The 50,363-nt window shown below is 49.5% G+C and carries 41 protein-coding genes and 1 tRNA gene (1 of these 42 cut by a window edge); 3 read left to right on the top strand and 39 right to left on the bottom strand.

Annotated elements, in window-relative coordinates:
- Positions 1-91 precede the first annotated feature (91 nt).
- The 25 genes from HJV72_RS01265 to mgtE all read right to left on the bottom strand — a co-directional run bounded on the left by HJV72_RS01265 (position 92) and on the right by mgtE (position 28,480).
- Positions 92-784, bottom strand: a complete 693-nt coding sequence (locus HJV72_RS01265) for a flavodoxin family protein (RefSeq protein WP_208068029.1) — start codon at positions 782-784, stop codon at positions 92-94.
- Positions 785-945: 161 nt separating this feature from the next.
- A complete protein-coding gene (locus HJV72_RS01260) occupies positions 946-2,145 on the bottom strand; it encodes an NADP-dependent isocitrate dehydrogenase (RefSeq protein WP_208068027.1) in 1,200 nt (399 codons plus the stop codon).
- 24 nt (positions 2,146-2,169) lie between these two features.
- Entirely contained in the window at positions 2,170-2,823 is a 654-nt protein-coding gene (locus HJV72_RS01255) for a GntR family transcriptional regulator (protein WP_208068025.1), read from the bottom strand.
- Between the two features lie 23 nt (positions 2,824-2,846).
- Positions 2,847-4,238, bottom strand: a complete 1,392-nt coding sequence (locus HJV72_RS01250; protein ID WP_208068023.1) for a 2-isopropylmalate synthase — start codon at positions 4,236-4,238, stop codon at positions 2,847-2,849.
- Positions 4,239-4,405: 167 nt separating this feature from the next.
- On the bottom strand, positions 4,406-5,116 hold the full coding sequence (locus HJV72_RS01245; RefSeq protein ID WP_208068022.1) for a response regulator: 711 nt from the start codon (positions 5,114-5,116) through the stop codon (positions 4,406-4,408).
- Entirely contained in the window at positions 5,113-7,806 is a 2,694-nt protein-coding gene (locus HJV72_RS01240) for a sensor histidine kinase (protein ID WP_208068021.1), read from the bottom strand. Before HJV72_RS01240 ends, HJV72_RS01245 begins: the two co-directional genes overlap by 4 nt.
- A gap of 57 nt (positions 7,807-7,863) precedes the next feature.
- A complete protein-coding gene (locus HJV72_RS01235; protein ID WP_227184520.1) occupies positions 7,864-8,292 on the bottom strand; it encodes a tetratricopeptide repeat protein in 429 nt (142 codons plus the stop codon).
- A 171-nt stretch (positions 8,293-8,463) separates the two neighbouring features.
- On the bottom strand, positions 8,464-8,937 hold the full coding sequence (locus HJV72_RS01230; RefSeq protein ID WP_243765476.1) for a DUF1653 domain-containing protein: 474 nt from the start codon (positions 8,935-8,937) through the stop codon (positions 8,464-8,466).
- Positions 8,938-8,955: 18 nt separating this feature from the next.
- Positions 8,956-10,170 carry a threonine ammonia-lyase gene (gene ilvA / locus HJV72_RS01225; RefSeq protein ID WP_208068019.1) on the bottom strand — a complete coding sequence of 405 codons (1,215 nt, stop codon included), beginning with the start codon at positions 10,168-10,170 and terminating at the stop codon, positions 8,956-8,958.
- Positions 10,171-10,196: 26 nt separating this feature from the next.
- Positions 10,197-11,174: a signal recognition particle-docking protein FtsY gene (ftsY, locus tag HJV72_RS01220; protein ID WP_208068018.1), complete on the bottom strand. Its 978-nt coding sequence runs from the start codon at positions 11,172-11,174 to the stop codon at positions 10,197-10,199.
- 8 nt (positions 11,175-11,182) lie between these two features.
- Positions 11,183-14,743 (bottom strand): chromosome segregation protein SMC, encoded by a 3,561-nt coding sequence (smc, locus tag HJV72_RS01215; protein ID WP_208068011.1) that lies wholly within the window; start codon positions 14,741-14,743, stop codon positions 11,183-11,185.
- Positions 14,744-14,750: 7 nt separating this feature from the next.
- A complete protein-coding gene (rnc, locus tag HJV72_RS01210; RefSeq protein WP_066575971.1) occupies positions 14,751-15,446 on the bottom strand; it encodes a ribonuclease III in 696 nt (231 codons plus the stop codon).
- Positions 15,447-15,506: 60 nt separating this feature from the next.
- Complete coding sequence (gene acpP, locus HJV72_RS01205) at positions 15,507-15,740, bottom strand: acyl carrier protein (protein WP_006444189.1); 234 nt, start codon at positions 15,738-15,740, stop codon at positions 15,507-15,509.
- Between the two features lie 35 nt (positions 15,741-15,775).
- Positions 15,776-16,798, bottom strand: a complete 1,023-nt coding sequence (gene plsX / locus HJV72_RS01200; RefSeq protein WP_208068008.1) for a phosphate acyltransferase PlsX — start codon at positions 16,796-16,798, stop codon at positions 15,776-15,778.
- Between the two features lie 59 nt (positions 16,799-16,857).
- The gene (locus HJV72_RS01195; protein WP_208068007.1) at positions 16,858-18,897 is read right to left on the bottom strand and encodes a DUF4118 domain-containing protein; all 2,040 of its coding nucleotides are present in this window, start codon (positions 18,895-18,897) and stop codon (positions 16,858-16,860) included.
- Between the two features lie 65 nt (positions 18,898-18,962).
- A complete protein-coding gene (kdpC, locus tag HJV72_RS01190) occupies positions 18,963-19,610 on the bottom strand; it encodes a potassium-transporting ATPase subunit KdpC (RefSeq protein WP_208068006.1) in 648 nt (215 codons plus the stop codon).
- Between the two features lie 12 nt (positions 19,611-19,622).
- Entirely contained in the window at positions 19,623-21,689 is a 2,067-nt protein-coding gene (gene kdpB / locus HJV72_RS01185) for a potassium-transporting ATPase subunit KdpB (protein WP_208068005.1), read from the bottom strand.
- Between the two features lie 27 nt (positions 21,690-21,716).
- Positions 21,717-23,444 (bottom strand): potassium-transporting ATPase subunit KdpA, encoded by a 1,728-nt coding sequence (locus HJV72_RS01180; RefSeq protein WP_208068004.1) that lies wholly within the window; start codon positions 23,442-23,444, stop codon positions 21,717-21,719.
- Between the two features lie 43 nt (positions 23,445-23,487).
- Positions 23,488-23,565 (bottom strand): K(+)-transporting ATPase subunit F, encoded by a 78-nt coding sequence (gene kdpF / locus HJV72_RS20465; protein ID WP_147629793.1) that lies wholly within the window; start codon positions 23,563-23,565, stop codon positions 23,488-23,490.
- Between the two features lie 49 nt (positions 23,566-23,614).
- Complete coding sequence (locus tag HJV72_RS01170; RefSeq protein ID WP_208068046.1) at positions 23,615-23,755, bottom strand: hypothetical protein; 141 nt, start codon at positions 23,753-23,755, stop codon at positions 23,615-23,617.
- A 157-nt stretch (positions 23,756-23,912) separates the two neighbouring features.
- The gene (rpmF, locus tag HJV72_RS01165; protein ID WP_005332600.1) at positions 23,913-24,092 is read right to left on the bottom strand and encodes a 50S ribosomal protein L32; all 180 of its coding nucleotides are present in this window, start codon (positions 24,090-24,092) and stop codon (positions 23,913-23,915) included.
- A 3-nt stretch (positions 24,093-24,095) separates the two neighbouring features.
- The gene (locus HJV72_RS01160; RefSeq protein ID WP_208068000.1) at positions 24,096-24,629 is read right to left on the bottom strand and encodes a YceD family protein; all 534 of its coding nucleotides are present in this window, start codon (positions 24,627-24,629) and stop codon (positions 24,096-24,098) included.
- 103 nt (positions 24,630-24,732) lie between these two features.
- Positions 24,733-25,923, bottom strand: a complete 1,191-nt coding sequence (locus HJV72_RS01155; RefSeq protein WP_208067999.1) for an acetate kinase — start codon at positions 25,921-25,923, stop codon at positions 24,733-24,735.
- Between the two features lie 34 nt (positions 25,924-25,957).
- Positions 25,958-26,959 (bottom strand): phosphate acetyltransferase, encoded by a 1,002-nt coding sequence (gene pta, locus HJV72_RS01150; protein WP_208067997.1) that lies wholly within the window; start codon positions 26,957-26,959, stop codon positions 25,958-25,960.
- A gap of 165 nt (positions 26,960-27,124) precedes the next feature.
- Positions 27,125-28,480, bottom strand: a complete 1,356-nt coding sequence (gene mgtE / locus HJV72_RS01145; protein WP_208068044.1) for a magnesium transporter — start codon at positions 28,478-28,480, stop codon at positions 27,125-27,127.
- Between the two features lie 196 nt (positions 28,481-28,676).
- Here mgtE and HJV72_RS01140 point away from each other — a divergent pair, with 196 nt between their 5' ends.
- Entirely contained in the window at positions 28,677-29,960 is a 1,284-nt protein-coding gene (locus HJV72_RS01140; protein WP_208067995.1) for a nucleotidyltransferase, read from the top strand.
- Between the two features lie 38 nt (positions 29,961-29,998).
- On the opposite strand, the gene HJV72_RS01135 is transcribed toward HJV72_RS01140, so the two are convergent.
- From HJV72_RS01135 to polA, 6 genes are read right to left on the bottom strand one after another with little or no spacing between them, the layout of a single operon-like run.
- Positions 29,999-30,856, bottom strand: a complete 858-nt coding sequence (locus HJV72_RS01135) for a DegV family protein (protein WP_208067993.1) — start codon at positions 30,854-30,856, stop codon at positions 29,999-30,001.
- Between the two features lie 12 nt (positions 30,857-30,868).
- Positions 30,869-32,233 carry a PFL family protein gene (locus HJV72_RS01130; protein ID WP_208067991.1) on the bottom strand — a complete coding sequence of 455 codons (1,365 nt, stop codon included), beginning with the start codon at positions 32,231-32,233 and terminating at the stop codon, positions 30,869-30,871.
- 30 nt (positions 32,234-32,263) lie between these two features.
- Positions 32,264-32,536, bottom strand: a complete 273-nt coding sequence (locus HJV72_RS01125) for an ACT domain-containing protein (RefSeq protein ID WP_066575922.1) — start codon at positions 32,534-32,536, stop codon at positions 32,264-32,266.
- Between the two features lie 18 nt (positions 32,537-32,554).
- Entirely contained in the window at positions 32,555-33,352 is a 798-nt protein-coding gene (locus tag HJV72_RS01120) for an MBL fold metallo-hydrolase (protein WP_208067990.1), read from the bottom strand.
- A 50-nt stretch (positions 33,353-33,402) separates the two neighbouring features.
- Positions 33,403-33,996, bottom strand: a complete 594-nt coding sequence (gene coaE / locus HJV72_RS01115) for a dephospho-CoA kinase (protein ID WP_208067989.1) — start codon at positions 33,994-33,996, stop codon at positions 33,403-33,405.
- 14 nt (positions 33,997-34,010) lie between these two features.
- Positions 34,011-36,626 (bottom strand): DNA polymerase I, encoded by a 2,616-nt coding sequence (gene polA / locus HJV72_RS01110; protein WP_208067988.1) that lies wholly within the window; start codon positions 36,624-36,626, stop codon positions 34,011-34,013.
- 280 nt (positions 36,627-36,906) lie between these two features.
- Here polA and HJV72_RS01105 point away from each other — a divergent pair, with 280 nt between their 5' ends.
- Positions 36,907-39,171 carry a bifunctional diguanylate cyclase/phosphodiesterase gene (locus tag HJV72_RS01105; RefSeq protein ID WP_208067987.1) on the top strand — a complete coding sequence of 755 codons (2,265 nt, stop codon included), beginning with the start codon at positions 36,907-36,909 and terminating at the stop codon, positions 39,169-39,171.
- A 125-nt stretch (positions 39,172-39,296) separates the two neighbouring features.
- On the opposite strand, the gene HJV72_RS01100 is transcribed toward HJV72_RS01105, so the two are convergent.
- From HJV72_RS01100 to HJV72_RS01065, 8 genes are all read right to left on the bottom strand, one after another.
- A complete protein-coding gene (locus HJV72_RS01100; RefSeq protein WP_208067986.1) occupies positions 39,297-39,932 on the bottom strand; it encodes a CatB-related O-acetyltransferase in 636 nt (211 codons plus the stop codon).
- A gap of 140 nt (positions 39,933-40,072) precedes the next feature.
- Complete coding sequence (locus HJV72_RS20065; protein WP_243765475.1) at positions 40,073-40,882, bottom strand: collagen-like protein; 810 nt, start codon at positions 40,880-40,882, stop codon at positions 40,073-40,075.
- Between the two features lie 132 nt (positions 40,883-41,014).
- Positions 41,015-41,097: transfer RNA gene (locus tag HJV72_RS01090), tRNA-Leu, on the bottom strand.
- A 65-nt stretch (positions 41,098-41,162) separates the two neighbouring features.
- On the bottom strand, positions 41,163-41,801 hold the full coding sequence (locus tag HJV72_RS01085; protein WP_243765474.1) for a hypothetical protein: 639 nt from the start codon (positions 41,799-41,801) through the stop codon (positions 41,163-41,165).
- Between the two features lie 71 nt (positions 41,802-41,872).
- Positions 41,873-43,144: a diaminopimelate decarboxylase gene (locus tag HJV72_RS01080; RefSeq protein ID WP_208067983.1), complete on the bottom strand. Its 1,272-nt coding sequence runs from the start codon at positions 43,142-43,144 to the stop codon at positions 41,873-41,875.
- Positions 43,141-43,857, bottom strand: a complete 717-nt coding sequence (locus HJV72_RS01075; protein ID WP_208067981.1) for a TrmB family transcriptional regulator — start codon at positions 43,855-43,857, stop codon at positions 43,141-43,143. The genes HJV72_RS01080 and HJV72_RS01075 overlap by 4 nt, the downstream gene beginning before the upstream one ends.
- A gap of 122 nt (positions 43,858-43,979) precedes the next feature.
- Positions 43,980-45,416, bottom strand: coding sequence for a pyruvate kinase (pyk, locus tag HJV72_RS01070; protein ID WP_208067979.1), 1,437 nt, complete (start codon positions 45,414-45,416; stop codon positions 43,980-43,982).
- A gap of 38 nt (positions 45,417-45,454) precedes the next feature.
- Positions 45,455-46,324: a hypothetical protein gene (locus HJV72_RS01065; RefSeq protein ID WP_208067978.1), complete on the bottom strand. Its 870-nt coding sequence runs from the start codon at positions 46,322-46,324 to the stop codon at positions 45,455-45,457.
- A gap of 223 nt (positions 46,325-46,547) precedes the next feature.
- Here HJV72_RS01065 and HJV72_RS01060 point away from each other — a divergent pair, with 223 nt between their 5' ends.
- Positions 46,548-50,363 carry the 5' portion of a 2-hydroxyacyl-CoA dehydratase gene (locus tag HJV72_RS01060; RefSeq protein WP_208067976.1) on the top strand. 426 nt of this gene lie beyond the right edge of the window, so 3,816 of the gene's 4,242 nt are visible here — the first part of the coding sequence; its start codon is at positions 46,548-46,550; the stop codon falls past the right edge of the window.

Genomic DNA, 50,363 nt, shown 5'->3' with positions numbered 1-50,363 from the left:
AACAAAGTGTGCAATTAGATTAGTTTCTTAATTACACACTTTATCTTACACGACCCAGGGGTCTGACCCCTATCAATTCTGACAATTCTATTTATCTCCATGGGCGTTTTCTTCCAAGCCATCCCTTTTCTTCCCAGTACCTCTTATCCACTTCTGTCGTACCTGTCTTTTTCTGCAGGATTCTCATAATGTGGAACAAGACTTTAACCCGCAGTGACGGCATCACCTTCGACGTATCATGCTCTATCTTCAATGCAAGATTATTGACCGCTGTCTCTATCTTTTCTCTGTTGCTGTCGTCTATCCCTGCGCCTACGGCGATGCCGTAAGTGAATATTCTTGCCACACCCCAATATCTCAGGCTGTCTGTCAAGTCCCGCAGCGCTTTCCTCATACCGCCTCCGGCTGCCGTGGTGATGCACACTGCCTGTTTCCGGAACATGGACGCTTCCGGGCGGTGCACCATCCACCGGTATCCATAGTGGTCCAGAAACGCTTTCATCTGGCCGGATACGTGATATACAAGAACCGGAGTTGTGAACACGAGCAGATCCGCCTCGTCGATCATCTCCGTAAGCCGGCGCATGTATATGAGATAATCGGGACATTTCTTCTCGTCCTGGCGGATGCACACGGCACACCCCCGGCAGAATTCCGGCATATCCTTCGGCAGGAACAGTTCTTTCACCGTATCACCTTCAGACGCCGTCTTTTCAATAAACATCTTTCCTATCGTATATGTGGACCCCTTCCGATTGGTTCCGTTAATCATCAGTATCTTCATCCTGTTTCTCCCCTTTTCGTCCTTACATCTGGTGTCTTACTTTTTGCATACCCTTGTCTTTTGGTACAGGCCTGCCGCCACTTAGGTACACCACAAAACACGATTTGGTACGTAACCTTTTTGAAAAAGATCACGTACCAAAATAGGTTATTCTTGTCAATCTATGCGAGCTTTTCCGCAATTGCCTTGATAAATCCCTCGCTGTCCAGCACCGTCGGATTCTCCATTGTAGTGATGAGTGCCAGGTCTTTTGTCATCCGGCCCTCTTCTATCGTATCTATCGTCGCCTTCTCAAGCTTGTCTGCAAACTCCATAAGCTCTTTGCTGCCGTCCAGCTCTCCGCGCTTTCTGAGCGCGCCGGACCATGCAAAGATGGTGGCTACGGAGTTCGTGGACGTCTCTTCCCCTTTCAGGTGCTTATAGTAATGTCTCTGCACGGTGCCGTGGGCCGCCTCGTACTCATAGTATCCTTCCGGGGAAACGAGCACAGAGGTCATCATCGCAAGAGACCCAAAGGCAGAGGATATCATGTCGCTCATCACATCTCCGTCGTAGTTCTTGCACGCCCAGATATAGCCGCCCTCTGACTTCATGACACGGGCAACCGCATCGTCGATAAGCGTGTAGAAATAGGTGATGCCCGCCTCTTTGAACTTATCCTCATACTCTTCTTCAAAGATTTCCTGGAAAATATCCTTGAATGTGTGGTCATACTTCTTGGAAATCGTATCTTTCGTGGCAAACCAGAGGTCCTGCCCGATATCCAGTGCGTAATTGAAGCAGCTGCGCGCGAAGCTCTCTATCGATCCATTGATATTGTGCATCCCCTGAACGATGCCGGCCTCATCAAAATTATGTACCAGCTCCCGGCTCTCACTGCCGTCATCTGCCGTATAGACGAGCTCTACTTTCCCTCCGCCCGGAATCTTCATCTCAGCACCTTTGTATACGTCACCGTAGGCGTGCCTCGCAATCGTAATCGGCTTCTTCCAGTTCTTCACACATGGCTCAATCCCTTTGACTACGATAGGCGCCCTAAATACCGTCCCGTCAAGGATAGCGCGGATCGTCCCGTTGGGGCTCTTCCACATCTCCTTTAAGTCGTATTCCTCCATACGGGCGGCATTCGGTGTGATGGTCGCACACTTTACGGCCACTTTATACTTCTTCGTCGCGTTTGCAGAGTCTACCGTCACCTGGTCATCGGTTGCATTTCTGTGCTCAAGCCCGAGATCATAATATTCCGTGTTCAATTCGACAAAGGGCTCCAGCAGATTCTCTTTTATCATCTGCCAGAGGATTCTTGTCATCTCGTCACCGTCCATCTCCACGATTGGTGTTGCCATCTTGATTTTTGCCATTTTTCTGTAACTCTCCTTTTCTTTTTACTCCTCTATGTGAAGGTTCTCCATCACCTTCATAATATGTTCGTTGGCGAGCCGCTCCGCCCTGTCGGCATCTTTCTGCTTGATCGCTTCCAGTATGGCCCGGTGCTCCTCGATGGACTTTTCCGCCCGCTCCTTCGCACCTACGGACATCGTTCTCGCCATCTGTACATATTTATGAAAATCAGATAATACATGTTCCAGTATACGACTATCTGACGCTTCATACAAGACTTTATGAAACTTTCCATCCAGTTCGCTCACCTGTTCCGCCTGCTCGTTTCCCTTCTTCCTCAGATGGTATTCGGACAGCAGTATGATCTCCTCCAGCTCTTCAATCTGCTTCTCTGCAATATGCTCCGTCGCCCAATGAGCACAGAGCCCTTCCAGCATCGAGCGAATCTTATAGATGTCATGCACGTCCTTCTGCGTAATGCCGGTTACATAAGCACCTCTGTTCGGCACTATCGTGACAAGCCCCTCAAGCTCCAGCTGGCGCAGCGCCTCCCTGACCGGAGTTCTGCTGACACCCAGCGTCTCTCCTATCGTGATTTCCCTCAGCTCATCATGTTCTTTATATACCCCGGAGAGGATATCCTCCCTCAGCTTCTGGAAAACCTTTCCCCGCAGAGAACGGTCCTGATACTCTTCCATTGCTTCTCCTTACCCCCAATCAATTATTTAAGGCGGATGCCAAGCTGTTCACAGGTACTGTCAATGACACTTGTGAGCTCCTCGTCCGTCAGCACAGTGACACGTCCGTCTTCATACTCTTTGTCGACCCAGGCTTTTACCATCGCCACCAGCTCTGAACCCTTATCCACCTGTTCATCTTCCCGCAGACGGTAGTATGTATTGATCCAGTGGGCGATGCCCGCCAGGCCGGAAGTGTTGGATACCGCTACAAGCGCAGGCCGCTTTAAAAACTTCTCCGTATCAAATATATTATAAATCTCTTCATTTTTCAATAGCCCGTCTGCATGGATGCCGGCCCTTGTCACATTAAAGTTCTTTCCGACAAATGGAGTTCTGGACGGAACCCTGTAGCCGATTTCCTTCTCATAATAGTCCGCAAGCTCTGTAATCGCTGTCGTATCCATGCCGTCTAGCGTCCCCCTGATCTGGGCGTACTCAAATACCATCGCCTCAAGCGGAGTATTGCCGGTCCTCTCCCCGATTCCAAACAAGGAGCAGTTTACCCCGCTGGCCCCATACAGCCACGCAGTCGTCGAATTGCTTACGGCTTTATAGAAATCGTTGTGTCCATGGAATTCGATCAGGCTGCTCGGAACTCCGGCATGGACACGCAGCCCATAGATAATGCCCGGTATCGAACGGGGAATCACTGCACCGGGGTAATTCACGCCATACCCCATCGTATCACACACACGTATCTTTATCGGTATCTTATACTCCTCCATCAGATGCATCAGCTCAAGGCAGAACGGAATGACGAAACCATAGATATCCGACCTTGTTATATCTTCCAGATGGCATCTTGGGCGGATTCCCGTCTCCAGGCATTCACGTATTACAGAAAGATAATGCTCCATCGCCTCGCGTCTTGTCATCTTCAGCTTGTAAAATATATGATAGTCCGAACAGCTCACAAGGATCCCTGTCTCTTTTAGGCCAATCTCCTTGACAAGCTCAAAGTCCTTCCTGCTCGCCCGTATCCAGCTCGTCACTTCCGGGAACTCATATCCCCGCTCGAGGCATCTGTATACCGCGTCTCTGTCTTTGCCGCTGTATAAGAAGAATTCGCACTGCCTTATCTTCCCTTTTGGCCCTCCGATTCTGTGGAAATAATCGAACATGGTCACTATCTGTTCCGTACTGTAAGGAGCCCTGGACTGCTGTCCGTCCCGGAAGGTCGTATCTGTAATCCATATCTCATCCGGCATGCTGTGCGGCACGATACGGTCATTAAATGCAATCTTCGGTATCTCGTCATAGTGGAACAAGTTGCGGAACACGTTGGGCTTCTCCACATCCACAAGCGGATACATATGCTCCTCCAGCTGCAATAGATTCGTATGTTTATCAAGATACACTTTCCTGTCTTCCATCATCATCTCTCCTTTATATCAAATAGTACGGCACTTTAGCATGGTACCGTCTCAATATGTATAATTGTATACAATTATACATTCCGTGTCAAGACAAAAAAAGAAGCAGGCTCTTACGCCGCCTGATTCCGTCATCGATACACTCCTGCGGCTAAGGGCCTGCCCCTTCAGTTCAGTCTGACCATCCGGTATCCGATACCGATGTGTGTCTGGATACATTGTGGCTGGCCGCTGTCCTTTTCAATTTTTTTTCGGAGGGAAGCCATATATACACGAAGCGACGACATATCGCTTTCAATCGCATTGACCCACACCTTATCCAGAATAAACTGATACGTCAACACCTTGCCTACATTCTGGGCCAGCAGGCAGAGAAGGCTGTATTCCAGCGGCATCAGATGAATCTCCTGCTCACCTACATACACGGTTCCCGCCCCATAGTCGATGGTCAGGCTGCCATTGTGAAATACGCTCGCCTCACTGTCCCCCTTTTGGGTAAGATACTGTATCCGCCTAAGGGTAGAGCGCAGCCTGGCAAGGAGCTCCTCCACACTGAAAGGCTTGGTAAGATAGTCATCCGCCCCGGCGTCAAGTGCATCTACCTTGTCTTTATCATCGCTTCTTGCACTGATTACTATGATGGGGGCGACAGACCATGTGCGTATCTTCCTGATTACATCCACACCGTCCATGTCCGGCAGCCCCAGATCCATAAGGATGATATCAGGATTTCCGGAAGCTGCGGACATAACCGCCTGGCCGCCGTTGACGGATGTCATATATTTATAATTTTGAGACTCCAGCGTCGTGGTAATCAGATTTCTGACCGGCGCGTCGTCTTCTACCACAAGAACATAAGGTTTACCGTTTGCTGTCATAATATTACATCCTCCACTTCAAGTTCGAATCTGAAAATGGTGCCCTTCGGGACGTTGTCGAATACTTTTATCTCTCCGCCATGGGCATTGATAACCGCCTGGCAGAGCGTAAGTCCCAGCCCCATTCCACGTCTGCCGTCCGCTACCGTATTGCGGGTCGTATAAAACATCTGGAACAGCTTTGGCTTCTCACTGTCCACAATGCCCGGCCCGTTGTCGGAGACAGAGACGGCAGCCCTGTTTCCGATACGCTTCGCCTTTATCACTATCTCAGAATGCGGCGGCGTATATTTGACCGCATTGTCTATAAGATTGATAATCACCTGTATCATAAGCTTCACGTCCATCCGTGCCATCAAAATTTCATCACACTCCACCCGGATATTCTGGTCTCTCCCCCTGCGGTTCACATGCCTGAGCGCTTCTGTAATGACATCTTCCACAATCTCTCCCTGTATGTTCAGTTTCATGGAACCGTTCTCGATTCTTGTGACCGACAGAAGATTTTCAACGAGATTGATGAGCCAGATAGAGTCGTCATATATGTCCTTATAGATAGCCTTTCTCTGCAAAGAGCCAAGCTGGCCGTCATTTCCCATGAGCGTCTCTGCATTGCCTGAAATGCTCGTAAGAGGGGTCCGCAGATCATGTGATATGGAGCGAAGCAGATTAGCCCTCAGCTGTTCTTTCTGAAGCTTCATGTCTGCCTCTTTCCTCTCAATGATCAATTCTTCTTTTTCCAGGGCAAATGCACTTTCATTTAAGATTGCACCCATGATACCCTCCTCAAACGCCAAGATGTCCCTGTGGTCCATATCGATTGCGACGACAGCAAATACTTTATCCGTGCTGCGTACCGCCATGCACAGGCAACGGGCACCCGGGAACGTCTGTGTGGAGAAGCCGGCGTGTTTATTATTCCGGTACGTCCACTGAGCTACTGCCAGTTCCGAATCGTCCAGCGTGTCACCGGCTTCCTCATCTGCCTTGCAGACGACCGGACGGCTGCTTTTCCCAGGTTTTCCAAGATAGAAGTAGACGTTGCGCTCCAGCAGCATATTCAGCTGTTGTGCTGTCCGCTCAGCGATGTTTTCGAGGGAGCCTGCGTCCTGAAGCTTACGGCTTGTCTCCAGAAGTATCTCGGTACGGTATGCTTTCTTCGCATTCTGCCGTGCATAATCCTTTACCTTTTTCGTCAGCGCCGAACTGATGACAGCGGTTATGAACATGACACAGAAAGTGATGAGATAGCCGGGGTCATTTACCTGCAACGTCTTGTAGGGCTCCGTGAAGAAAAAGTTGAATATGAGAATGCTCATCACGCTTGCGATGATTCCCCATATCTGCCGGCTTGTGAATACGGCAGACATGAGGACGCTTATCATATACACCATCACGATATTGGCCGCGCTGAATCCAAAGAAACGGTTCAGCAAAAATGCAATCCCCGTTGAGCATAAGAGGCTCAGCGCACAAATCCCCGCGTCTGTCCATATCTTTTTCTGCTGGACATCCGGTTGTCTCCTTCTTCTCACCGATCTGTACTTCCTGTCATAAGCATCCGGAATCAGGAAGATCTCCAGAGACGGGGCGAGCCTGCTCAATTGTTCTGAAAAGCTGTCTTTTATAAACAGAAGCCTTCGTTTTGTGTAGGTCCTGCCAAGCACAATCTTCGTGACACGGGCAACTTTCGCATAAGCCGCAATCTCTTCCACGATATCGCTTCCATACGAGGTTACGACCTTTGCACCGAGCTGTTCTGCCAGCCGGGTATTCTCATTCAGCCGCCGGATATCCTCCCTCGGCATATCAGATGCTTCCGGCGTCTCTACATAGAGTGCCGTAAATCTGCCATGGAAAGCCGCGGCCATCCTGGACGCCTGACGAATCACCGTGCTATTGGAAGGTGACGGGGACAGGCAGATAAGGATGTGCTCTGCTGTCTCGCTCTTGGCATGAGCCATCTCCTCCTGGGCAAGGTTCACGCGGTCTGCCATTCTCCGCAGCGCAATTTCTCTCAGGGAGATGAGATTATCCTTGGTGAAAAAATTGTACATCGCCCTGTTTGCCTGACTCTCGCTGTATATCCTGCCCTCCTTCATCCGCTCCAGGAGCTCCTCCGGCTCTATATCAACCAGCTCTACCTGTTCCGCTTTGTCGAACACAGAATCCGGGATACGTTCTCTTACGGTAATACCGGTAATACCAGCGATGGAATCATTCAGACTCTCTAAATGCTGTACATTGACCGTCGTATAGACATTGATGCCTGCCTGAAGCAGCTCTTTGATATCCTGGTACCGCTTTTCATGGCGGCATCCTGCCGCGTTCGTATGCGCAAGCTCATCTACAAGAATCAGTTCAGGCTTTCGTTCCAGCGCCGCTTCCAGATTGAATTCTTCCAGCACCAGATTACGATACTTCACTTCTTTAATCGCCAGCATTTCCAGCCCTTGTGTCAGAGCCATCGTCTCCGGCCTCGTATGAGGTTCGATATAGCCTGCCACCACATCTATTCCTGATTCTTTCGCATTATGCGCAGACTGCAGCATGGCATAGGTCTTCCCTATGCCTGCTGCATATCCAAAAAATATCTTCAGCTTTCCACGTCTGCGCTGTTCCTTTTCGCTTTCCAGAATCTGCTTCAAAAACAAATCCGGGTCTCTTTTATATTCTTCTGATTCCATCATTTTCACCTGCGTATATCTTACTTCATAATTCCATAACGCGCAAGATTTTTTAGGTTTCTAAGCCATGCCTGCTTTTTTCGGATGCACCATCAGCAGGCTCCTCAGGAAAAAACCCGTCTTTTGGATGATTCCCGGTTCCGGCTTTGGCATACAGTCTTCCATCGTATAGGCGGGCTCTACCTCTCCTTTCCTGTCATACATCGAATAGGCATCCATATTACGGTTCGCCGGAACAAAGGTAGAATCCAGCGACCATGCGGCGCGAAAATGCTTCATGGCCTCAGGGTGCTTCCCCTGGCTTTCCAGCACAATTCCCATCAGGTTGTGCGGAACAGCACTGTCGGGATACAGCTCCATATATTTTGGAATCTGCTCCATACAGGCCGCCCAGTCATTCTTCTCAACATATTCCTTTATCATACTGCACAGACTGCCCAAATCCTGCTCTTCCCTGCTGATCTGGCCTTTTTCTCTGCTCTTCATCATTCCTTACCTCCTGGACTGTTACTTCTTAACTAAGTAAATCATAACAGCAGCCGGATAAAATAGGTGTTAAAGGAGAGGCCTGACGTATTAAAATAGTATTAAAGTAAAGATGCAAAAAAGATGCGAAGTCTGCATTCTTCGCATCTTTTTTACTTACAGCTTACTTGTTTCTTACCTTCCCCTCCTGTTTTCAAATCGTATCAAGGTCCTCAGATAATGCATCAGGTCTTCATAGCGCAGATCCACGTCTTCGCTGTTCTCCACATAGTCCAGGCTCATGGCCGCCGCGCTTAAGAAGTCTCCTGTCATGTTCATCCTCTCCCGCTGCAGGAATTCAACCTTTTCCTCTTTCGTATCCAGATCCAGAAACTCCATAATCAGGTTCCGCTCCTGTCCACTGGAATCTACATCCTCTTCTTCCAGCTGGAAACGATACTCCTGCGCTGTGTCTGGATATTTCTCCCTGTCTACCCTGCTTATAAACTGCTCGATCGGTCTGGCATATACCGGGTGTTCCCCGCAGAGCCCCTCATAGATGACAAGCTGCTCGGCAGTTTCGGAATGGGTGGCTACCGCCAGAACCTGATACCGGTTCCCTTTAAAATGGCGGTAGCACTCTCCTTTCTGTGGAATGTGATGTTCCATATGCATATCCCCTTTACATCAATATAATTTTGCACCGATTTCTCTTGGACGGAATCCCTCATCTTCCAGCGCCTGCATAATCTCATGCTTATGCTCTGTGCCGAATGCCTCCATGGTGATACGCAGTTCCACCGCCGCGTTGCGGTTCGTACTCACGAACTGGTTGTGTTCCAGCTTGATTACGTTTCCCTGGGCATCTGCTATCGTGGACGCGACGCGTACGAGTTCGCCCGGCTTATCCGGAAGGAGCACGGATACGGAGAAGATACGGTCTCTCTGTATCAGTCCATGCTGAACGATAGAGGACATCGTAATCACGTCCATGTTGCCCCCGCTTAAGATTGCTACCGCTTTCTTTCCTTTTAAGTCCAGCTGTTTCAGAGCGGCTACAGTGAGCAGCCCGGAATTTTCCACGACCATCTTGTGATTCTCTACGAGATCAAGGAATACGCCTATCAGTTCATCATCTTCCACCGTAACTATCTGGTCGACATTCTCCTGCACATATGGGAATATCTTTTCGCCGACCCGTTTCACAGCCGTGCCGTCTGCTATCGTATTGGCACTTGGCAGCGTGACTGGAGCGCCTTCGGCGAGCGCCGCCGTCATGCTGGCTGCCTGCGCCGGTTCCACGCCGATGACCTTGATCTTAGGATTCAGCATCTTCGCGAGGGTAGATACCCCCGAGATCAGTCCGCCGCCTCCGATAGGAGCCAGTATGTAATCTACCGTGGGCAGCTCCTGAACGATTTCCATCGCGATGCTCCCCTGCCCGGTTGCGACGTCGAGGTCGTCAAACGGATGAACGAACGTATAACCGTTCTCTTCCGCCAGCTTTAGGGCATGGTCACACGCGTCATCGTATACGTCCCCGTGAAGGATTACGTCGGCACCGTAGCTCTTTGTACGGTTTACCTTGATGAGCGGGGTCACCGTCGGCATGACGATGGTCGCCTTACACCCATATTTCTGAGCCGCATAGGCCACCCCCTGGGCATGGTTGCCTGCCGAGGCGGTGATAAGGCCCTTCCCGCGTTCCTCTTCTGACAGGGTACTGATCTTATAATAAGCACCTCTTACTTTATATGCACCTGTATACTGCATATTCTCCGGCTTCAGATATATCTTTCCGCCGCTTGGCTGGCTCAGATATTCACTGTAGACCAGTTTGGTGGGATTGGTTACTTTCTTTACGAGCTCGCTTGCCTGCTCGAATTTCTCTAGTGTCATCATACGAATGCCTCCCTTTTTTCTCGTATTTATTCTTCCGGCTTTTCAGTCGTGAATAACGCGTTAACAAATGTATCTGCTTCAAACTTCTGCAAATCTTCGATCGTCTCTCCTACACCGATATATTTGACCGGTATTCCAAGCTCTGCCTGGATGGCTACCGCGATACCTCCCTTAGCGGTCCCGTCCATCTTCGTCAGGATGATACCCGTGATATCGGCGACTTCATTAAACTCTCTGGCCTGCATAAGAGCGTTCTGTCCGGTCGTGGCATCGAGGACGACAAGCGTCTCCCTGTATGCATCCGGAAATTCTCTGTCAATAATCCGGTTCATCTTCTTCAGCTCTTCCATCAGGTTCTTCTTGTTGTGGAGCCTGCCCGCCGTATCGCACAGGAGCACGTCCGCATGGCGGGCCTTTGCCGCCGCCACCGCGTCATATACGACAGACGCAGGGTCTGATCCCTCCTGCCCGCCGATCAGCTCTGCCTGCGCCCGGTCTGCCCATTCCTTCAGCTGCTCCCCTGCAGCAGCGCGGAACGTATCCGCCGCCGCAAGTACCACTTTTTTATGCCGGCTTCTGAGCTTCCCTGCAAGCTTGCCGATCGTCGTCGTCTTTCCGACGCCGTTTACCCCGATGACCATCACGACAGACGTCCTATCTTCAAATTCATAAGCAGCCTCACCGATATCCATCTGCTCCTTGATACTGTCGATAAGGAGCTGGCGGCACTCGGACGGCTCTTTGATGTGCATGGCCTTCACCTTTTCTCTGAGGTCTTCCAGTATGCTGTCTGTCGCCTGGACACCAAGATCTCCCATGATGAGCACTTCTTCCAGCTCCTCATAAAACGCTTCATCAATCTTGGAGAATCCGCTGAATATGCTGTCCATGCCGGAGATGATGTTGTCTCTCGTCTTTGTCAGGCCTGATACGAGCCGGCTGAAAAATCCTCTCTTCTCTTCAGATTCCATTGTTTCTTCTTCCATAATCAATTCTTCGGACATAACCCCTCCTATTTATCCAGCTGTTCTTCCAGAAGACTTACGGATACCATGGTTGATATGCCTTTTTCCTGCATTGTTATTCCGTAAAGCCTGTCTGCAGCTGTCATGGTCCCTCTTCTATGCGTGATAACTATAAATTGTGTATTCTTCGTCAGTTTATGCAGATATTTCGCAAATCTTACGACATTGCTGTCATCGAGAGCCGCCTCAATCTCGTCCAGAAGGCAGAATGGCGACGGCTTCAGGTTCTGTATGGCGAAAAGCAGAGCGATTGCAGTGAGCGCTTTCTCGCCGCCTGACAGCTGCATCATATTCTGCAGCTTCTTGCCCGGCGGCTGAGCGATAATCCGGATTCCGGCTTCCAGGACATCCTCATCTTCCATCAGCTCAAGCGTGCCTTTGCCTCCGCCAAACAGTTCCTTGAACACATGGTCGAATTCTACCGATATCAGGTCGAACTGTTCCCTGAACTGCTTGCGCATAGCCTCATCAAGTTCCTCTATAATCTGCAAGAGCGTGGCTTCCGCCTCGACAAGGTCATCATGCTGGTTTTTCAGGAATTCATATCTCTCCGACAGATTCTTATAATCCTCGATGGCATTGACATTGACATCGCCAAGTCCCTTAATCTCACTTTTGAGTACCTGTGTCTGCTTTTTCATCATTGCAAGGTCCGTAAGCGTCTCATCCCTTATCTCAAGCGCATGGTTGTACGTGACCTCGTATTCTTCCCACATATAATTCATCTGCTTTTCAGATGCGTCCTCGTAACTTTCCTTCTGGCTCTCAAGACGGAATATCTCTTTGTCCAGCTCTGACATATGGCGGGACAGGTCTTCCCTTTTCTGGAGGAATACTTTATGCTTCTTGTTCAAGTCTTCCCGCTCCTGCTTGAACCTTTCAATTTCCTGCTGGATTTCGGTGAACAGCTCTTTTGAATTCAGAATCGTGTCTTTTAAATCTTCTATCTGTTCCTGCTTTTCTTCTATCTCTCTGGATGTGCCGCCTTTATTGACTTCAAGCTCACTTAACTCTTCCTGGAACTTGACGATCTCGTCTTTTATACGTTCCGTATTTTCAAGCAGGAACGCATATTTCTGCTCAAGGCCCGCATAAGCCAGATGGATTTCTTCCGCGGCTTTCTGCTTCCGGCTCTCCTCTTCCCGCACGCCTTCCAGAATCTTCTGCTCTTCCTCTATTCTGTCAGTGAGCTCCTTTTCGAGGCTTTCCGAAGTATCAAGCTCTACATTGATGGACTCCTGATTGTCGATGATATCCGTAATCTGCCCGTCCAGCTCCCCGGCTTCCTTTGTCAGGGCTGAGGCGGAATTTCTGGCAGAACGGATTCTCGCCTCCGCCTGGTCTACGTTCATCTTCGCCGTATTCTGGATGACATATGCTTTCTGCAGACTGCTTTTCAGCTCTTCAAGCCTGTCATAATACCCGGCACGCTCCTGCCGCAGCGCATCGGAGGCCGCCTCCAGCTCGTCCATCTCCTTCTTGAGATGTCGGACCGTCTTTTCAAATTCTTCTATCTCACGGCGCCTGCTCAGCAGATTGCTGGAATTCTTGAAAGCTCCCCCGGTCATGGATCCACCCGGATTGATCAGCTCTCCTTCCAACGTTACGATACGGATAGACTGCCTGTACTTGCGTGCGATGGCTATGCCATGGTCGATGTGGTCCACGACAAGCGTTCTCCCGAGGAGATATTCTGCCAGCCCTTGGAATCGTTCCTCCACCTTGACGAGCTTATCCGCGGTCCCGACCACGCCGGGCTCTTTCAGCGCTTCCTGCCTGTAGATTCCACCGTTGGCCTTGATGCTTGTAAGCGGAAGGAACGTCGCCCTCCCGAACCTGTTCTGTTTCAGGAACTGGATCATGCGTTTCGCCGTGTCCTCATCTGCCGTGACAATGTTCTGTATGCTTCCGCCAAGCGCAGTCTCTACGGCTATCTCATAATCCTTGCCGACTTTGATGATATCTGCCACGACTCCGAGAAGCCCTTGTTCCTTCTCTCTGTTGTCCATCACTTTCCGGATGCTGTTGCCGTAGCCGTCATACCGTTCCGTGATATTTTTTAGAGACTCGAGCCTGGACTGCTCCCTGTGGTATGCGGTCTGTCCGATGCGGAACTGCTCGGTCTGTCCCGCCAGCTTATCCTGAAGTTCCTTAATCTTGTCGTCGTATGTACTGCTCTCTTCGGTCAGTTCGATAATCTGGCCTGAAATCTCTTCCAGCTCATTACGGAACCTCTCCAGGTGTACTTCCTGCTCGGCGGCCTCTTTCACAGACTCCGCCGCCTGATCGTTCATCTGGCTTTTCCTCACCTGTATCTGTTCCAGCATCGTATCATAGCGCTGGATCTTGGCCTTGGTGGATGCTCTGTTGTTCAGCAGTTCGATGATGTCCTTCTTGTTGCTGTCTATAGAAGCCGTCAGCGTCGCTATCTTCGTCTCTACTTCAATGAGCTGTGCTCTGGCGTCACGTTCCAGCCTGCCCTTTTCATCCAGTTCCGCCTGGATGCTCTCCTGCTCTTTCACAAGTTCGGAAAGCTGCTTTTCCCTCTCCGCAATCTCGCTCTCGATCGTCTTGGCCCGCTGGTCGTAATGTTCATCGTTCATATGCGCGCTGTGGATCTGCTCCTTTAACAGCGCAATCTGGTTCTCCAGCTGCTGCTTCAGCATATTTGTCTCATTCAGCTGGCTTTTTGCCTTTTCTATCGATGCGTCGATGCTGTCTACCTGTTCTTCTACCGATTCATACTCTGACTTCATCTCATCATAGCGGCCGCCGGCGTCATCAAGCTCCGCATGTGCGGTTTCAAGCTTGTCGTCTATCCCCTTTATCTGGTCGCTTAACCGTCTCGTCTCCAGCAGAAACATATTGATGTCATACTTCTTCAGCACTTCCTTCTTCTTCAGGTATTCTCGTGCCTTTTCCGCCTGCCTCTCAAGAGGGCCTACCTGTTTTTCCAGCTCAGACAGTATATCGTTGACCCTGAGAAGGTTCTGCCGTTCCTCCTCCAGTTTCTTCACGGACATGTTCTTGCGCCGTTTGAACTTTACGATGCCGGCCGCCTCGTCGAACAATTCCCGGCGTTCTTCCGGCTTGCCGCTCAATATCTTATCAATCTGTCCCTGACCGATGATCGAATATCCTTCCTTTCCGATCCCGGTATCGTAGAACAGCTCGTTGACATCCTTAAGGCGGCAGGCGCCGCCGTTGATCAGATATTCACTCTCTCCCGAACGGTAGAGCTTTCTGGCCACCGTCACTTCCTCGTAGTCTATCGGAAGATGATGGTCTGAATTATCCAGAGTGATTGCTACAGATGCGTAGCTCAGAGGCTTCCGGTTCTCTGTTCCCGAAAAGATGACATCCTGCATGCTGCCTCCGCGCAGCTGCTTGACCCTCTGTTCGCCAAGCACCCACCGGACCGCATCCGCGACATTGCTTTTCCCGCTCCCGTTCGGCCCTACGATTGCTGTTATGCCGTTGTGGAAATCAAATTTTATCTTATGTGCAAATGACTTGAATCCCTGCACTTCTATGCTCTTTAAATACATACTCCACCTACTTTATGTTCTTCTCGTGCAGCTTCAGAATACTTTGATAGGCAGCTTCCTGCTCGGCCGCCTTCTTCGTCCGTCCGCGTCCCGTACCGTACTCTTCCTCTCCGATGTGTACGGATACAAGGAAAGATTTGTCGTGGTCAGGGCCCTCTTCTCCAATAAGATGATATGTTATCACATCCTTAAAGTTGGCCTGTACAATCTCCTGCAGGATAGTCTTGCTATCAAAAAAGAGTTTCTTGTTCTCCAGGTCCCTCAGAATAAACCGTTCGATAAACTCTTTCGCATTAGCAAAACCACCATCTATATATATCGCTCCGATCAGAGCTTCCATCGCGTCAGACGTGATAGACTCCCTCTTGCGCCCTCCTGTCGCATCCTCGCCCTTTCCAAGCAGAAGAAAATCTCCAATCTGTATCTCTCTGGCGCAGAACGCCAGTGCAGGCTCACATACCATTCCGGCTCTCGTCTTAGTCAGTTCCCCTTCCGGCATCTTCGTGTGCTCATAGAACAAGAATTCGCTGGATACGAGTTCCAGCACCGCGTCGCCGAGGAATTCGAGCCGTTCGTTACATTCATACTTGTGCAGATGCTGCTCATTGGCATATGAACTGTGCATCATCGCCTTTTTCAGCAGGCCGAAATCCTTGAATGTGTAGCCGATTCTATTTTCCAGTTGCTTCAGATCCTGATTCATATCGCTGCTCTCCTCATAATGCGAAAAAGCCCTACCGGGCTTTTTACGCATCTTATATGCCTAGTTATTTGTCGCATTTTTAATCTGTTCCACCGCATCGCCTACTGATACGATCTTCTCCGCATCATCATTATCGATTTCGATATCAAAGGTCTCTTCTATTCCCATAATTATCTGGAAAATATCTAAGGAATCAGCCCCCAAATCATCTACAAAAGTCGTCTCCATTGTAATGTCCCCTGCCTCAACATTCAATACATCTGCAATGATTTCCTGTAACTTTTCAAATTCCATACCATTTCTTCCTTTCTTATTCCATAGAGTAGTCTTTATTCAGCGGATGCAGCATCCGTTTGAATACAATTTTTAATCTTTTCATTAATCCTCTGCCGCTTGAACGTAACACACTGTATCAACGTATTCGTGACTTCCTTAGACTTTGAACTTCCGTGTGTCTTTACCACCAGCCCGTTCAGGCCAAGCAGAGGCGCCCCGCCGTGCTCGCTTGCATCAAACGCCTTCAGCGTCTCTTTCAAGGCCGGCTTGACAAGGAGTGCTCCGATTTTGCTCCTCAGGCTTGTCATCATTCCTGCTTTCACCTTTTTGATGAGGACATCTCCTACCCCTTCATAAAGCTTAAGTATGATATTTCCCGCAAAAGCCTCGCACACGATGACGTCTGCCACCCCGTGAGGGATATCCCTCGCTTCTACGCTTCCGATAAAATGAATGCCTTGCGTCTCCTTCAGGAGGGGGAACGTCTCTTTTACAAGCGCATTGCCCTTCTCTTCTTCTGCCCCGATATTGACTATCCCGACCCTGGGACGTTCCACGCCCATGATACTCTCCATGTAGATGGATCCCATCTTGGCAAACTGTACGAGATGTGACGGCCTTGCATCCACATTGGCCCCACAGTCTATCAGGAGGGAAACCCCTGTCTTTGTCGGGATGAGCGGCGCAAGCGGCGGCCTCTCTACTCCTTTGATTCTTCCGACGAGCGTCTGCCCTCCGACGAGGATGGCACCCGAGCTTCCCGCTGACACGAAAGCGTCTGCCTCGCCGGCTTTTACCATCTTCATGCCGACAACGATGGAAGAGTCCTTTTTTCTGCGTATGGCATTGACCGGGGGTTCTGCCGTCTCTATCACCTCTGTGGCATTCACGATTTCAATCTGGCTTCTGTCGTAGCTTAAGCCTTCCAGCTCCTTTTGGATGGCCTCTTCCTTACCGACGAGATAGACTTTGATACTTTTCTCTCTGGCAACGGCATCCACAGCACCCTTGACCATTTCGGCCGGGGCATTGTCACCGCCCATGGCATCCAGCGCTACTCTTGTAATTTCAGTCATTCTTTCTTCCTCCCAGCACTACTAGGATTAATTCTACTAGACATCCCTCTAAAAATCAATCATTTTGTGAAAGAATTACGTGCCATATCTTCCATCTTCTGAATCCTTTCAAACACAAGTGCAGCCTCCCCCAGCATTGCACATATCAAATCATATTCAAATGTTCCTATTTCTCTTCTTTCCTCCAATACCATCCCTACGACTGCCGACACATTGTCACTGTCCATGACAGGGAGATAGATGGCTTTGGCGTTTGGCAGCGTATGTGTCGTACATCCGGCACGGTGGCCGTTTTCAAATACCCAGGCCGCTACCGCCCGTTCCTCTTTGGACGTATAATCTCGTATCAGCCTGTCCCTGCATTGACTGTCAATACCGCTTCTCAGGTAGATAGAAGGCTCCTGTATCTGCATGCCTGACTTCATATATACGATAACGGTAAAGTTCATGAGCTTCTGGATTTGTGATGCCAGTTCATTGCCGATCTCTTTCCGGCTCTTTACACGCCTGAGCTTCTTGCTGTTCATAAGCAGTATCTCCGTGCGGTATGCCCGTTTGGCATTCTCCTCATTCTGCTTCTGAATCTTCGACATGTTCCACGACGTCAGGAGGCTCACCGCGAACATCATGGCAAAAGTCAGCGGATAGCTCGCGTCATATGCCTGGAGGCTATAGTGGGGCATGGTGAAAAAATAGTTGAAGAGCAGCACGCTTAAGACAGACGCCAGCACCGAACATACATAGCCCTGTGTATTGATTGCGGTCAGCATGACGCCCAGCAGATATGCCATTATAATATTGGCCTCTGTCATCTGCAGGCGGCTGAGAAGAAGCCCGGCTGCTGTGCTTGCCGCCATCATTATCCCCATGATTATAAAGTCGGAACCCTTCACGCTTTTAAGGCCTTTTCCCGCACCGGCGGCGACAGAGACTTTCTGTCCGATGCCGCTTTGAAGATCCGGTATGATATAGACATCCAGCGATGGCGCATATTGATTCAGACTCTCGACAAGCGTCTTTCTTGTCTGCCCAAACAGAATCCTGTGTGCCGTCCTGCCCATGACGATCTTCGTCACATTGCTGACCTTGGCATATTGCGCAATCTGCCTCGCCACATCCTCGCCGTTTACAGTTACGATCTTCGCTCCTAACGACCTTGCAAGACGTATGTTGTCGTCTCTTCGTCTTTTCACTTTTTCGTCTGCATTCTGAAGGCTTCTCGTCTCTACGTACAGAGCGGTAAACTCTGCATGGAACGCATAGGCAAGACGAGCCGCCGCACGGATTACCTTTGCATTGGACGGCGCAGGAGATATGCAGGTCAGCACATGTTCGCCGGTAGAAAACCCGCTGCTCCCCAGTCGTTTCTTCTCTTCCTCCGCAAGGTGGTTCACCCGGTCTGCCATCCGCCGCAGGGCTATCTCACGCAGCGCTACAAGCTTATCCCTCGTAAAGAAATTCTGGAGTGCCCTCTGGGCCTGCATGCCCTGATATATCTTGCCTTCCTTCATGCGCTGGATAAGGTCTTCCGGTTCGATGTCTACCAGTTTTACCTGCTCTGCCTTGTCAAAAATGCTGTCCGGTATCCTCTCTTTCATCTGAATCGTAGTTATGCTTGCAATGTTGTCATTGAGGCTTTCCAGATGCTGGATATTGACCGTCGTATATACATTTATCCCGTGCTCCAGCAGTTCTTCGATATCCTGGTATCTTTTCTGATGGCGGCAGCCCGGTGCATTCGTATGAGCCAGCTCATCGACCAGAAGGACTTTCGGCCTGCGCTTTAGAGCCGCATCCAAGTCAAACTCCCGTATCTTTACTCCTTTATAATCCACCATCAGAAAAGGAATCTGTTCTATACCGTTAAGCAGGGCAGCCGTCTCCGGACGGGCATGTGGCTCTACGTATCCTGCCACTACATCGACATGGCTGCGCTGAAGTTCCCTGGCGGCCTCCAGCATCTCATACGTCTTGCCGGTTCCGGCCGCATACCCGAGAAATATCTTAAGCTTTCCAAATGATTTTCGATGTACCTTTTCTTCTTCCGCCTGAATCTTTTCAAGCATTTCTTTTGAACTTGGCCTTTTGTCGCTATTCATCTGCATCCTCCTTTTCATACGCAAAAGAACTGCCGCCAGCCATTGTAGACTGACGACAGTTAAGACTATATCTCTCCAAGCGCCTTGGCGACTTCAAGATTGCATTTCAGGACATTGACTCTCTCATGCCCGAACACGCCCAGCGTCTTGCCGGCTGTATTGCGGCTTACGATATCTTCAAGTTCCCTTTCACTCAGCCCGGTAGCTTCAGCGATGGCAGGAATCTGTATCTTCGCCGATTCCGGGGTGATGTCAGGATCCATGCCGGATCCTGATGCAGTCAGGAGGTCGGCGGGAATCTCTCCCTTCTTTACATCCGGATGCTCTTTAAGGAATTGTTCCACAGAGTCTTCTACCCGTTTCTTCAGCTCCTCATTCGAAGGGGCCAGGTTTGAACCGCCGGAGCCGACACCCGCATATGTGCCGTCTTCTTTATCCTCCTGCGTATATACGTTATAATTGACCCCTGATACCCTGCCCTGGAAATATCTTGCGTCACCGGAAAAGTCCTGCCCTACAATCGCAGAACCTATCGCCTTGTCAGATTCTGTTGTCTTTTCACCTTCTGCGGTCACAAGGCTTCCATTCGCCTGATGCGGGAAGACTGCCTGCCCAATCCCGGTCAGTGCCGCAGGATATGCAAGCCCGCAGACGACCAGCATCAGTACGGTCAGCATCACAGCACTTTTCAGATATTTTAAAAATGATTTCATTGTATTTCCCTCCTATATTCCAAGCACCGACAATAAAGGTGCGACGATACAGTCAATCAGCTTAATACCTGCAAATGGCACGATAATGCCGCCCAATCCATAGATTCCCATATTTTTCAAAAGCATGCGCTCTGCACTCATCGGCTTATACTTGACGCCTCTCATAGCGATAGGAATCAGACATGGTATGATAATCGCATTGAATATCAGCGCCGATAAGATTGCCGACATCGGAGTCGTCAGATTCATAATGTTGAGCATCTGCATCTGCGGTATCACCAGCGTAAACATTGCCGGGATGATAGCGAAGTATTTTGCCACATCGTTTGCAATACTGAACGTGGTCAGCGAACCTCTTGTTATCAAAAGCTGCTTGCCTATCTCCACTACTTCCAGAATCTTCGTCGGATCCGAATCCAAATCCACCATATTCGCAGCCTCTTTTGCTGCAGAGGTACCAGAATTCATGGCAAGCCCGACATCAGCCTGTGCAAGTGCCGGAGCATCATTCGTACCATCGCCCGTCATCGCTACGAGCTTGCCTTCTGCCTGCTCTTTCTTGATTGCCGTAATCTTGTCTTCCGGCTTGCATTCTGCAATGAACCCGTCCACGCCGGCTTCTTTTGCAATCGTGGCGGCCGTAAGCGGATTGTCTCCGGTACACATGATGGTCTTTATGCCGATATCCCTCAGTCTCTGGAACCTTTCGACAAGCCCCGGCTTAACGGTATCCTTCAGGTAGATGACACCATATATCACATTGTCTGCCGAGACTACAAGAGGCGTCCCTCCAAGACCTGCTATTCTTTCCACGATCTCATCCAGATCTTGTGGAATGCCGCCTCCATTCTCCCTCACCATAGCTTTGATGGCATCCGCGGCTCCTTTTCTGATGATGGAACCATTAGGGAGGTTGGCTCCGGACATCTTAGACTGTGCGGTAAATTCTATAAATTCTATCTGATCAGCAGCATTGTCATCAATCCTGGTTCCCAGGCTCCGTGCCAGCTCTACGGTGGATTTCCCTTCCGGCGTCGGGTCGCTGAGGGAAGTCATTACAGCATAATCGATCAGGTCTTCTTTCCTTTTGCCTTGTACGGGATAGAACTCTGCTGCCAGCCGGTTGCCGAATGTAATCGTCCCTGTCTTGTCCAGAATCATCGTATCGACGTCACCACACGCCTCTACCGCTTTGCCGGACATGGCAATCACATTAAATCTCGTCACCCGGTCCATCCCTGCTATGCCAATGGCAGACAAGAGCCCGCCTATCGTCGTCGGTATCAGACATACAAGAAGAGCAATCATCGTAGATACCGGTATCTGTACCCCTGAATAGGTAGCGAATGGATAGAGGCATACGACTACAATCATGAAGATGACCGTAAGCCCGACAAGCAGTGTGTTCAGTGCGATTTCATTCGGTGTCTTCTGACGGGACGCCCCTTCTACAAGTGCTATCATCTTATCCAGGAAGGATTCTCCCGGCCTGGAGGTGATTCGTATCTTCAGCCAGTCGCTGACTACCGTCGTTCCGCCGGTAACGGATGAAAAATCTGTTCCTGCCTCGCGGGTGACAGGCGCCGACTCCCCGGTGATTGCCGATTCATCTACAGATGCGATACCCTCGATCACCTCGCCGTCATTTGGAATCACTTCTCCGGCTTTTACGAGTACGATGTCGTCCTTCTTCAGTTGTGAAGCGTTGACGGTGCGTTCTGTCCCATCCCTGCCGATCAGCCTGGACTGCGTGTCTTGTTTTGTCTTTTTAAGTGATTCTGCCTGTGCCTTTCCGCGCCCTTCCGCAACAGATTCAGCGAAATTAGCAAATAATACCGTAATCAGAAGTATGACGCAGACAATCCCGTTGTATGTCCGCAGATAACCAGGCGAAGCATCATCGCCGAATATAGTTGGAACTATCGTCATAAGCAAGGTCAGCACAAAGCCTATCTCTACTACGAACATGACCGGATTCTTAACCATGTATTTCGGATTCAGCTTCTTCAAAGCTCCTGTTATGGAACTTTTCAGTATATCCTTAGTCACGAACTTTGTTTTTTGTTGTTTCTTAGACATTTCTTCTCTTACATCCCTTTCTCTATTTTATGAAAACCATAAGGTAAGATGCTCTGCTATCGGTCCCAGCGCAAGTGCAGGGAAGAATGTTAAAGCAGCGAAGATATATACGATGAACACAAGCAGGATGGCAAATATCACATTGTCCGTCCTCATCGTACCTATGGAAGCCTTCACCCGTTTCTTTGCAAGCAGCGAACCTGCAATAGCAAGCTGTGCGATAATCGCGATATAACGTCCAAAGAACATTGCGAGCCCGCTCGTGATATTCCAGAAATATGTATTATCTGACAGCCCTTCAAACCCGGAGCCATTATTGGCAGACGCTGATGAATATTCATACAGGACCTGTGACAGACCGTGGAATCCGGGATTGGTTATGCCTTCAAGCCCCGCCTGGGTAGATACCGCCAATGCAGAGAACCCAAGAATCAGAAGCGGATGTATAATCAATACAAGGGCCACGAGCTTCATTTCTCGTCCTTCTATCTTCTTACCGAGGTATTCTGGCGTACGCCCTACCATCAGCCCACATATGAATACGGTAAGTATCGCGTACATGAGCATATTCATCAAGCCCACTCCCTTGCCGCCGAACACACAGTTCAGCATCATATGCAGCAGTGGCACCATCCCCCCGAGGGGCGTCAAGGTATCATGCATATTGTTGACCGTACCGGTTGTGAAAGAAGTTGTTACCGTGGTGAACAGCGCTGACTGGTCTGCCCCGAATCTAACCTCTTTCCCTTCCATGCTTCCCATTTCCTGTCCGACTCCTGCCGCCTCAAGAACGGGATTTCCGGCCTTTTCAGATACGAAGCAGATGGTAAGCCCTACCAGGAATATGATTGACATGGCTGCAAATATTGTTCTTCCCTGTTTTCCAAATACCGGCTCTTTAATCTTAACAGCTGCCGCAGCTTTTCCTTTTTTCCGGTCCATGCACATCTTTCCAAATGTCAGCACGCACGCTCCCGGAAGTATCATCATGGATATAAGCTCTATCATATTCGTGATAATCGTAGGGTTTTCAAACGGCGTCGTAGAGTTTGCACCCAGGAATCCTCCTCCGTTAGTACCAAGATGCTTGATGATTTCCAGCGCGGCCACGGGGCCCACCGCAAAATCTTGAAGCTTTCCCTGGATTGTCTCTACCGTAATGTTAGCTCCAAATGTCTCCGGGCATCCCTGCCAGATCAGTACAAGGCCGAAGATCAGGGACCATGGAATTAATATACGTGTCGTTATACGCACCATATCTTCATAGAAGTTGCCGAGATCCTTTCTCTTCCCTGCAAGTCCTCTGCAGAATGCCATACATGCTGCATAACCGGAAGCCGCTGACGTAAACATCATGAAGATGATGACAAGCATCTGGCTCAAGTAGGAAAGTCCCGACTCGCCTGAGTAGTGCTGGAGATTTGTATTCGTCATAAAACTTATTATTGTATTGAAGGAAAGGGTTGGTTCCATTCCTTCTATTCCGTTGGGATTCAGAAACAATGCATGCTGCAGCCTCAATACGAGATACCCCGCAAGTACCATGACCGCATTGGTCATGAGGAGACTTAATGCATATGTCTTCCAGCTCATTCCTTTTCTGTCAATCCGGCAGACTTTGTATATGCCATTGTCCACTCTGTCGAATAATGGGTCTGCGAACGTTTTTTTATTGGTCGTGATATGGTACATATATTTTCCCATAGGTATCACAGCCAATATGAAAATCGCTAAAGTCAGCGCAATCTGTAACATGACTTTCTTGTCCTCCTGTTTATTACTTTCAACTCAGTTAATTTTATAATTTCTCCGGATGAACCAGAGCATAGATCAGATATGCCGCAAGCAGCAGTATAATTATTCCCAGTAGTATCATTTTGCTTCTCCTTCCTCCACGTATGTCCATCCTCTGCATATGTTAAGCGTCATTCAGCCTGGACGTTTTCCGCGGTATCCGTATCCACTTGCCTGCTGCACCATTCGGTAAATGCCTTCATCAGTCCAAAGCATGCAAGCAGGATACCTGTCATAGCGATATCCATCATCACTTTAACCCCCTTTTCCATTGAACTGGACTCATTCTAACATGCCCTGTCTTAAAGCTGTGTTAAAACGCCGGGGCATATATTAAAATGACGTTAAAATGGTATCAGAATCTGATAAGTTCCGGATACGCGAAAAAGGCTCCCCGGTAAACCGGGAAGCCTTTTTTGCTTTCACTTATTAGTCCTGCGCTATGATTTCTTTTTTGTTGTAAGAGCCACAAGCCTTGCAGACTCTGTGAGGCATCATTAATTCGCCGCACTTGCTGCACTTTACCAAGTTTGGAGCGCTCATCTTCCAGTTAGCTCTTCTTTTGTCTCTTCTTGCTTTAGAAGATTTATTCTTTGGACAAATTGACATAGGTTACACCTCCTTAAAATTCTTAAACACATCGCGGATAACTGACATTCTAGGGTCAAGACCTGGGTCTTCACAGCCACAGGTTCCCTCATTTAGGTTCTGACCACATACGCTGCACATTCCTTTACAGTCCTCACAGCATAGAACTTTCATCGGCCATCCTATTAATATCTCATTATAGAGTAATTTGTCTACGTCAAGATGATATCCGTCAATATAATTCGCTTCGTCATAATCTTCTGCCTGTCCGCTGTCCTCTTCTGATTCAGACACCTTGACATGCTTCGAGAAATCCAGGTCAAATTCCTCCGGCACTTCCGTGAGACAACGGTCGCACGGAATAAGAGCCTTGAGCCTGCAAGTACCGTGAATCAGAAGCTTTCCTTCTCCTTCGTACTCTGCAGCTATATGGACATCCGTCTCCGGCATGACCGGATACGTACCTGTATCTCCCTGGAACGTACGCATAGTGCATGCTGCCGTCACGTCAAGCGGCTTATGCGGTTCAGACAATACTTCGGATAGGTCAATCAACATATAGTCACCCCTATTCATACCTAGACTATTATATCCGTGCAAAAGAGGTTTGTCAACCTATAAATCGTCATTTTGTATAGATATTGTGCCACTGTCCTGCTATCTATACAAGTGCAACCGTTTCACGCGCGATTGCAAGTTCTTCGTTCGTAGGGATTACCATCACCTTAACTTTGGAATCCGGAGTGGAGATCGTAATCTCTTCCCCACGTGTATTGTTAGCTTCTTCGTCAACCTCGATTCCAAGATATCCGAGGTAGCTCAGCACATCGGCACGGACCGGACCGGAATTCTCTCCCACCCCGGCGGTAAATGCGATAACGTCCACGCCATTCATGGCAGCTGCATAAGCACCGACATATTTAGCGACTCTGTAGGCAAATACCTTGAGCGCGACAGCCGCCTGCTTATTTCCTTCTTTTGCCCCCGTATCCAGATCGCGGAAGTCGCTGGACAGATTATTAGAAAGGCCGAGCACACCGGACTTCTTATTCAGCATATTCATCAGCCCGGCAATGTCGAGCCCTTCCTTTTTCGCAATAAACTCCATGATAGCCGGATCGATGTCACCTGATCGTGTTCCCATCACGAGTCCTTCTAGAGGGGTAAGCCCCATGGAGGTATCTACGGATTTTCCGTTCTTGACGGCACAGATGCTGGCACCGTTACCGAGGTGGCATACGATAGTGCTCAGCTCCTCATACGGCCTGCCCACGATTTCAGCCGCCCTCTTGGATACGAAGCTGTGGCTTGTCCCATGGAAACCATAGCGTCTTACTTTGTATTTTTCATAATACTCATATGGAAGGCCGTACATATAAGCCTCTTCCGGCATCGTCTGGTGGAAAGCAGTATCAAATACCGCTACCATTGGAGTACCCGGCATCAGTTTCTCGCATGCGTTGATACCGATCAGGTTCGCAGGATTGTGAAGAGGTGCCAGGTCATTACATTCCTCAATTGCCTGAAGCACTTCTTCCGTTATCACGACAGAGCTTGCAAACTTCTCGCCGCCATGTACGACACGGTGCCCTACCGCCCCAATCTCATCCAGGCTCTTTACGACACCTGTCTGTGCATCGGTCAGGGCATCGATGACATACTGGATCGCTTCCGTATGCGTCGGCATAGGCTTGTCAGACTTGACCTTATCTCCGCCTTCCGGCTGATAGGTAAGGCTTCCGTCAATCCCGATTCGCTCGCAGAGCCCTTTTGCCAGCACCTGTTCAGTGTCGGAATTGATCAGCTGAAATTTTAAAGATGAACTTCCGCAGTTGATTACTAATACATTCATTTGAAATTACCTCTCTTTTATTCTTTTTAACGTTCTAGTTCTCCGTCATGCACTGAACGGCTGTGATAGCCACTACCCCTTCAATATCCTTCGCGCTGCAGCCGCGGGACAGATCGTTGACCGGTGCGGCGATGCCCTGTGTCAGAGGTCCATAAGCTTCCGCTTTGGCGAGTCTCTGGACGAGCTTATAGCCGATATTTCCCGCATCCAGGTCTGGGAATACGAGTACGTTGGCCTTTCCTGCGACCGGGCTTCCCGGTGCCTTCGATGCCCCGATTTCCGGTACGATGGCAGCGTCAAGCTGGAATTCTCCGTCTATCATGAGCCCCTCTGGCGCCTGTTCCTTAGCGATGCGTGTGGCTTCCACTACCTTGTCCACATCGGCATGCTTTGCGCTTCCTTTCGTGGAATGTGACAGAAGTGCCACCACCGGTTCCTCCCCTGTCAGGAGTCTGAAGGATTCCGCGGAGGACAGCGCGATAGCCGCCAGCTTCTCCGGATCCGGATTCTGCTCAAGCCCTGCATCCGCAAATACGAACGTTCCATCTGCTCCCATATCGCAGTCCGGAACGACCATGACGAAAAATGCAGATACAAGCTTTGTACCAGGTTTCGTCTTCAGTATCTGCAGACACGGCCTAAGCGTATCTGCCGTAGAATGGCATGCACCTGACACCATCCCGTCCGCATCCTTCATCTTCACCATCATGACCCCATAGTACAGATAATTCGAAAGAAGCAGCTCTCTTGCCTGCTCTTGCGTCATCCCCTTCTTCTGCCTCAGTTCTACCAGCTTGGCGATATAGCCCTCCGTCTTTTCGCTCGTGGCCGGGTCTACGACCGTCGCCTTGCTGACATCGAAAGAGCCTCTGTTTTTTTCAATCTCTTCCTTGCTTCCCACAAGTACCACATTTGCGGTGCCTTCCTTCAGCACAGCTTCCGCCGCCTCATACGTTCTGATATCTTCTGTCTCAGGAAGCACGATCGTTTTCATGCTTGTCTTGGCTTTTGCCTTGATTTCATCTATAAATCCCATGATTAATAGACTCCTTTCCATTTATTCTCAGTATTTCTATTATAATACAAAGAGACCTTGTAAACAAGGTCTCTTCCCGTAATCTTATGTCTATTTTTCAATACAATAAGCGTTATTTATTTAACATCTTGGTAAATATGACCAATAAAATTGAAACTGTCCCTGTCATATGGCAAATACAAGGCTCACAATCGCAAAGTATACCGTCACCGTGCTGATATCCACGAGCGTGGAAATAAGCGGGGTAGCCATTATCGCAGGATCCAGCCCTATTTTCTTGGCAATCAGAGGAAGGGTACAGCCTACGATTTTCGCCAGGATGATGGTGCATGCCATCGTCAGGCCGATCGTTACCGCAATCATCACGTCACCCTGTCCCATGACAAGTATGCGTATCCCATTCACGGTGGACAGTATGACGCTGACGAGAAGCGCTACTCTAATCTCCTTGAAAATGACTTTTACGATATCTCCGAACTCAATCTCTCCCACAGCCAGGCCGCGTATCACGAGCGTAGAGCTCTGGGAGCCGCAGTTGCCGCCTGTCCCCATCAGCATCGGAATGAAGCCGGCCAGCTGGGGCATGACTGCCAGTGCAGATTCATAGTGGTTCATAATCATCTGTGTGATAGTCGCGGAAAGCATAAGGAACATCAGCCACGGCAGCCTGTTCTTCACATGGCTGATGACACTTGTCCCAAAGTAAGATTCTTCATTGGGGCTTACGCCGGCCATGATGCTGATATCTTCTGTCGTCTCTTCCTGCAGTACATACATGGCATCATCAACCGTGACGATACCGACCATGCACATCTCATGGTCCACGATGGGAAGTGCTATCAGTCCATACTTCGTTATCGTGCGGGCTACTTCCTCCTGATCATCCGTCGTATGGGCATAGAGCATATTTGTATCCATAATCTCTTCCACGGTCTTAGACTCGCTCGTCGTGAGCAGCTCTTTTACATCCACGACACCGATCAGCCTTCGCTTCTCCGTCACATAGCATGTATATATCGTCTCCTTATTCAGACCTACCTGTCTGATCTTCAGTATGGACTCTGCCACTGTCATCTCTTTCCTGAGCGCGATGTAATCCACGTTCATCACGCTTCCGGCACTGTCCTCCGGATACTGGAGCAGCGCATTGATCTGCTGCCTCGTCTCCTCATCCGTCGCCATGAGAAGACGGTCCACCACATTGGCCGGCATCTCTTCCAACACATCGACCGTATCATCCAGGTACATCTCTTCCATGACCTCTTCCAGCTCGGAATCGGTGAGTGCATTGATAAGCAGCTCTCTCATATCGCTGTTCATGTAAGTAAACGTCTCCGCCGCCTCTTCTTTTGCCAGAAGACGGAATACCATCACCAGCTGCTTCTGTTCAAAGTCCTCCAGGATATCTGCCAGATCGATCGGGTACATATTATTCTCAAGCTCTTCCTTGAGCTCTTTATACTGTCGGTTTTCAAGCATTTCCAGAATACGTTCTTCTGTCAGCTCTTCCCGCTCTTCCATATAATCTTCCGCTTCTGTCGGTGCATCGCACGGCTCTTGCGTCTCTTCGCCAATATCTGCATCGCGGCGGCTGTATTCTTCACTCATCGTACCCCTCCTCTCCCAAGGCTTTCTCCCCTAAAACACGTAATTCGTTTTGCGAACCCGGTCTTTTTATAGTATAATCAATTTCAGAAGGATATACAAGGAGATTCTTATGAAAATAGTAGGTTTGATTACGGAATACAACCCGTTTCACAACGGGCATTTATACCATATAGAGAAGGCAAAAGAGATTACAGGAGCAGACGCCGCCATCGTCGTCATGAGCGGAAATTATGTACAGAGAGGTGCTCCTGCCATCATGCCAAAGCATCTGCGGGCCGAAGTGGCGCTGGAAGCAGGTGTGCCGGTCGTGATGGAGCTCCCGGTCTGCTTTGCCACAGGCAGCGCCGAATACTTTGCGGCAGGTGCCGTATCTCTGTTTGAGCAGCTTGGCTGCGTCGATTCGATCTGCTTTGGAAGCGAATGCGGCGATTACGCCAGATTAGAACAGATTGCGCATGTAGTCGCGGACGAACCGGAAGAATATAAGTTCTCACTTCAGGAAGGGCTGCGCAAAGGTCTTTCCTTTCCCCGCGCCCGCCAGCTGGCACTGAAGGCCTGCCTCAGGGACGACTCCCTTGATGCCGTGCTGGAACAGCCGAACAACATCCTCGGCATAGAATATATCAAGGCACTGTACCTGAAGAATAGCCCCATTAAGACATACACGATCAAGCGCATGGTATCCGGGTATCACGACGAATCCCTCTCGGAGAACTACAGCTCCGCGTCGGCCATCCGTAAGCTCCTTGCCTATGCCAGCAACTCCATCCACCTAGAGGAGGAAGGCATGTTTGACGAACCGGTCATGTCTGAGGTGCTGACACGGCTCGAAGGCCAGGTCCCTCCTTCCTGCATAAGGCTTCTGGAGGAGACCCACCGTACGAGGTATCCAATCTATTCCAACGACTTCTCCCTCTTGTTAAAGTATAAGCTGCTGACAGAGACGAAGGACACGCTTGTCAAATACGTAGATATCACCGAAGACCTGGCAAACCGCATCATGAACCATGCCAATGATTTCATCACCTTCGACCAGTTCTGCGACCTTCTGAAGACAAGGGATATGACTTACACCCGGATAAGCAGAAGCCTGTTCCACATACTGCTCGGCATCACGAAATATGATATGCTCTCCTGCAGGGAAGACGGATACTGCCATTATGCGCACATCCTCGGATTCCGCAAAGACGCGGCCAATGTTCTCACCCACTTGAAAGCACATTCCAAAGTACCCCTGGTCACGAAGCTGACCCAGGCGGATTCCCTGAGCGATACCGGCAGCCGAATGCTGACGCAGGACATCTTTGCATCTAACTTGTATGAGGCAATCATAACGAACAAGTTCAAGCTGCCCTTTGTAAACGAATATGAGCAGTCCATCGTCATCTTATGATCTTATATAACGGACGGGGCGTACAGTGTGCGAAGATTCTATCTTTCCACCACTCTGCTGCAGGCGACCGCAAGTGCTCCCGGTCCGATATGGCAGGCCACGCTTAAGGACAGCTTGTCCATGTGGACGTCATATCCCGGGAACTTTGCCTCGATCTCTTCCTTCCACGCATGCGCCTCTTCTTCCTGACACGTATAGGCAGCTTCCAGATTGACCCTCCTGCCTTTGAACCGCTCTTCTATATCCTTCTCCATGGCATTCAGCATCGTACGCTTCGCCGCTTTTAATCCGCGTACTTTCGCATATGCGTCCAGCTTCTCCCCCTGAATCTGAAGGACCGGCTTCAGGTTCAGCACCGTGCCAAGGGCTGCCGCAGCCGGGGTTATGCGCCCGCCTTTCCTTAAGTATTTCAGCGTATCCACCGTGATATAGATGCTCGCTTCCAGCCGTTCCCTCATAAGCACATCCTCAATCTCAGATGCCGTCATGCCGCGGCGTACCATCTCCACCGCGTCCAGCGCAGACTGGCGCTGCGTGACCGATACCCTCTGGTTATCGATTACGTGCACCTTGCCGTCAAATTCCTTAGAGAGCATCTTCGCCGTCTCACAGGAACTGCTCAGCCCGCTGGACATAGGGATATGGATGATTTCATCGTACTCGGACAGCAGTTCCTCCCACAGTTCCATCACGTCTGCCGGAGACGGCTGTGAAGTGGATATCTCCGCATCTTCCGCAAGCTTCTGATAGAATTCTTCCTGGCTGAGCGTTATATCCTCATAGAACAGCTCTCCGCTGATATAAAATGGCATCGGCAATATCCGGATGCCCCGCTTCTTTCCTTCTTCCTGTGTGATTCCACTGTTACTGTCTGTCACAACTGCTACTTTTCCCATTTATTTACCTCGCTAATTTTTAAAACTGTGTATCGGTGCCGGAATCCTTCCTTTTCGATTCACGAACCTGCTGCAGTCAAATTCATTGACCGGCATAATCGGAGCATATCCGAGCAGGCCTCCGAATTCCGCCGTATCTCCTACATCCTTGCCGATTACCGGTATGAGACGAACTGCTGTCGTCTTCTGGTTGACCATGCCGATTGCCATCTCATCCGCGATAATGCCTGAGATGGTAGACGCCTTCGTCTTGCCGGGGACCGCTATCATATCAAGACCCACGGAACAGACGCAGGTCATCGCTTCCAGCTTCTCCAGCGTGAGCGCTCCTGCATTTACCGCGTCAATCATCCCCTGGTCTTCGCTCACCGGTATAAAAGCACCGCTTAAGCCTCCCACATAAGAAGATGCCATGACACCGCCCTTTTTAACCTGGTCATTCAGCATGGCAAGGGCTGCCGTCGTACCCGGAGCACCTGTCCGCTCCAGACCAATTTCTTCCAGAATCTCGGCCACGCTGTCCCCTACGGACGGGGTCGGCGCCAGTGACAGGTCTACGATGCCGAACGGTATGCCCATCCGCCTGGAAGCTTCTCCTGCGACAAGCTGGCCCACTCGCGTCACCTTAAATGCCGTCTTCTTGATCGTCTCGCACAGCTCTTCAAATCCTCTGCCGCGTACCTGCTCGATGGCATGTTTCACTACACCGGGTCCGCTGACTCCTACATTGATAACCGCGTCACCTTCTGTGACCCCGAGAAATGCCCCTGCCATAAACGGATTGTCATCGGGTGCGTTGCAGAATATGACGAGCTTGGCGCAGCCGAGGGAGTCGTGCTCTTTCGTGGCCTCCGCCGTCTCCCTGACCACCTCTCCGCACAGGCGGACCGCATCCATATTGATTCCCGTCCTCGTAGAGCCGACATTCACAGAGCTGCATACCCGCTCCGTACATGCCAGTGCCTGAGGAATGGAACGGATTAGAGCCTCATCGCTCTTTGTCATCGCTTTGGATACAAGCGCGGAATACCCGCCTATAAAGTTGACTCCCACTTCCTTAGCAGCCTTATCCAGCGTACGGGCCAGCGTAACAAAGTCTTCTTCCGTCTTGCACGCTGCGCTGCCGACCAGCGCCGCAGGCGTGACAGATATTCTCTTATTTACGATTGGTATCCCATATTCCCTCTCAATCTGCTCTCCGGTAGAGACGAGGTGTTCTGCCGTGGAAGTAATCTTCCTGTAGATTTTTTCGTTGAGCGCTTCCAGATCGGAATCGATGCAATCCATAAGGCTGATGCCAAGCGTAATCGTCCTTACGTCCAAATTCTCCTGTTCTATCATCTGGTTCGTCTCGTTGACTTCATATATGTTGATCATGGGCTGTCTTCCTGTCCTTTCTGCCTTTGCTTATAATCGATGCATCTTTTCAAATATCTCTTCTCTCTGACAGTGGATCGTCACTCCGATTCCAAGCCCTACTTCTTCCAGCTCCTTCGAGACGGCTGCAATCTCTTTTGTAGCATTTGTCACGTCAACGACAGCCATCATGTTAAAATATCCGTTCACGATCGTCTGGGAGATGTCCAGCACATTGATGTTCGTCCCTGCAAGGTAAGTGCATACTCTGGCTATGATGCCCACGGTGTCTTTTCCAACTACTGTAATGATACATTTCTTCATGGTCTTCCTCCTGTCTTCCTATACTGTTATGATTTCTGATACCGTATCCCTCTTGGCTACCATCACCGGGATATCTTCTCCTTTATAAGGATTGTCCCCGAGGCTGACTTCCAGCTTGACCGTCTCATAGGCAAGTTCTTCATAATTGTTTTCCTTGCTCAGATGGCCAAGCATTACATATTTGAGATTGTCATGTAAGATATCACAAAGAAGCCGCCCTGACAATTCATTGGAAAGATGACCCTTCTCTCCCATTACTCTGCGTTTCAGCGGATAAGGATAAGGGCCTACCTCCAGCATGTGGATGTCATGGTTTGCCTCAAGAAGCACTGCGTCAAGCTCTTTCAGATGCTCTACCGTGTATGCGTCATATTTGCCGAGATCGGTGGCGACAGCAACCGCCTTATCGCCATCTTCAATTCGGTAGCCGGAAGGCTGCCGCGCATCGTGCGAGATGGCAAATGGCCGTATGTCCAGGCTGCCGAGTGAAAATGCTCCGTCTATATCTATCTCATGCAGCAGGCCTTCGGGCATTCTGCCGATGCTGTTCGTGCACCGGATTCCTTCTATCGTCCCGGCCGTGGCATAGATTGGCACTTCGTATTTTCTGCTGAATACGCCAAGCCCCTGTATATGGTCGATATGCTCATGGGTGATGAGGATGCCTCTGATCTCATCCCCCTTGATTCCAAGCGTATGTAATCCTGCATCTATCCTTTTTTTACTGATTCCGGTATCTACGAGCAGATGCGTATCGTCATCCCCCACATAGATACAGTTCCCGCTGCTCCCGCTAGCTATGCTGCATAGTCTCATGTATGTATACACTCCTGTCATTTAATATGTCTGGATATCTGATATCCGGATTACCAAAGATTCCGGACCATCTCATCCAGCTGTATCTTCGTCTCCTCGAAAATGCCGCTGTTATCGATAACCCTGTCGCAGTTCCTGAGGAATGCCTCCTTGGGAAGCTGCGATGCGATAATATCATCTACCTTCTCTGCGTCATATCCTCTTGCGTAGATCAGCCGCTTTTTCCTGATGGCATCCTCCACATAGACATACCATATCTCGTCGCAGATCTGCTCATAATGGTCGTCTAAGAGGAGGGCTGCCTCCAGGATAAAAAGGCTCGTATGCTTTCTCTCTTCCCTTCTTATTATCTTTCGTACCTCTTCCTTCACCGCAGGATGGACGATTTTATTGAGGGCGGCGCGTTCTTTTTTATCGGTAAATATAATCTGCGCCAGCCTCTCTCTGTCCAGCTCTCCTCTGCCGTCCAGTATCTCCACGCCGAAGTGTTCGACAATTGCCCTGTGGCAGTCTGTCCCCTTCTTCTGGAGCTTTTTTGCCACCTCATCGGCCTGGCATACGGTAGCGCCGTACCTGTCATTCAAGTATTCCAGTATCTGTGTCTTTCCTGCTCCCACACCGCCTGTGATGCCTATAATCTTCATATGTTATCCCTCTGCTATTTTGCTTCGTACCAGTTATCTCCTGTATGCATATCTATTTCCAGCGGCACCTCCAGAGACGCCGCGTTCTCCATCTCTTCCCGGAGTATCGCCTTCACGTCCTCAAGCTCCGGCCTGAACGCTTCTATGAGCAGCTCATCGTGTACCTGCAGGACGAGCCTCGACTTCATATGGTTCTCTTTCAGACGCCTGTTCACGCCTATCATCGCGATCTTCATGATATCTGCCGCGGTACCCTGGATGGGGGCGTTCATGGCCACCCGCTCGCCGAACGACCGCTGCATGAAATTGCTGGAAGATAGTTCCGGCACAGGGCGCCTTCTCCCGAACAGGGTCACGACGTATCCCATCTCTTTGGCGTGCGCGACCGTATCGTCCAGGAATATCTTGATGCCCGGATACGTCTTAAAGTAATCGTCAATGTATGTTGCCGCTTCTTTTCTCGTGATGCTCAGATCCTGGCTCAGCCCAAATGAGCTGATACCGTATACGATGCCGAAATTGACCGCTTTCGCGTTCCTTCTCTGCAGGTCTGACACCTCTTCGAACGGTACATGGAATACCTGGGACGCGGTAATCCGGTGAATATCTTTCTGCTCCTTATATGCGTTGATGAGCTGTTCATCGCCGGAGCAGTGCGCCAGGACACGCAGTTCTATCTGGGAGTAGTCCGCGTCGATAAACACATATCCGTCCTCTGGGATAAACACCTTGCGGATCAGCCTGCCAAGCTCCATCCGGATTGGAATGTTCTGCAGGTTCGGCTCCGTGCTGCTGATTCTTCCGGTCGCCGTAATCGTCTGGTTGAACTTGCCGTGGATCCTCCCATCCTCGCTGATATAATTTGCAAGCCCGTCCGCATAAGTGGACTTGAGCTTCGTAAGCTGGCGGTATTCCAATATCTGAGCCACGACAGGATAATCCGGCGCCAGCTTGTCAAGCACATCCGCTGCGGTCGAATAGCCGGTCTTTGTCTTTTTGCCGCCTTTCAGCCCCATCTTGTCAAACAAGATAACTCCAAGCTGCTTCGGGGAATTGATGTTGAATTCCTCTCCGGCCGTCTCGTAGATCTCTTTTTCCAGCTCTTCTATCTTGATTCCAAGCTGTTCTCCATAGAATTTGAGTGCTTCCGCTTCAATCCTGACACCGCTGCGTTCCATATCGTACAAGGTGAACACAAGAGGCATCTCTATATCGGTGAACAGATGTCCCATCTGCTCTTCTTCCATCTTCCGGCGGAGTGGTTCTACCGCTGCGTAAGCCGTGTATGCCTCATAGCAGACCTTAACATAATCCTCTACCTTCTCTTCCAGCATAAGCCCAAGCTGTTCTCTCGCGACATCCTCATACGTATAGTCGTTCTTCAGCGGATTCAGAAGATAAGACGCTATCGTCACGTCAAAACATGCCAATGGGTCTGACACCGTAATATATTTCATCGCTTCCTTGATATCGAACATAGAGAATGTCCCTACGCTTGCGGACACTTCTTTCAGTTCTGCAAGCAGATATTCCATCGTGATACCGCCGCCGGCCCTGATGCAGAATATCTTGTCTTCCCCGTAGCAGAGCCCGATTCCTCCCGCGCCGGCCTGTCCGGCAAAAAGCGGCAGGGTATCCTTCGTATCCAGGAACACCGCGGCCCCTGCAAGCGCCGCATGCTTCGCCTCTTCCAATACCTTGCCGGCCTCTGCCGGTTCCGTAACCTCTCTGAAGCTGTCCTCCATAGAGTTTGACGGTGCTTTCACATCAAATTTGCCGAGCAGGTTCTTAAACTGCAACCGCTGGAACCATCCATAAGCTTCTTCTGTAAATACATTCCCAAGCTCTGCCTCCTCCAACCTGAATTCTACATCCGCATCCACATCTATCTCTGCCAGCTTCCTGCTCATGACCGCCATATCCCAGTGCTCTTTGAGCGCTTTGGCGGCCCGGGGCGGCTTCAGCTCATCCACATGTTCATATGCATTTTCGATGGAGTGGTATTCGCTAATGATTTTTGTGGCGGTCTTTTCACCGATGCTTGGAACGCCCGGAATATTATCGGAAGAATCGCCCATCAAGGCTTTCAGGTCGATAAACTCCGCCGGCGTCACCTGGTACCGCTCCTTTACATCTTCTGCATAATAGTCTTCTATCTCCGTTCTCCCCTGCTTCGTCTTAGGGATACGTATCTTCACATGTTCGGTCGCGAGCTGCAGAAGGTCCCTGTCCCCGCTGATGACAGCGACTTCCATCCCCTGCTCCCCGCACTGCTTTGATATCGTCCCGAGAAGGTCGTCAGCCTCCAGCCCCGCCTTCTCAATAATATTGATGCCCATGGCTCTGAGTACGTCTTTTATGACAGGCACCTGCTGCCTGAGCTCTTCTGCCATCGGTTTTCTTGTCCCTTTGTATTCCGCGTACATCTCATGGCGGAAGGTCGGGGCGTGTACATCAAAGGCAACGGTCAGATACTCCGGTGCCTCCTCATCCAATATCTTAAACATAATATTCAGAAATCCATAGACGGCATTCGTGTGAAGGCCTTCTGAATTGGTCAGGTCGGGAAGACCGTAAAAAGCCCTGTTCAATATACTGTGTCCGTCTATCAATACGATTTTTTCAGCCATATACCGTTCTCCAATCTGCTAAACCTAACGTCAGCCTGCAACCGCGTGTGCGTTTGTAAACTGACGCTACTTTACTACTATACACCAAAGTTTCGTTTTTTAAAAGGCATAACCTTTTATTTCTTTCATCCTGTTTCTTTCATCCATCCGATTCCATCTTATCCCAAACAGCTTGTCACATTTCAAGCAATCTTATATAATTTATATTGCAGGCATATTCATTATACAATATGATAGAGACAGATCCGGAAAATAAAAACGGTATAAAAGAGGGATATCTATGTTGAAGCACTTTAAGTCCCAGAGTCTAAGAAAGCAAATATCAGCCGCAGGTATACTTGGCATCGTCATCACTGTAATCCTGTCCATCATCAGTATCTTTTCCTATAAGAGCCTTAAGAATACGCAGGAGCAGGAAGCAAAACAATATTTGAACGAAGTCGTATCACAGTACAGGAATGCGATAGATATAAAAATTGACGGTAACCTCCAGACGCTGCGGGCACTGTCAACTTTTATTGAAAAAAGCGGAGATATAGGTCTTGTGCAGATTTTAGAACAGCTTCGGGCGGAAAGCAGGCAGAACGATTTTCTGAGGATGGGGTATATCATGTCTGACGGCACAGGCTATTTCATAGATACTGACGGCACTGAGCATTATGATATCGATGTCGGTGATGAATCTTTCATACAGAGGGCGCTCACAGGAGAAGACACCGTATCCGATACCCTGACTGATATCTTCTCAGGCGAGACGGTAAACTGCTATAGCGTTCCTGTCTATCTGGACGGTGCCGTCACAGGCGCTTTGACCGCAACCACGAGCTCCACAGCATTCTCCTCTATCATCGAGCAAAAGCTTTTCGGAGGGAATGCCTACACGCATATCATACGAAGCAACGGGGACTATGTCGTCCGCTCGTCCCATGCTGTAATCCAGAAAGATATCAAGAATATCTTCGATGACGGAAAAGTATCGCCGGAAGACAGGGCTTATATCGAAAAGTCCGCCAAGTCCGGACAGAGCTCATTCTCTACTTTTGAATACAAGAATGAAAAATACTGGACGACTATCTTTCCGATTGGAATCAATGACTGGAATTTATTCTGTGTTGTTCCACAAGATTACCTGAGTGAGAATTTCGGTACGCTTATGACCGTCTTCATTGTAATTATGCTCTGTATTACCGCCCTGTTCTCCGTCCTTTTTTTGTACATCTATCATATCATCAAAAGGAGCAGGCAGGAGATAACAAAGCTTGCATACACAGATGTCCTCACCGGCTCGGACAACCGCAACAAATTCATCCTGGAAATGCAGAGGCTCCTTAGCGACAACAGGAATTATGCCATGGTGCTTCTGAATATAAACGGATTTAAGTTTGTCAACGAATTCTATGGCTACGAAGCCGGCAACATGCTGCTGAAACATATCGCCACCGTGCTTGCTGACAATATCGGAGAACAGGAGCTCTGTTACCGGGACAATGCAGACCAGTTCGGCATGCTTCTTAGATGCCGCCGGAAAAAAGAGCTGGCCGAACGGCTGCGGTCGATCCAGGAGCAGATTCATAAGTTCCGGCTGAGCCGTAACCAGGATTATCATATTCTATGCAATTTTGGAGTGATGATTATCGACGAGGGCAGCAAATCGGCCGTGAACACGGATTTCGATACTGTTATGAACGGCGCACTGCTTGCACTGGAAAGTGTGAAGGGCAATGAGATGGATTCCATCGCCTTCTACGACAGGCATCTGCACGAAAAAGCCGCCAGAAAGACGGAAATAGAGAACCGGATGTGGAATGCGGTTGAGAATCATGAATTTATCATGTATCTCCAGCCAAAGTTCTCGTTGAAGACAGGACTCCTGCACAGCGCAGAGGCACTTGTGCGCTGGCAGCCCGGTGACGGGAAGATGATATATCCCGATGAGTTCATTCCAATATTTGAACAGAACGGGTTCATCACGAAGCTGGACATGTACATGCTGGAAGAAGCCTGCCGCTGCCTGGCGGACTGGGACAAAAGGGGATTCCCAGCAGTGCCCATCGCAGTGAATCAGTCACGTATCTTTTTCTATGATACGGAATATCTGAACAAGCTGGAGGAGATTGTCCGATTCTACGCTGTCAATCCATCTCTTATCATCTTGGAAGTGACGGAAACCGTTGCGATGAACAACCTGGAGCAGATCAAGACTGTCATCGCCAGACTCCATTCCATGGGCTTTAAAGTGTCCATGGACGACTTCGGGAGCGGCTACTCTTCTCTCAATACGCTGCGGGAACTGCATGTCGACGAGATTAAGCTGGACAGAGAATTCCTTTCTTTCCAGACAGAATCCGGCCGTGATGAGGCCATCATACGCAATGTCATACATCTGGCAAATGATCTGTCTGCCTCTACTGTGGCCGAGGGAATCGAAACGGAACAACAGCTTGAATTTCTGAAATCCCTCTCCTGTGACATCGGTCAGGGATACTATTTCTGCAGGCCGGTTCCGGCAGCGGACTTCTTCCGGGCTGTAGCAAAGCTTAAGTAAAGCGGGCGCCGGGCAGGAGATGGGTGAAGAGCCGGAATCAGGTACGGGGTTGTTATATAAGACAACATCCCCTGCCTGATTCCGGCTCTTTTTACAGCAACGTCACATGGTCAACCGCCGCAGCTTTACGAAACTCTCATTTCTTCTATACAGCCTGACTGTATCGCGTTCATCTTAGCCGCTATTTTTTCCTTCGGCCAGTCCCACCACTTGATTTCTGACAAGTCATGGATAGTCTCCTCGGAAAACCGCTTTCTTATCGGTCTTGCCGGCACGCCTCCGACTATCGTATACGGCGGCACATCTTTTGTCACGAGCGAACGTGCACCGATGATTGCCCCGTCTCCTATGGTGATGCCTGCAAGAATCACAGCCTCATATCCAATCCATACGTCATTGCCTACTATGATATCCCCTTTGTTGTCCCAGGAACGAGCCACGTCCCTGCGCTCGAGCCCCCATTCTTCATAGAAGAGCGGGAACGGATACGTGGACAATGAATGCATGCTGTGGTTTGCACTGTTGAACAGAAATCTTGCACCGCACGCGATGGAACAGAATTTCCCGATTACAAGCTTATCATCATTGACGGGATAATGGTATAATACATTGTTCTTCTCGAACAGAACCGGGTCATTTACAAAATCATTATACATCGTGTAGCTGCCGACGGTTATGTTCGGATTGTTGATTACGTTCTCTAAATATACGGTATCTTTGTCCCCCGTACGTGGATAGACGCGTTTTTCTGGAATAGCCATTTTATAATCCTCCTGTATGCTTCATCTGCCACTTCAACTATTCCAGCCATTACAATGCAACGTTTCAATGAAAACACTCCTTCGTCTTAGTATTAAGGATATTATACGCCGTATTGCTCCGAAACTCAATATGGAAGCTGTTACCTTATCTTCCAGCCGCTCCAGCTTGTTCCGTCCCATCGGTTTGTCGCCAGCCCGTTATCCCTGCCAAAGAGGATTATCGTAATCTGGTCGCTCGTACGCCTCAGCACGATTCCAAGTGTATATTTGTAATACTTGTTCGGCACGTTTATCGTATATTCCCCGGATGACACGAGGGACAGCATATGCTGCGTCTTCAATGCCTCTGCCAGGATATCATTTGACGGCTTCAGATATGAACTGATATTAAGCACAGCACCGTCCAGGATACTGCTTACGGCCTGCAGGTCTTCATGAAGCTTCTTACCCTGTCTCGCATCCAGCGCAAACCCTTCTTCGTCCGTATCCAGATTGTCGGCAATATTTACCGGTCCTGCGTCTCCTCTGTCACCTTTTGGACCCTGTGGTCCGGCGACACCCATGTCACCTTTTGGTCCGGTAGCCCCGGTTGGCCCTTGTGGACCTGCAGGGCCGGTATCTCCTTTCGGACCGGTTGCCCCCTGTGGGCCCGTAGCTCCCGTCGGCCCCTGTGGGCCTGTCAATCCTTGTGGACCGGTAGCACCTTGCGGCCCTGTTGCTCCTGTCAGTCCCTGGGAGCCTCTTGGCCCTTCGTCTCCTTTGTCGCCTTTCGGACCGGTTGCCGGGACTCCGGTATCTGACTCTCCTATGTACCAGCAGCCATTTGCTCCGATATGTGGCGTGATTCCGTCATCACCTCTTGCTTTGACCCCTGTATCATAGTTGTTGATAAACCAGTTGCCATTTTCGCCGATATAAATTTCCGGTATGAAGCTTACGTTTTCTTCCATGCTGTGTTCCTCCTTTTGTTTTGGTAGGTGCATCTTAACAATTTGCACCGGGACATGGAGGGACACTTTAAGATTTTCTAAAAAAAACACCGGATACCGTTGGTATTACGGTATCCGGTGTGCCTAATCGAATGCGGATGGTGGGACTTGAACCCACACGAGGTCGCCCCCGCAAGATTTTGAGTCTTGTGCGTCTGCCATTCCGCCACATCCGCTCATCCCGGCTTTCTCAAGCCGAGATTTATTGTATCATATTGTTCTGTTAATTACAACAATTATTTTATAAAAGTGACGCATTGTCCAAAGCTGTCAAATCTTCGTCCGGGATATAGTATACGCCTTCTTTATCCGGCTTTACATGGATTGTGATGACCTGCTCGTCCCCATATTCCGGGTTGGCTATCTTCTCCGAGAGAAGATCATACATTTTCCCATACACCAGTTCATTGATTTTGTCTTGCGCCGGTATCTCTTCCGTATCTGCAAGCTCTGACTGCACCGCGCTTAAAACTTCATCTTCGAGTCCCTCGAACGCTGTCAGGGGCTTTATCTTTACATCGATGGTAAAGGAGTCATCGTCTGCCTCTTTGGCATCACCAAGCTTATAGTCCACCTGTTTTCCGACGTCCAGGAACAGGTTTCTGTAATTTTCAACCATCTCCTCTGGCAACGTAGACTTGTCTATGCCGGCTTCCGTGAGCATCTGGTCCAGATTGCCTTCATACATTTCTTTTGCTTCCTTCTCGGTGGATTCCGTCTGCTTGATATACTCTTTAAATTCTCCTTTATACTGTGCATCAAGTACAGACTGCGCATATGCCTTTGCATCTTCTTTGGACATTCCACCGCAGCCGCTCAGCACTACCATAGCCAATACGGCCAAAAGCGCAGGCAGAATCCTTTTCTTTGCTTTCTTCATAGTAACCCTCCTACATAAATAGTTAATGTATTTATTATATATCAAGCAGCATGAAAAAGCAATTTCCATTACTATTTCAGCAATTTTTTACCGATATCAAAGCAGTCAAATGTGGCAAAGTAATCTGCCGGCGTCTCAGCCCTTCTAATGAGCTGCGTGCTGCCGTCTTCCTTCAGCAGAACTTCCGCAGATTTCAGCTTGCCGTTATAATTGTAGCCCATGGAGAATCCGTGCGCTCCTGTGTCATGGATGACGAGGATGTCTCCCATTCCAATCTCGGGCAGCATACGGTCGATAGCGAATTTGTCGTTGTTCTCGCAGAGAGAGCCGACGATATCATACTTGTGGTCGCACGGACCGTCTTCCTTCCCCATCACGGTGACATGGTGGTATGCCCCGTACATTGCCGGACGCATGAGATTAACGGCACAGGCATCCACGCCGATATATTCTTTGTGGGTGTGCTTTTCATGAATCGCTTCCGTCACAAGGCATCCGTAAGGCCCGAGCATAAACCGGCCAAGCTCCGTATAAATCTCTACGTCCCCCATACCGGCCGGAACGAGAATTTCCTCAAATACACGGCGTACGCCGTCACCGATGATTCTTATATCGTTCGGCTCCTGGTCCGGCGTATACGGAATGCCGATACCACCCGAAAGATTGATAAATTTAATATGTACTCCCGTTTCCTTCTGAAGCCTGACCGCCTCTTCAAATAATATCTTGGCAAGCATCGGATAGTATTCGTTCGTCACCGTATTGCTGGCAAGGAATGCATGGATGCCAAATTCTCTGGCACCTTTCGCTTTCAGTATCTTGAATGCTTCAAACAGCTGTTCTGTTGTCATGCCGTATTTGGAATCCCCCGGATTGTCCATGATATCGTTGCTGATCTTGAACAGGCCTCCCGGATTATAACGGCAGCTTATCGTCTCGGGGATATAGCCAATCGCCTCTTCCAGAAAATCAATATGGGTGATATCATCCAGGTTGATGACTGCACCTAGCTTTTCCGCATATACGAACTCTTCCGCAGGCGTATCATTTGAAGAGAACATGATGTCATCCCCGGTAATTCCAACCGCCTCCGACAGCATCAGCTCTGTATAGGAAGAACAATCGCAGCCACAGCCATATTCCCGGAGGATGTCGATAAGAAACGGATTGGGTGTCGCTTTTACGGCAAAATATTCTTTATATCCTTTGTTCCATGAGAATGCATCCCTGAGTGCCTGCATATTCGCGCGGATTCCCTTCTCATCATACAGATGGAATGGAGTCGGATATTCTTCTATGATTTTATCCAGCTGCTCTTTATTTACAAATGTCTCTTTTTTCATGATTCTTTATTCTCCTCCCGTAGCGCAAGTAGTTTTATCTCATTCCCCAATGCCCTCTTATACAGCTCTACAAAGTTCTTCTGCCCGGAATACAGGCACGTATTCAGGCTGCCCTCCCCGTACTCTCCTGTCAGTACATATTTTGAGTCTGTGATAAGCCCTATCTGCATCCCTCTGTCCTCTCCCAGGTATACTTTCACATTGGCGAGATGGACAGGCCGGTCCGTGATAATTACGACCTTCTTTCTCGCTGAGACAAGGTCTTCCAGCTCACGCACGAAAAGGAGCAGGTAATTGCGCGTACATGAGATATATACTCTGTTCTCTGCCTGTCCGAGCAGGTTCTTCATCTTATCCAGTATGTGGCGGGCGCCTTCTATCGTTATATATCCTTCCGCACTGCTCTTTTCATTCGGAAGATGCGCTATAAGCCAGTTTCTTGATTCCTCCAGCATCCTTATATGATTCTTGCAGAACTCCCTGAGCGGTACCGGCACATATTTCCTCGTCGTACCTTCTTCCACCAGATAAGCCCCTCCTTTTTCCGTAAGGCTTGCAAGGGAATTATAGGCATTGGATCTGGATATACCTATCAGCTTGGCAACCTCATATCCTGTCGTCTTTCCCTCTCCCAGAAGGCATTGGTATATGGCGGCCTCCTGCCTCGTCAGTCCAAATTCCAGCAGACGTTCAACAAATGTCGTACTTTCCATCTTTTTGTCCTTCGCTTTCTTCTAGTAGTTCTCCATAGGAACACTATATTACATTCCGTGCCGGCTGTCAATAATAAACCGTATGATAATAGAAAAAAGCACGGTAATACCGTGCCATTCTCCTAATCTACCACTGCTATTCTCATCATATTGCTGACGCCTTCTTTTGAGCGCTTGATATTCGGGGAAGGTATGCCTGCCGTCAGCACGATGATGTCCCCCGGTTCCACCACCTGCTTTGCGCTGATCAGCTCGATTGCACCAGTCAGTATATCTTCGGTCGTATTGAATTCGATTGATTTGTACGGTCTTACCCCCCAATATATCTGCATCCTTCTCAGCGTCGCCTCGTTCGGCGTCACACCGATGATATCTGCCTTCGGCTTGAACTTTGAGACTACCCTTGCAGTAGCCCCGGAGACAGAGGGCGTCACGATACATTTAGCTCCCAGATTATCTGCGGCTGCTACGGACGCATAGCCGATAGCACTGGAGATTCCTTTTCTCTTATGCTCTGCGGCCTTTTCCAGAATCACCTCATAGTCGAGGTGTTCTTCCGTATTTTCCACAATGTGCACCATCATCTGGAGCGCTTCCAGTGGATATTTCCCCTGTGCCGTCTCGCCGGAGAGCATCACCGCGTCCGTACCGTCATAGACCGCGTTTGCGACATCAGTCACTTCCGCCCTTGTGGGACGGGGATTGCGGATCATAGAATCCAGCATCTGTGTAGCAGTGATAACCGGCTTATAGTAGTCATTACACTTCTGGATAAGCATCTTCTGAAGATACGGTACTTCCTCGGCCGGTATCTCTACGCCCAGGTCACCTCTGGCTACCATGACGCCGTCTGCGCACCGTATGATCTCTTCTATATTCTTGATGCCTTCCGCATTCTCTATCTTGGCGATAATCGGAATATAAGGGGAGCCGCATTCTTTGAGCCATGCTCTGATTTCCAGAATGCATTCTGCATTCCTGACAAAGGATGCAGCGATGAAGTCTACTTCCTGTTCCACCCCGAACTTCAAGTCTTCCTTATCCTTTTCTGTAATTGCAGGCAGACGTATCGGTACGTTCGGCACATTGACACCTTTGCGCTCTCCAAGCTCTCCGCCGTTATCGACTGTACAGATGATATCTGTATCTGTCTTCTCGCGTACGGTCAGCTCTATGAGACCGTCATCAATCAGAATCTTCTTGCCGAGCTGGACATCCTCCACAAGACCTCCATATGTAATCGAGACCCTTGTCTTATCCCCTTCTATATCCTTTGTCGTCAGCACAAATTTATCGCCGGCATCCAGGCTGACCTTTTTACCGCCTTTCAATACTCCTGTACGAATCTCAGGTCCTTTCGTGTCGAGCAGGATGGCAACCGGCTTCTTCTCCTCTTCCCGAATCTTCTTGAGCATATCCATTCTGGACTTCTGCTCTTCATGATCCCCATGGGAGAAATTGAATCTTGCAATGTCCATGCCATTTTGAATCAGCCTCCTCATCAGTCCTGCGTCATTCGTATTTGGTCCCATCGTACAGATGATTTTTGTTTTCTTCATAATCATATAACCTCTTATATTATTCTCTCTTTCCTTACTTATTTTACATGCGTGTGTGTAAACAGATGATCTTGGCAGTATTCGTAATTGCCGTTGCATTTGGAGCAATATCTGAATTCCAGGTTCGGGTCATCAAGTTCAGTCCTGCCGCAGACCGCACATTTGTGCCGGGCACCGTTTTCATATACATTGTCCGGCCTTTTCGCCTGCTGGACCTTTTTATAAAATTCCTTCTTCCGCTTTACCTGCTTCGGTGAATACGGCCTCATATTCCTGGAACCGAAGAAAAATATTGCGAAATTCAGGATGGAAACTGCCGCCGCAAGGGCATTCGCCTTATAGAGGATGCCGTATAAGCCTCCGCCGTAAGCGGGCAGGAACGCCTGTATGATCGCCCAGACGAAGAAAGCCCCGTCAAGCCAGGCCAGCCACTTCACCTTCACCGGTATGACAAAAAACACGAGCAGCTGTACCTCTGGATACAGCGCGGCAAATGCAAAGAACAAGGACAAGTTCAGATACCCGGTATTCAGAGTAAGCGTCACCCCTGTTATCAGGTATACCAGAATCGCGGCAATTACGTGGAACAGTACGCCTGCAAGAAAATACAGGTTAAACCGGAATGCCCCCCATGCCATCTCCAGCTGCCTTCCTATCATATAATACAGATACAGGAAGAGCGCGGCAAACAGAATGCTGGTTGATGGCGGCTGGATGATGAAGGTTACAATTCTCCAGACCTGTCCGTGAAGGATCGCCTCGGCATTCAGGCTCAGATATTGAGGATAGAACTGAGGATTCAGAAGGTTCAGCACAAAACCGGCTCCATATAAGATAATAATATAATTCATCAGGTTCGGAATGGCATATCTGCCGAATTTCCGTTCAAGTTTATTCAACCAATTCATATATTTGCTCCCTGCTTTCATATGTTAGACACTGTAGACATTCTACCGTTTCACACTCTGTTTGTCAATTTATACCTATGAAGTTTAACAGCAATTTTATAAATCTATTACATTTGCGAATTGTCTTTTCGCTTTTTTTGTCGTATAATGTTACAAGTTGTAAATGGCTAACTACATTTAATAAGAAGCAATACATAATTTACCAGTATAAGGAGTACATATCATGAGTCATAGAGAATTATATACATTGGGTATTGATATTGGCTCTACGACGGTCAAAATCGCCGTTTTAGATGACAATAACGATGTCGTCTTTTCAGACTATGAAAGGCACTTTGCCAATATTCAGGAAACCCTCACCGACCTTCTTGGCAGGGCGGTCTATAAGCTTGGCCCTATACAGGTATCGCCGGTCATCACCGGATCCGGCGGTCTTACGCTTGCCAAGCACTTAGGCGTCCCTTTTGTCCAGGAGGTAATCGCCGTATCGACCTCCCTTCAGGATTATGCTCCGCAGACTGACGTTGCCATAGAGCTTGGAGGAGAAGATGCCAAGATCATCTATTTTGAAAACGGCAATGTGGAGCAGCGCATGAACGGCGTATGTGCCGGCGGCACGGGCTCATTTATCGACCAGATGGCCTCCCTGCTGCAGACAGACGCTTCCGGGCTCAACGAATATGCCAGGAATTATAAGGCCTTGTATTCCATCGCCGCCCGCTGCGGCGTATTTGCCAAATCCGACATTCAGCCTCTGATCAATGAGGGGGCCTCCAAAGAAGATCTGGCCGCATCTATTTTTCAGGCTGTCGTAAACCAGACGATCAGCGGGCTAGCGTGCGGCAAGCCGATCCGGGGCCATGTCGCTTTTCTGGGGGGCCCTCTCCACTTCCTGTCGGAGCTTAAGGAAGCATTTGTCCGTACGCTGAAGTTGGATGACGAACACACGATTGCTCCAAAGCATTCCCATCTCTTTGCGGCTATCGGCTCTGCCCTGAATTCCAAGAAGGATCTGGATATCCCGATACAGGAGATGCAGAACAGGCTGGCGGGCAAGATAAAGATGGAATTTGAAGTGGACCGTATGGAGCCCCTGTTTTCCAGCGAGGCGGACTATACGGAATTCAAAGGACGCCATGACAAGCATCAGGTACCGGTGAAAGACCTTGCCACATATAAGGGCAAAGCGTTCCTCGGCGTCGACGCCGGGTCGACCACCACAAAAGCTGCCCTTGTGGGAGAAGATGGTACTCTGCTCTACTCTTTCTACCACAATAACGAAGGGGATCCGCTCGGAACGACGATCCATGCCATCAAAGACATCTACAGCCAGCTTCCGGAAGAGGTGGAAATCGTCCATTCCTGCTCAACCGGGTATGGGGAGGCACTGATCAAAGCTGCCCTTCTGCTTGATGAGGGAGAGGTGGAAACGGTAGCCCATTATTATGCCGCTTCCTTCTTCGAACCGGATGTTGACTGTATCCTGGACATCGGCGGCCAGGATATGAAATGTATCAAAATAAAAAACCAGACTGTGGACAGCGTGCAGCTTAACGAAGCATGCTCTTCCGGCTGTGGTTCCTTTATAGAGACATTTGCAAAATCACTGAACTATTCGGTAGAAGATTTTGCTCATGAAGCGCTGTTTGCCAGGAATCCGATTGACCTTGGTACACGCTGTACCGTTTTCATGAATTCAAAGGTCAAGCAGGCGCAGAAAGAAGGAGCCGAAGTAGCTGACATCTCCGCCGGTCTCGCTTATTCGGTAATCAAGAACGCTCTGTTCAAAGTCATCAAAGTGTCCAGCGCCGCAGAACTTGGGCGCCATATCGTCGTGCAGGGCGGTACGTTCTATAACAACGCCGTTTTAAGAAGCTTTGAGAAGATTGCAGGCTGCCAGGCCATACGTCCCGATATCGCAGGTATTATGGGGGCTTTCGGCGCAGCGCTCATTGCCCGGGAGCGTTATATCAGCTGCGAGGGCACTACCATGCTTTCCATCGAGGATATCAAGGCATTGGAATACAGGACAACCATGACGAAGTGCAAAGGCTGTACGAACAACTGCCGCCTCACGATCAACCATTTCAGCGGAGGACGCAAGTTCATCACAGGTAACCGTTGCGAAAGGGGGCTTGGCAAGGAGAAGAATGAAAACAAGCTGCCGAACCTGTTCGATTATAAGGCCAGGCGTTATTTTGACTATACGCCGCTCAGTGATGAGGAAGCCGTACGTGGTACCGTCGGGATTCCCCGTGTCCTGAACATGTACGAGAATTACCCGTTCTGGTTTACCTTTTTTACGAAACTTGGCTTCCGTGTCGTGTTGACCCCGGCCTCTACCCGTAAGATATATGAGCTTGGAATCGAGTCCATCCCAAGCGAATCTGAGTGTTATCCGGCAAAGCTTGCACATGGGCATATACAATGGCTCATTAACGAGGGGCTCGAGCATATCTTCTACCCTTCTATCCCTTATGAGCGCAACGAGTTCTCAGATGCCAACAATCACTATAACTGCCCGATTGTAACTTCCTATCCGGAAAACATCAAGAACAACATCGATGCTATTGCCAATGGAGAAGTGGATTTCATGCATCCGTTCATATCCTTCGCCAATGAAGAGACGCTGTCACGGCGTCTGACGGATGAGCTCGCCGCCAAATTCCTCATACTGGAGGAAGATATCAAGGCTGCCGTCCATGATGCGTGGAAGGAGCTGGAAGCCTGCCGGCAGGACATGAGGCGCAAAGGCGAAGAGACGCTTAAGTTCCTTGAAGAAACCGGCAACCGGGGTATCGTTCTTGCCGGGCGTCCTTACCATATCGACCCGGAAGTCAACCATGGGCTGCCGGAGCTCATCAATTCCTATAATATCGCCGTACTTACGGAGGATGCCATCTCGCACCTGAAGCCGGTAGAACGTCCTCTGAACGTCATGGACCAGTGGATGTACCATTCAAGACTCTATGCCGCGGCAAACTATGTGAAGACGGTAGATAATCTGGACCTTATTCAGCTCAACTCGTTCGGCTGTGGGCTGGATGCTGTTACGACCGACCAGGTGGCCGATATACTGACAGACTCTGACAAGATATATACGTCACTTAAGATTGATGAAGTCAATAACTTAGGGGCTGCCAGGATCCGTGTACGTTCGCTGCTTGCAGCCATCCGTGTAAGGGAGCAGCGGAATACGAAACGCAGCATCTCCTCTTCTGCCATAGAGAAAGTGCCGTTCACGAAAGAGATGCGCAAGGACTACACGATACTATGTCCGCAGATGTCACCGATGCATTTTGAGCTGCTGGAACCTGCCTTCCGTGCATCCGGGTACAATGTAGATATACTGCCCAACGACAACAAACAGGCGGTCGATGTAGGGTTGAAATATGTCAATAACGACGCATGTTATCCCTCCCTGATGGTGGTAGGGCAGATTATGGAAGCTATCCTGTCCGGAAAATACGACACCGACAAGCTGGCAGTCATTATCAGCCAGACTGGCGGTGGATGCCGCGCTTCCAACTACATAGGTTTTATCCGAAGGGCACTGAAGAAAGCGGGGTACTCGCATATACCGGTCATCTCTATCAATCTGAGCGGTCTGGAGGGCAACCCTGGATTCAAGATTACACCCGCCCTGGCACTGCGCGGCGTGTACGCTGCCATATTCGGAGATATCTTCATGAAGTGCGTATACCGGCTGCGCCCCTATGAGGCTGTGCCAGGTTCTGTCAATGAAATGCACAGGAAATGGGTCAAGGCATGTGCTAATTTCGTATCTGAGGGATATCCATCCAGACGGAAGTTCAAGAAACTGTGCAGGGAGATTATCGAAGATTTCGACACAAATATACAATTGCTGGATGTGAAAAAGCCAAGGGTCGGCGTCGTCGGCGAGATACTTGTCAAGTTCCTTCCGGCTGCCAACAACCATCTCGTCGAGCTGCTGGAAAGTGAAGGTGCCGAGGCCGTCGTGCCAGACCTGCTTGACTTCCTGCTCTACTGCTTCTACAATCAGAATTTCAAGGTGTCA

Source organism: Extibacter sp. GGCC_0201 (assembly GCF_017566055.1).
Classification (GTDB): domain Bacteria; phylum Bacillota; class Clostridia; order Lachnospirales; family Lachnospiraceae; genus Extibacter.
The sequence above is the reverse complement of the archived record's forward strand: the minus strand, read 5'-3'. Positions and strand labels throughout refer to the sequence as shown.

Excerpts from the sequence above, each read along its gene's own strand:
- polA (WP_208067988.1), bottom strand. The coding sequence starts at position 36,626 with ATGGCTGAAAAAATCGTATTGATAGACGGACACAGTATATTGAACAGG.
- HJV72_RS01135 (WP_208067993.1), bottom strand. The coding sequence starts at position 30,856 with ATGGGAAAAGTAGCAGTTGTGACAGACAGTAACAGTGGAATCACACAG.
- smc (WP_208068011.1), bottom strand. The coding sequence starts at position 14,743 with ATGTATTTAAAGAGCATAGAAGTGCAGGGATTCAAGTCATTTGCACAT.
- HJV72_RS01080 (WP_208067983.1), bottom strand. The coding sequence starts at position 43,144 with ATGAAAAAAGAGACATTTGTAAATAAAGAGCAGCTGGATAAAATCATA.
- ftsY (WP_208068018.1), bottom strand. The coding sequence starts at position 11,174 with ATGTCCGAAGAATTGATTATGGAAGAAGAAACAATGGAATCTGAAGAG.
- HJV72_RS01180 (WP_208068004.1), bottom strand. The coding sequence starts at position 23,444 with ATGTTACAGATTGCGCTGACTTTAGCGATTTTCATATTGGCTGTGATA.
- HJV72_RS01255 (WP_208068025.1), bottom strand. The coding sequence starts at position 2,823 with ATGGAAGAGTATCAGGACCGTTCTCTGCGGGGAAAGGTTTTCCAGAAG.
- pta (WP_208067997.1), bottom strand. The coding sequence starts at position 26,959 with ATGGGATTTATAGATGAAATCAAGGCAAAAGCCAAGACAAGCATGAAA.
- HJV72_RS01120 (WP_208067990.1), bottom strand. The coding sequence starts at position 33,352 with ATGAGACTATGCAGCATAGCTAGCGGGAGCAGCGGGAACTGTATCTAT.
- coaE (WP_208067989.1), bottom strand. The coding sequence starts at position 33,996 with ATGAAGATTATAGGCATCACAGGCGGTGTGGGAGCAGGAAAGACACAG.
- HJV72_RS01085 (WP_243765474.1), bottom strand. The coding sequence starts at position 41,801 with ATGAAGAAAGCAAAGAAAAGGATTCTGCCTGCGCTTTTGGCCGTATTG.
- HJV72_RS01235 (WP_227184520.1), bottom strand. The coding sequence starts at position 8,292 with ATGATGAAGAGCAGAGAAAAAGGCCAGATCAGCAGGGAAGAGCAGGAT.
- plsX (WP_208068008.1), bottom strand. The coding sequence starts at position 16,798 with ATGACTGAAATTACAAGAGTAGCGCTGGATGCCATGGGCGGTGACAAT.
- HJV72_RS01130 (WP_208067991.1), bottom strand. The coding sequence starts at position 32,233 with ATGATCAACATATATGAAGTCAACGAGACGAACCAGATGATAGAACAG.
- HJV72_RS01265 (WP_208068029.1), bottom strand. The coding sequence starts at position 784 with ATGAAGATACTGATGATTAACGGAACCAATCGGAAGGGGTCCACATAT.
- HJV72_RS01105 (WP_208067987.1), top strand. The coding sequence starts at position 36,907 with ATGTTGAAGCACTTTAAGTCCCAGAGTCTAAGAAAGCAAATATCAGCC.
- HJV72_RS01250 (WP_208068023.1), bottom strand. The coding sequence starts at position 4,238 with ATGGAAGACAGGAAAGTGTATCTTGATAAACATACGAATCTATTGCAG.
- HJV72_RS01170 (WP_208068046.1), bottom strand. The coding sequence starts at position 23,755 with ATGGAAAAGGGGGTTAAAGTGATGATGGATATCGCTATGACAGGTATC.
- pyk (WP_208067979.1), bottom strand. The coding sequence starts at position 45,416 with ATGAAGAAAACAAAAATCATCTGTACGATGGGACCAAATACGAATGAC.
- HJV72_RS01065 (WP_208067978.1), bottom strand. The coding sequence starts at position 46,324 with ATGAATTGGTTGAATAAACTTGAACGGAAATTCGGCAGATATGCCATT.
- ilvA (WP_208068019.1), bottom strand. The coding sequence starts at position 10,170 with ATGATGACACTAGAGAAATTCGAGCAGGCAAGCGAGCTCGTAAAGAAA.
- HJV72_RS01260 (WP_208068027.1), bottom strand. The coding sequence starts at position 2,145 with ATGGCAAAAATCAAGATGGCAACACCAATCGTGGAGATGGACGGTGAC.
- acpP (WP_006444189.1), bottom strand. The coding sequence starts at position 15,740 with ATGGAATTTGAAAAGTTACAGGAAATCATTGCAGATGTATTGAATGTT.
- HJV72_RS01125 (WP_066575922.1), bottom strand. The coding sequence starts at position 32,536 with ATGAAGAAATGTATCATTACAGTAGTTGGAAAAGACACCGTGGGCATC.
- HJV72_RS01240 (WP_208068021.1), bottom strand. The coding sequence starts at position 7,806 with ATGATGGAATCAGAAGAATATAAAAGAGACCCGGATTTGTTTTTGAAG.
- kdpC (WP_208068006.1), bottom strand. The coding sequence starts at position 19,610 with ATGAAATCATTTTTAAAATATCTGAAAAGTGCTGTGATGCTGACCGTA.
- HJV72_RS01160 (WP_208068000.1), bottom strand. The coding sequence starts at position 24,629 with ATGTTGATTGACCTATCCGAAGTATTGTCTGAACCGCATAAGCCGCTT.
- kdpF (WP_147629793.1), bottom strand. The coding sequence starts at position 23,565 with ATGATACTACTGGGAATAATTATACTGCTGCTTGCGGCATATCTGATC.
- mgtE (WP_208068044.1), bottom strand. The coding sequence starts at position 28,480 with ATGGAAGAGCGGGAAGAGCTGACAGAAGAACGTATTCTGGAAATGCTT.
- HJV72_RS01075 (WP_208067981.1), bottom strand. The coding sequence starts at position 43,857 with ATGGAAAGTACGACATTTGTTGAACGTCTGCTGGAATTTGGACTGACG.
- HJV72_RS01245 (WP_208068022.1), bottom strand. The coding sequence starts at position 5,116 with ATGACAGCAAACGGTAAACCTTATGTTCTTGTGGTAGAAGACGACGCG.
- HJV72_RS01100 (WP_208067986.1), bottom strand. The coding sequence starts at position 39,932 with ATGGCTATTCCAGAAAAACGCGTCTATCCACGTACGGGGGACAAAGAT.
- kdpB (WP_208068005.1), bottom strand. The coding sequence starts at position 21,689 with ATGTCTAAGAAACAACAAAAAACAAAGTTCGTGACTAAGGATATACTG.
- HJV72_RS01230 (WP_243765476.1), bottom strand. The coding sequence starts at position 8,937 with ATGGAACATCACATTCCACAGAAAGGAGAGTGCTACCGCCATTTTAAA.
- rnc (WP_066575971.1), bottom strand. The coding sequence starts at position 15,446 with ATGAATCAGGATCTGAAGCAACTGGAAAATAGAATCGGCTACACATTC.
- HJV72_RS20065 (WP_243765475.1), bottom strand. The coding sequence starts at position 40,882 with ATGGAAGAAAACGTAAGCTTCATACCGGAAATTTATATCGGCGAAAAT.
- HJV72_RS01195 (WP_208068007.1), bottom strand. The coding sequence starts at position 18,897 with ATGAATAGCGACAAAAGGCCAAGTTCAAAAGAAATGCTTGAAAAGATT.
- rpmF (WP_005332600.1), bottom strand. The coding sequence starts at position 24,092 with ATGTCAATTTGTCCAAAGAATAAATCTTCTAAAGCAAGAAGAGACAAA.
- HJV72_RS01140 (WP_208067995.1), top strand. The coding sequence starts at position 28,677 with ATGAAAATAGTAGGTTTGATTACGGAATACAACCCGTTTCACAACGGG.
- HJV72_RS01155 (WP_208067999.1), bottom strand. The coding sequence starts at position 25,923 with ATGAATGTATTAGTAATCAACTGCGGAAGTTCATCTTTAAAATTTCAG.